The sequence below is a fragment of the Ruegeria sp. CDSC042 genome (genome assembly GCF_059610745.1).
On sequence record NZ_JBXWOF010000001.1, the window covers coordinates 56,397 to 110,942 of the forward strand.

Sequence of the window (54,546 nt, forward strand, 5' to 3'; positions counted from 1 at the left end):
TTTTTCAGCAAATAAATATCCATGATCCAACCATGGTCGGCACGGGCATGGGCGCGGCGGTCCAGAATCTGCTGCGCAACCTCGGCCAAAGGGCCTTTGATCAGGATTTCCTCTTTCATGCCGACATATGCGCCCCACCAAATGTCCAAGTCTTCCATGTCCAGGTTTTGGAATGAACATTCACCATCCAGCATCACCGCCACGTTTTCTGCGGTTTCCGGCCATCCTTCGTCCCGGATGCGACGACCAGTTGTGACGATATAGGGCGCGCCCAGTTCGTTGATCGGAATCGCATGGGCCGCCGTCAGCGCTTGCAGCGCTGTGATGCCGGGAATCACGCGTGTTTCTGGCTGAGGGGTCAAACGTGCCGCGATTCGCAGCGAACTGTCATACAGCGACGGATCCCCCCAGATCAGCAGCGCCACATGACGGGCCTTCGGGTGGGCTGCGATGGCCTCCTGCCAGCGCAATGCAATCGCGTCGTGCCATTCGTCCACTCCGCGTAAATAGCCATCATCGGCACGGCGTTTGGGAATGTCGAAATACGCGATTTGCGGAGGAGTATCCGCGACCTGAGCGATGATCTGCTCGCGCAGCCCTGCCAGATCGGCCTTGTTTTCGCCCTTGCGGGGGATCAGGACCAGGTCCGCCGAACGGATCGCCTGCGCCCCTTGAAATGTCACATGATCCGGGTTGCCGGTGCCAATACCGATCAGCGTCAGGTCAATCATTTTCGAACTCTGCCAGAGGTCCATACAGGATCAGGGCCGGGGCGGTGCCGATCTCGGTTTCCAACTGCTGCGACAAGGCACCGATGGTCGAGCGTTGCAGCTTTTGTTCGGGGGTCGAGACGGATTCGGCCATCAATGCAGGCGTGTCCAGCGGTAGGCCGTGCGAATGCAGGGCGCCAACCAAAAGGGGAAAGGTGCGCTTGCCCATAAATACGACGGTCGTAGCCTGTGGATCAGCCAGTGCTGCCAGGTTCAGATCTTCGGGCAGTTTGCCACTGACATCGTGGCCGGTGACGAATTGCACGCGCCGCGCGGTCAGTCGCCGGGTCAGCGGAATGCCTGCCGCTGCCGCCGCCGCTACCGCCGAGGGGATGCCGGGGATGATTTCATAGTCGATCCCGGCCTCTTGCAGGGCCACCAGTTCTTCTTCAAGCCGGCCGAACATGCCGCCATCACCGGATTTCAACCGCACAACATGCTGACCGGTTTGTGCATATTCGACCAACAAGCGGCTGACGTGATCCTGCTTGGGCGAGGGGCGCCCGGCGCGTTTGCCGACACCAACCAGGTCAGCATCCTCGCGGGCATGGCTCAGGATCGGGCCGCTGCTGAGGTCGTCAAACAGCACCGCATCAGCTTTCTGCAACCTGTCTACCGCCTTCAGCGTCAGCAATTCCGGGTCGCCGGGGCCTGAACCGATGAAGGACACAAAACCACTCATGCCGAGGCCTCGGCGATCAGATGAAAGAATGTCCCAGTGACATTGCCTCGCACCGATCCGGTTTGCGGGCCTTCCGCGCCTTCGGCGTCGAACACGCGTGCCAGCGGCGCGTCAGGCTGTTCGATGATCGAGGAATAGTGGAACTCATGCCCGCGTAGCGCTGTGCCTTCGGCAAATCCGGCCATCGAGGCCAGTAATTCTGCCTTGCGATAACCCAGGTTGAACTTGCGCTTTTCATAGGAGGTCACAAGGCCCAGAAGGCCCGCCATTTCGTGCTGGACTCCGTCTTTGTCGATCAACGCCTGACCCAGCGCCATGTAGCCCCCGCATTCGCCGTGCACAGGTCTTGTCTCGGCATGTTTGCGCAGCCCAGTCTGGAAGGTGTTGGCAGCGGCCAATGTGCCTGCGTGCAACTCGGGATACCCACCCGGCAGCCAGACCAGATCGGCATCCGGGGCAGGGGCTTCATTCGCCAGTGGTGAAAACGGTAGGATTTCTGCACCCGCCGCGCGCCAGCCTTCCAGCAAATGCGGATAGGTGAACGAAAACGCAGCATCCCGGGCCAGTGCGATCCGCTGCGCCGGAGGGCGCGGCAGCACGGCTGACGATGGCCTATCTGGGCTTGAGGAAGCCGCCCGCTTGATCGCCTCCAGATCGACATGTTCACGCAGGAACGCAGCATAGCCGACAATGGCGCTTTCCAGATCGGGATGTTCCACCGCCTGGATCAAACCTAAGTGCCGCTCGGGAAGTGTCAGGTCTCCGCGTCGTGGCAGAACGCCCAGAACCGGCAGGCCTGCACGTTCCATACCCAACCGGGTCAGACGCTCGTGACGCGGGCTGGCGCAGCGGTTCAAAATTACCCCGGCAAAGGGCAGGTCGGGGTTGTACATCCGAAACCCCAGCGCCGTGGCTGCAGCTGATTGCGCCTGACCGCCGACATCCAGAACCAACACCACAGGCCAGCCCATACGCTGCGCAGTTTCCGCGCTAGATCCATGGCCAATCTCACCGGGTTTGGCGACACCGTCGAACAGACCCATCGATCCTTCGGCTACGACGATATCCGCGCCGTCAGCCTGTGCCGATATTGCGTTCAGCAGAGGATCGCCCATCGCCCAGCTGTCCAGATTGAACGAGGCGCGCCCAGCCGCCGCCCGGTGAAAGGCCGGGTCGATATAGTCAGGGCCGCTTTTGAATGGTTGGACGGTCAGGCCATCCTCGGCCAGCGCACGCAGCAGGCCCAGCATCACGGTGGTCTTGCCAGTCCCCGAAGACGGTGCCGAAATCAGAATACCCGGAGGGTTAGTCATCACCATGGCTCCAGGTTGACCAAGGGCTGTCCGCGCTTTGCGGGCGATACCGGCGGTCGTAATCCTTAGAATACAGGCAGCTTTCGTCAAACCCTTCACCAGCCAGTGCTGGACCCACCATGATCAGCGCTGTGCGTGAGATGCTCTCGTCCAGCGCGTCTTTCAGCGTCGCCAGCGTCGCACGGATGATCTGTTCGTCGGGCCAGCTGGCACGATAGACCACGGCCACCGGGCATTCGGCGCCATAGGCCGGGGTCAGATCGGCGATCACAGTGTCTAGATTGCCGATCGACAGGTGGATGGCCAGCGTCGCCCCGGTACGGGCAAAATTCGCCAACGTCTCGCCCTCGGGCATCGACGATGCGCGTCCCGGTGTCCGGGTCAGGACCACTGATTGCGCAAGTCCGGGCAGGGTCAGTTCCGTGCCCAGTGATGCGGCCGCAGCGGCAAAAGACGGCACGCCAGGGGTCACGCTGACCGGGATGCCCAGCTCTTTCAGGCGGCGGATCTGCTCGCCCATCGCGGACCAGACCGACAGGTCGCCGGAATGCAGTCGCGCAACATCCAGACCGGCCTGATGTGCGGTTGCGATTTCGGCCATGATCTGGTCCAGATCCATCGCCGCCGTGTTCACGATCTTTGCGTCCTCGGGGCAATGGCTCAGAATTTCCTCGGGCACCAGCGAACCAGCATACAGGCAGACCGGGCAGGCGGCGATGATATCGCGACCGCGCAGGGTCAGCAGGTCGGCGGCGCCCGGTCCGGCGCCAATGAAATGAACGGTCATGTCTGTCCTCCGATGGCGATGGCGCAGGTGGCCAGCCGGTCGCCTGAAATCTGTCTGGGTGAGATCAGCCGCGCACCAGGTCCGGCGGCGGCAAGGGCGGATGCTTCGGCCACGCTGCCGGTGCCATATGTGGCGCGGCTGCGGGTCGAGCAGGTGAGGGTGCGCTGCCCGGCCAGATCGGCGGGGGCAATGAAATGCAATGGCAGGGCAATGGCCGAGGCGAAATCTGTCAGCGCGGCGTGGCCTTCCTTGTCGGCAACTGTGGCCAGCGCGTCCACAGCGTGGCCGGCACTCGCCTGATCATAGGCGGCGCGCAGGCTGTCCAGCGTAGCGGTCGAGGAAAATCCGATGCCTGCGACGATCATAACGTGACGCTCCATTGCACCACCGGATAGGCCGATTTCCAACCGCGCCGTGGCCCCAGGGCCGAAGCCTGTGCCAATTCGATCCGCAGCAGCTCACCGCCCAGCATATCCTGCCATTGCGCCAGCAGCGCTTCGCTCTCCAGCGTCACCGCGTTGGCCACCAGCCGCGTGCCGGAGGGCAGGGTTGTATGCAGCCATTGCAACAGCTCACTGCTCAGCCCGCCGCCAATGAACACGACATCGGGTAGGGGCAGGCCGTTCAGCGCATCCGGGGCGGTGCCGTGCACCACCTGCAGCCGGTCTTGACCCAGCGCGTCGGCATTTCGGCGAATGCGCTCGGCGCGGTCTTCGCGGGGTTCGATCGTTGTGGCGCTGAGCGTTGGATCACACATCAGCCATTCGATGCTGATTGACCCGGTGCCGCCGCCAATGTCCCACAGATGCTCGTCCCGCTGCGGGGCCAGCGCCGAAAGGGTCAGCGCACGGATAGGGCGTTTGGTGATCTGGCCGTCGGTCTCAAAAATCTCATCCGGTTTGCCAGAGGCGCGCGGAAAGGCCTGCCCGCCGCCAGCAACCTCGAGCCCGACGCAGACCGGGTGATCGAACCCACCCAGCAGCGCCTCGGTCAGCGAGACACTGCGCGCCCGTTCGCGCGGGCCACCCAAGGCCTCCATCACGTGCAGATGTGTGTCGGCAAAACCAGTGTCGGTCAGATAGGTGGCCAGCTCGGTCACGGCCTTGCCATCGCGCAATAGCAGAATCGCGCGCAGGCCGGGGGCCAGATGGGGGCGCAGGCGGGTCAGCGGGGCTGCATGCAGACCAAATGTCTGCGTGCTTTCCAGCGGCCAACCCAACCGCGCAGCGGCCAGCGAAAAAGTGGATTGGCCGGGTAGGGCGGCCCATTCCCCGGCTTCGAAATTCCGCGCGATCACGGATCCGGCGCCGAACCAGAACGGATCACCCGAGGCCAGAACCACGGTTGATTGTCCGCGAAAACCGGTCAGGATCGGCAGACCATCGGCAAAGGGCACAGGCCATTCCACCTGCTGGGCTCCGAAATCGGGAACCAAGGACAGGTGTCGCGGTGGCCCCATGATGATTTCAGCGCGTTCCAGCACTTGACGGCTTGCGGGGGGCAAGCCATCCAGTCCATCTTCGCCCAAACCCAAAACGGTCAGCCACGGAGCTTCAGACATGTCCAACCTCCTGATATTGGGCGGCACGACCGAGGCCAACGCGCTGGCAAAAGCCATTGCCGACCGGGGTATTCCCGCGACCTACTCCTATGCAGGACGCGTGGACAACCCGCGCCCGCAAGCCCTGCCGGTGCGTGTTGGTGGGTTCGGTGGGGCCGAAGGGCTGGTGAAATATATCCATGACCACAGCATAAGCCACGTTATCGACGCGACCCACCCGTTTGCTGCCGGGATGAGCCGTAACGCGATTGAGGCCTGCCATGCGGCGCAGATTCCACTTGTTGCGCTGACACGGCCCGAATGGGCACCGCAGCCCGGTGACACCTGGCTGCGCGTCCCGGATATCGCCGCAGCGGTGGCCGCTTTGTCCGGTAATCCGCAGCGCGTGTTTCTTGCGGTCGGGCGCATGCATCTCGAAGATTTCGTCAGCCAGCCCCAGCACCATTACCTGTTGCGGCTGGTGGATGAACCCGATGTCCTGCCCTTGCCGAATTGCGAGGTTGTCGTGGCGCGCGGACCCTTTGCCGAGGCTGATGACCGGGCGTTGATGCAGCGCCACGGCACGCAGCTGGTGGTATCCAAGAACGCGGGCGGCGCCGGCGCGCGCGCCAAGCTGGACGCCGCGCGGGCTCTGGACATACCGGTGTTGATGATCGACCGTCCAGCCCTGCCGCAGCGGCTGGAACTGTCGAGCGTTCCGCAGGTTCTGGACTGGCTGGCTCATTCCGGGGTGAACCTCGGCGTATAGACGATCGGGTCACCGGCGCGTTCTATCACGCGGGTCAGCGATGAGCCGACGATGACAACGGTCTGCATATCGGCCATATCAGGCGTGGCCTCGACCAAGGTTGAAATCCGGATTGCCTCATCCGCCCGGCTGACAGCGCGGGCGAACAGGATCAGCCGCTCGGGTTCACATTCTTCGCGCAGGATTTCCAGCGTTTTGACAAAGCCTTCGGGGCGGGATTTCGAGCGGGGGTTGTAAAACGCCATCGCGAAATCCGCTTGCGCGGCCAGACGCAGGCGCTTCTCAATCAGAGGCCAAGGTTTGAGGTTGTCACTCAGGTTGATGGTGCAGAAATCATGCCCCAGCGGGGCACCAGCGCGGGCGGAGGCCGCAAGCATCGCAGTGATCCCGGGCAGCACCTCAACCGGTAGGTCGCGCCATTCACGGGGGCCGTTTTCCAGCGCTTCGAACACCGCTGCTGCCATGGCAAATACGCCCGGATCGCCCGAGGATACGACCACTACGCGCTTCCCTTCGGCCGCCATTTGCAACGCATGCTGAGAGCGGTCGATCTCAACCCGGTTGTCGCTGGCATGCAGAGTCAGGCCGGGGCGTTCGGCGATGCGCGCGACGTAAGGAATGTAGCCGACGACATCCGTCGCCTCAGCCAGCGCAGCGGTTACTTCGGGCGTCACCAAAGCCTCGTTTCCTGGCCCGAGTCCTGCTATCTTGACCCAACCGCTCATGGCCGCCGCCCTTGTCCGTGAACGATGATGATCGAGAAATACGGAGTGATCCCCTCGCAATTTTCCGACAATTTGCACACGCGTTGATTGGGCATCTGAGCGTATTCCACGATCCAAGCACGGTCATACAAACCGGCCGTCTTCAGGGCCCGCTTCACTTTGTCTATATTGCGCCCGATCTTCATCACTACCAGCGCGTCGGTTTGGGCCATTCGGTGGGCCAGATCGTCTTCGGGCAATGTGCCGACCAGCACGGTCAATACGTCGTCTCCCCAGGTGATGGGGTCGCCGGTTGCGGTCCACGCGCCGGACATACCGGTGATCGCAGGCACGACTTCAACTTCAGCTTCGCCGCGTAGTCGATTGTAAAGATGCATGAATGATCCGTAGAAGAACGGATCACCCTCGCACAGGACCACCACGTCTTCGCCCTGATCCGACAATGTCTTCAGATGCGCGGCACAATCTTCATAAAACGCCGAGAGCAGCTCATTGTACCGCGGATCACTCAATGGAATTTCTGTGGTCACGGGGTATTCCATCGGGAATTCCACCGCGCCTTCGGGGATCATGCCATTGACGATCTTGCGCGCCTGACCACTGCGACCCGGTTTGCGGAAAAAGGCCACGTGACGGGCAGTGCGCAGTAGGCGGTCAGCCCGGACGCTCATAAGGTCCGGATCGCCTGGGCCGAGGCCCACGCCGTATATCTTGCCCGCGTTCATTCGGCGCGGCTCGCGATGGCGTTGATGGCTGCGACTGTGATGGCACTGCCGCCGAGGCGGCCCTTGACGATGCAGGACGGCACAGGCTGCGCCTCCCACAGAGCGTCTTTAGATTCGACCGCACCGACAAAGCCCACCGGGCAGCCGATGATGGCCGCAGGGCGCGGGCAGTCGGGGTCTTCCAGCATGTTCAGCAGGTGGAACAGGGCGGTGGGCGCATTACCGATGGCCACCACGGCGCCTTGCAGATGCGGGCGCCACAACTCCAGCGCAGCGGCGGACCGGGTGTTGCTCATCTCTGCAGCCAGCAGACGCACACGTTCGTCGTGCAGGGTGCAGATCACCTCGTTATCGGCGGGCAGGCGGAACCGGGTCACACCCTCGCTGACCATGCGGGCGTCGCACAGGATCGGTGCTCCGTCTTCCAACGCGGCACGGGCCGAGGTCACAAAACCGGGTGAGAAATGCACGAACTCTTCCAGCCCCACCATACCTGCCGCGTGGATCATCCGAACGGCGACCTGTTCCTCATCGGCGTCGAACCGTGCCAGATCGGCCTCGGACCGGATGGTGGCAAAGCTTTGTTTGTAGATCGCCGCGCCGTCGGTTTCGTATTCATAGGGCATCAGGAGAAGTCCATGGTCATAAGTGTTTCGGGGCTTAACCCGCGCAGGTTTGGCTCATCTCCCGCGCGGCCTTGTTTGACAAGATCAAATCGACCATCGTGGCCGACCAGGGTGACATCAGCTGGTCCCATGCGCGCGCATCCTTTAGCACAGCCCGAGACATGCAAGTGGCCGGTAATACGCGAGGCCAGCGCGCGGGCGATATCGCGGGTCTCCACCTGCGCCTGCGGGCAGAGCGGGGCGCCGGGGCAGGCGTCAGTGGTCATCAGCGGGTCGGTGCCATCGGTGACGAACGCTGGGGCGGGTATCGCCGCCCCGCCTTCCATCAGGAACAGCCGCCAAGGGGTGACCCGCAGCGCAGAGGCACCGCAGGTCTCAATCAGCCCCGCAAGCCCGCGCGCTGGCAACTGACCGAACGCGGCTCCGTAAAACGCACCCAGTTCCACGATGCCCGGTTCAGGCAGAGCGCCAACATCACCCGGTGCGCTGCCTTGGCATTCTGACGGCAAATCCTGTGACGCAACCAAGCGGGCCATGCGCCGGGCCTCGGGAGTTTGGTGATCCGCGAACCATTCGGCCAGCGCGATCAGGTGGTCGATGGCGATTTTTTCGGTCACGCGACGCCCTGTTTCGGCGCCATCAGCGCGTAGGATCAGCCCGTCGGGGCCTGTCTCCAGCCGGATATCCGCCGAATCCCCGACCAACAGGCGATTTGGTCCGGTGTCGATGGCAAACCCAAACTTGGCTGGTAGCGACGGCAATTCACCCAACCGGTCGATCAGTTCCTGCGTCAGTCGTGCGGTAAGATCGCCGGATTGGTAGAGCGGCGTCACCAGAATATTGCGCCGCACCTCGATACCCGGTTCCGCATCCAAAAGGTTCAGCGCAGCGAGTTCTTCTAGCAAAGGTTGGTGATCGGCCTCGGCCACACCGCGCAGTTGCAGATTGGCGCGGTTGGTCAGGTCAATTGTGCCATTGCCAAACCGGTCGGCAAGTTCGCACAGGCCTAACATCTGCGCAGCCTCAAGGCGCGCCAGCCGCGGCCGAACCCGCACGACCAACCCGTCCCCCGACATCATCGGGCGATGGGCGCTGGGGCACCAGCCCTGAACGATCGGTGCACTCATCCCAACCCCTCCAGATCGGCTCGGATCGAGTTTCGGCGCGTGTTCCACAGGCCAGCCTCGAGCAGCGCACGGAACCGATCCTGCATGGCCTGATGCGCCCGTGGGTTCTTCTCTTGCAGAAAGGCATCAACCTCGGCGTTACCCAGTGTGGCATCGTGGTAGATGTCAAACAGATGCGGTGCAACGGTTCCCGACAGATGGGCAAAGCTTGCCATATGATCCAGCGTTGCCGCGATCTCGGCGGCGCCGCGGAATCCGTGCCGTTGCATTCCTGCGATCCAGTCAGGATTAGCCGCGCGCGCGTGGACAACGCGGCTGATTTCCTCAGACAGGGTTCGGGCGCGGGGGATGTCTGGGTTGGTATTGTCCAGATGGTAAAGCTGCGCAGTACCGCCAGTGACTTTCTTGGCGGCGGCAAAACCGGCCTCATGCGTGGCATAGTCATTGGCCAACAGCAGATCGGTTTCGGTCAGGTCCTGAAGGTGAACAAAGCTATCGGCGTGGGCAACGCGTTGGGTAATACCATCGACATCCCGTGCAATTTGCTCGCCCTCAAGCGCAAAGGAACTGGCATCCAGCCAAGCCTGACCGGCCTGTGCCCGCGCTTCGTCCGTATAGATTTCGGATAGCTGCGTCATGTTCAGGCCATAGCTGCCGGGGGCGGGGCCATAGACACGGGCGGCCGGTGCCTGCCCGGCATATGGGTTCCAGTCTGCTGCCTCGTCCCGTTCACACAATGCTCGCACTGCCTGGCCATACAGCGCAGAAAGCGTCGGGAATACATCGCGGAACAGGCCCGAGACACGCAAGGTCACGTCTAGCCGTGGACGGCTGAGATCAGTGATTGGCAGCACCTCGATACCGGAAACCCGCTCCGACCCCTTGTCCCAAACCGGTTTCACACCCAGCAGGTGAAGCGCCATGGCGAATTCTTCACCCGCAGTGCGCATCGTGGCCGAGCCCCAGAGGTCGACAATCAGCCCCTTGGGGTAATCGCCTTCTTCCTGCAGATGCCGCCGCACTAGTTCCTCGGCCAGTTTGACACCTTGGGTATAGGCCGCGCGTGTTGGAACCGAACGCGGATCGGTGGTGTAAAGATTTCGCCCTGTCGGCAGCACGTCCGAGCGCCCGCGATAGGGTGAGCCAGACGGGCCAGCCTCGATCCGTTTCCCGGCCAGTGCGTCCAAAAGTGATTGACGTTCCGCATGCGCCGAAGGCGTGGCATCAAAATTGCCGGTCACTTCGGGGACGCGGCCAAAGACGTGCAAGCCGTCGCCGAACTGGCTTTCTTTGATGTCGCAGACAAATCGGTCGATACGGGTGATCGCTTCGGCGGTACAGGTTGCCTGATTCAGACCCAGATCGCTTTCCAGACCAATGGCCTGCGCCTCATCCCGTATGTCTTCTTGTAGTCGGTCGCGGCGTTTGGGGTCCAGCCCGTCGGCGTTCGAGAATTCGTCCAGCAGGGATTCCAGTCGCACCATACGGTCCGGCGTGTCACTTGTTCGCATCGGGGGCGGGATATGGCCCAGTGTAACCGCGCCGATCCGGCGCTTGGCCTGTGCGGCCTCGCCGGGGTCATTCACGATAAAGGGGTAGATCACCGGCAGATCTCGGACCAACGCCTCAGGCCAGCAGTTTTGGGACAGGGCGACCGATTTGCCTGGCAGCCATTCCAACGTGCCATGCGCGCCGATATGGATCAGCGCATCCGCGCCATGCCCCTTACGCAGCCAGAGATAGAAGGCAACATAGCTGTGGCGCGGGGTGCGCGAAAGATCGTGATAGTCGTCATCGCGTAGCTCGGGCGTGCCGCGTTCCGGTTGCAGCGCGATCAGTGTCTTGCCCCGGTTCAAGGCGGTAAAGTTGAACGCACCATCGGCAAAAACCGGGTCGTCCTCAGGCTTGCCCCAGATGGATTGCAGATCCGTTTGCAACTGTTCCGGCAAGTCTTCCAGCGCGGTCTGATAGGCCGCGAGCGGCCAAGACAGTCGCGCATCCAGAAGCGTCTCGGCAATCGGCGCGCCAGGTGCGGTGTCATAGCCTTCGGCCTGCAGATCAGACAGCATCGCCTCGGCCGAGGCCAGCGCATCCAGGCCAACCGCATGGGCCATCTGCCAGTCCTTGCCGGGATAAGTCGACAGCACCAACGCTGGGACCTGATCTGGCTTGGGTTTGTCGCTTAGGCGCAGCCAGCCGTCCACCCGATCAATGATCGCCTCAACCCGTTCCGGCTCGGGGCGGTGGGCAAAACGGGAATATTCCAGATACGGGTCGCGCTTGCCCGGTTCCTTGAACGAAGCGATGCCCGCCGAAATGCGGCCATCCACCTCGGGCAGGACCACATGCATTGCGAGGTCGGCGGGGGACAGCCCGCGTTCCGCATCGACCCAAGCCTTGCGGCGTGCGGTGGACAAGGCGACCTGAAATACCGGCACATTGGCGGCGTCCAGCGGGGACGTTCCCGAGGCGCCTTTGCCCGAAAAGGAGGTGGCGTTGATGATTGCCGAGGGGTCCAGCGCTACGACCTGTTCGCGCAGCCAGTCAGCGGCGGTAGGGGCTTTGAGCGACGGCGCAAATAGGCCGACAGCCTGAAACCCACGCGCACGCAGACGGTGGATCAGGGCCGCGACCGGGGCAGTGTCTGCCGAGGTCAGATAGGCGCGATAGAAGGTCACGAGGATGCGCTTGGCATCACCGGCGAATGCGGTATCCGCCGGGATCACACCGCGATCCGGACACCATACGCCACATTCCGGGATCGTCTTGGCCCCCATCACCGGGCCAGAATAAAGCCCCGCGGCCAGTGCCATTTGCGCCAGCGCAGCCTGCGCTGCGACCTCACCGCCTGTGTCGCAAAGATGCGCCAGCCGCCGCAGGGTTGAAACGGGCAGGGTAGAATAGTCATCCAGCCGCGTATCTTCACGTCCATCCGCAGGCAGCACAGCAACGGCAATGCCCTTGGCGTGGGCCAGTGCCAGAACCTGCTGCAATCCGTAGGACCAGTAGGGCACGCCACCGATCAGGCGGATCAGAATGCCTTTGGCGCCCTCAAGCGTTTGTTCGACATAAGTATCGACCGACAGGGGATGTTTCAGCGCTGTCAGATTGGCCAGCCGCAGGGTCGGCATCCGACCTTCGGGTCCGCCACCACGATGCCAGCCTGCCGCGAAAGCGCCAAGGTCACTGTCGGAAAAGGACAGCACCACCAGATCCGCCGGGCTCTGGCCCAGATCGGTTGGGGTCTCCGTTTCCTCTAACCCATGGCTTTCGCGGAAGACGACGTGCATGGCTTACTCGGCGGCCTCGGTCACACCCACGAGGATTTCGCGGATTTCAGCCTCTTTGATATCGTCATGTTCGGCGATGACCACCAGACGCGAGCGACGCTCTTCACCTGGCTCCCACGGGCGGTCGTACTGATGACGCACACGGGCCCCGACGGCCTGCACCAAAAGGCGCATGGGTTTGCCGGCAACAGCGGCATAGCCTTTTACCCGCAGGATGTTCAGTTCATTCGCAAGACGTTCGATATTGGCGACCAGCTGGGCCGGATCGGTCTGTTCCGGCAGCTCGACAATGATGCTTTCGAAATCATCATGCTCGTGATCGTGGTGGCCGTCGTGATGCGACGGGCGCGCGTCCATGTCATCCTCGGCGGCGGCCTCAAGCCCCAGCACAATACGTACATCCACAGCCCCTTCGGCCACTTCGACCACGGGCAGAGGGCGCGGGGCTTCAGCTGCGATGATTTCCTTGGCCTTGGCGATACCCTCGGGGCCAGCGAGATCAGGCTTGGTCAGCAGAATGATGTCGGCGCAGGAGATCTGGTCCTCGAACACCTCAGACAGCGGTGTTTCGTGATCAATCGAGTCATCGGCCAGGCGCTGGGCATCCACCGCAGCGACATTCGGGGCAAAGCGACCAGCGGCCACAGCCTCGGCATCGGCCAGAGCGATCACGCCATCCACGGTGATTTTCGAGCGGATATCGGGCCAGTCGAACGCTTTCAGCAGCGGCTTGGGCAGGGCCAGACCAGAGGTTTCGATCAGAATGTGATCGGGGCGTGGCTCTAGCGCCATCAGCGCCTCGATGGTCGGGATGAAATCATCTGCCACGGTGCAGCAGATGCATCCATTGGCCAATTCCATGATGTTTTCCGCCGGGCAATCGGGGATCGCGCAGGATTTGAGGATATCGCCATCGACGCCAACATCTCCAAACTCGTTGACCACAATGGCTAGGCGCTTGCCCTGCGGGTTCTGCATCAGATGACGCACCAGCGTGGTCTTTCCCGAGCCCAGAAAGCCGGTGATCACAGTGACGGGCAGTTTTTCGAGATTGCTCATATCTAAGCTCCAATCGGGGGAATGCGGGCCGCACAGTTTTTGCGGAAATGTTCAGGACGTTCGCGCCATTTAACGAGGCCATCTTGGGTCGCGAGATATTTGGTCGCGCCTTCAACAATGGTCTCGACATGATCGGTTTCATCGAGATGCTCATAGACAAAGGTCCAACGTTTGGGCCCGCCACGCAGCACAATCGAGCAGCCCTGATCGCAATTTGAAAGGCATTCTACTGCCTTCAAAGTGACGCCATCAGGAAGTTCTGCCTGCTCCAACGCCTTGTGCAGCAACGCCCCAGGACGATCTGCATCATTCTCGACGGGCAGGCCGCGGCGGCAGGTCGTGCACACCAGCAGTTCAACAGGTGTGGTCTCGGTCATGTCTCTCATCCCCCCAAATCCTCTTCGCGGGGGACGGGGTTTCATGCGGGCCACGTATTGCGACATGGGCCCGACACCGGATCACCCCGTCCGGTTTCAACTTCGGATGTTGGCAGGTCTCCCGGCTTGCGGATGTCAGAGGCTGGCCTCTGGCAGATGTCCCGCCTTCCCGGCCTGTCTGGCCAGTGGCTTTGGGCACCCTCTCCGGTCACGGTCGCGGGGGCGGCTGCGTTTGACGGATGACCGCTGACGCATTCCCTTTTCATCTGCATATGCAGACACCAACGGATGGGACATGCGGCACGGGCAGGGGGCTTGTCAAGCGCGGCCGACGCACGGAAATCATCGAGAATGGAAAAGCGACCTGCCAATGCCTGTCAGCGGCATGTTTGGTCAGCCATTTGCAAAATGACCGCAGGCGAATTTGCGCTTTGCACCTCGAAGATATCCAGACGAAAGGATTCGCGGGCCCGTTACTTCAAAGGGCATATCGCGTGGAATCGATAGAGCGGTCAAATTTACCGGCCGAGCCAGTGAGTTCACCGCCTTCTGATCAATCCGGTGTCAAGCTTCACTCAGCAGAGCACTGCCGTAGCGAGACGGCATGTCGCAGGCTCGAAAAGCCGAATGCGAAGCAACTGTTTGAAAGTATTGGAGGCGAGTACCGGAATCGAACCGGTGTACACGGATTTGCAATCCGCTGCGTCACCACTCCGCCAACTCGCCTTTTCAAGTAATATCAAATACTTGCCGTGGTGTGACAGGCGTTTTAGCAGCTTTAATCCGGGGCGTCCAGTGGGTTCGGTCTAAATTTGACGAACTGAAAATTGGATCACCCATTCGGATCACTCTAAAATCTTCACGACAGACGAAAGTTTCCGCTTGCGGGCCGTTGCTGGTTTGCCCGGGATGTGGCACAAACCCATCAACCTTGGGAAATGAATGAGCGATCCAATGACAGATTTCGCAGCCCGCCGCCGCACCATGGTCGATACGCAGGTCCGGCCTTCGGACGTTACCAAGTTCCCGATCATTGATGCCATGCTGTCCGTCAAGCGCGAGAATTTTGTGCCAGACGCGCAACGCGAAGCCGCCTATGTCGAGGGTTTGATAGAACTTGAGGCTGGACGCTGCATTCTGGAACCGAGAACACTGGCCAAGATGTTGGATGTGCTGAACATTACCAATGATGAGGTTGTTCTGGATATTGCTCCGGCGCTGGGATATTCGACGGCTGTTGCAGCCCGTATGGCGCAGTTGGTCGTAGCGGTGGAAGCGGATGAAGCGCTAGCTGCCGAAGCGCAAACTCTGCTGATGGAGGCTGACGCGGATAATGTGGTCGTTCACGTGGGGCCGCTGGATGAGGGCGCTGCCGAGCATGGGCCTTATGACGTGGTCATGATCCAAGGCGGCGTAGAAGAGGTTCCGTCTGCATTGATTGACCAGCTTAAGGATCATGGGCGTATCGCCTGCCTGTTCATGGAAGGTGATCTTGGGACCGTCCGTATAGGCCACAAATCAGGCGATCGCGTTACCTGGCGCCAGGCATTCAACGCCAGTGCACCTGTTCTGAAGGCTTTCTCGGCCGAGAGTGCATTTTCGCTATAGTCGGCGGGCAGATTTATCTGCTGCCTTGATTAGTTCAACACAAAGACGCAAACTGCCCTGAGGGCTGCGTTATTTTGATTTGAGAGGATTTCGCCATGCGTTTTGCAGCAGGAGGCAAGCTGGTCAGGACTCTGGCAGTGACTGCGGGTATTGCTCTGGGCACGTTGCCCGGTAAGGCGGTTTGGGCCGATAACCTGACTGATGCGTTCATCGGAGCTTATAATACCAGCGGTTTGCTGGAACAGAACCGGGCGCTGCTGCGGGCTGCGGACGAGGATGTGGCGATCGCGCTGTCGGCTTTGCGCCCTATTATCAACTGGACCGTCGCGGTTAGCCAAGATTATACGCGCAGCAGAAACAGTGGTGTTACGAACAGTGTTGATCCTTCGAACTTCTTCTCGGGCCTGACGCTGAGCCAGCTTTTATACGATGGCGGAGCCTCGATTCTGGGCAAGCAATCAGCGCAGGAAACGGTGCTGTCGACCCGGCAGGCGCTGATCGATATCGAACAGCAGGTCCTGTTCCGCGCAGCGACCGCTTACCTGAGTGTTCTGCTGCAGGAAGAGACCGTATCGATTCGTCAAAACAACGTTGAACTGTCCGCAGAAGAGCTTCGCGCCTCGCAGGATCGTTTCGAAGTTGGGGAAGTTACCCGCACAGACGTCGCATTGTCTCAGGCTCAGCTTGCAAGCTCGCAGGCCGATCTGGCGAATGCGCGCGGCGATCTGAGCACTGCTCAGGCGGAATATGTGAACGCAGTCGGCAAACTGCCGGGCCGTACTGCTGGTCAGCCCAGCCTGCCAAACTTGCCCCGCTCCGAGGCCGAGGCTGTCAGCCTGGCACAACGCAATCACCCGTCCATTCTGTCCGCACAGCACCAAGTGCGGGCTTTTGATCTGGTCGTTCAGCAGCAGCGCGCGGGCCTGGGTCCGAATGTCAGCCTGAACGCTGATGCGGGCGTCACCGAGAGCTATGATGACGACGATTATGTGAATGATGCGAGTATCTCGCTGAACTTCAGCCAGCCGATCTATGCGGGTGGTCGACTCGCGGCAAGCGTGCGCCGCGCAATGGCATCGCGGGACGCGTCGCGTGCCAATCTGCTGAATGTTCAAAAGAACATTACGCAGGGCGTGTCTGATGCCTATGTCCGGTTTCAAACTGCAAGCGCAAGCCTGAGGGCCTCTTCGGAACGTGTGCGCGCCTCGGAAGTTGCGTTTGATGGTATCCGCGAAGAGGCAACTTTGGGTGCGCGGACCACTCTGGACGTGCTGGCTGCTCAGCAGGATTTGCTGGACGCGCAGCTTGCCGAAATTGCTTCCAGAACCGAGCGATCTCTGGCGGCTTATCAGTTGCTGCAGGCCCAAGGTTTGCTCACGGCCGAGCGTTTGGGTCTGGCGGTTCAGATTTACGATCCGACCCTTTACTATAATCTGGTGAAGAAAGCCCCCGCGCAGGTCAGCAAGCAGAGCAAAGATCTGGATCGGGTCCTGAAAGCACTGCGTCGGGACTAAACACCCAATACTGCCTGTTGTGAGGTCTGCATTGTTTGGCTACACTCGGACCTGAGGTTAGAGCGGTAGAAAACAATGACAGACAATGTCGTGAACTCCGGGATCGAAGACGTACTGTCATCGGTCAAGCGGCTGGTCAGCGAAGAAGGTCGAAAAGTTCCCGATCTGGTGCGTTCCAAGTCAGAGCGAAAGCCAGGGCGGCTTGTTCTGACTGATGCGCTCAGGGTTGGCGAGCAAACAGGTGTCGAGACGCAGCCTTTCAAGCTGGATGCTGAGTACAGCGCTGAAAAATCGGTGAAACCGATGCTTTTGCGCGCCTGCGATGTTGTTGCGGGTGATGAAGCGGAGTCGGCTACAGAGCATTCACCTGATCCAGTTGCGGAAGAGGGCATAGCCAAAAGTCTAAGTGCCAAAATTGAGGCGCTGGAAGCCGCGATCGCCAGGACCGAAGATCAGTGGGAGCCCGACGGTGACAGCGTAGATGCCTATTCAGGAACGCCAAATCAACCGTTGGAATGGCAACCCCAAGACGAAGCCCCAGATGCAGAGACTGAGACTGTTGAAAAGGCAGTGTTTGTACGGGACCCAGAGGTATCGGCTGCCGCGGATACAACAGGTTCAGAAGCAGATGCTGCCATGCCCCGGCTTGATGACGATGGCTTGCGCTCTTTGATTGCGCAGGTTGTTCGTGAAGAACTGCAGGGCGTACTGGGTGAACGCATTACGCGGAACGTTCGAAAAATGGTTCGCCGCGAAATCTACCGTGCGTTGGCTGAGCAAAAAGCCGAGTAAAAGTCAGCCTCTAATCGGCGTTTCAGCCAGTTCCAGCAAGCGGTCCAGATCTATATGTCGTTCCAGATGGTCGGCCAGACGATCAAGCGTATCTTCGACACCGTCCTCATAGTGCAGGGTGGAAGAGACTCCCAAAAGCTGTAGGTAGTCGGCCCGAAATTGATCGGATGAGAATATACCGTGTAGGTAGCTTCCGCGTATCCGGCCAGTCCGATCAGCTGCGCCCTCCGGGCGGCCCTCGACCTCCAGCCAAGCGCGGGTGCAATCGTTGCCTTCGGTGCGGCCCATATGGATCTCATATCCGGTTAGCGGTTGGTGCCCCGGCAGGGCGCGTGCAGTCCGCAGGGTCACCTTTTTCTCGCCGACCATAACGGTATCCACATCCAACAGCCCCAATCCATCGACTGTACCTGGCCGCCCGTCCACACCATCGGGATCAGCAATGGTGTTACCTAGCATTTGGTAGCCACCGCATAATCCCAACACGTGACCGCCACGTCGCACATGGGCATAAAGGTCGATATCCCAGCCCTGCGCACGAAAGTAAGCCAAATCGCCAATGGTTGATTTGCTTCCGGGAAGCAGAACCAAATCCGCATCGCCGGGCAGCGCGCGGCCAGCGGGCACGATCTCGACCGTGATGCCAGGCTCTGCCGATAGCGGATCAAGATCATCAAAATTGGCCATCCGTTCCAACTGAGGTACTGCAACCTTACAGGAACCGCCACTGTGGGACCGGATATCCATCATATCTTCGGCTGGCAGCTTCCAGGCATCGTCGAACCAAGGCACAACACCGATACAGGCCCAGCCTGTTCGAGCGGCGATGTCATCGCGACCTTCGTCGAATAGGGATACATCGCCCTTAAAGCGATTGATGGCAAAGCCTCGGATCATTGCCAGATCGCCAGCATCCAGCACGGCCTGAGTCCCGACGATCTGAGCAATTACCCCACCTCGGTGAATATCGCCGACAAGTACGACCGGCACACCCGCGGCGCAGGCGAAGCCCATATTGGCAATATCACCCTGACGCAGGTTGGTCTCGGCCGGGCTTCCGGCCCCTTCAACCAACACCAGATCAGCGTCGGTGCAGAGCCGGTCAAAACTCTGGCGCGCGGCTGTCATCAGTTTGGATTTATCCTTGCGGTAATCGCCAGCCTGCATCGTTCCGGCGCGTTTGCCCTGAATGATGATCTGCGCGCCTGTATCTGTTTCAGGCTTCAAAAGGATCGGGTTCATATCCGTATGTGTGGCGCGTCGTGCCGCCAACGCCTGTAGGGCTTGCGCGCGCCCGATCTCGCCACCATTTTCGGTTACTGCGGCGTTATTCGACATGTTCTGCGGTTTGAACGGCGCAACCCGCAGGCCTCGGCGCGTATAGGCGCGTGCCAATCCGGCCACCAGAACCGATTTTCCAACATTGCTGCCTGTGCCCTGAATCATGATGGCGCGAACCATGCCGAGTCTCCTGTAAGCTAACGCGCAGATGACCTGATTTAACGGTGAAGGGAAAGCCCCGGATGACGTGGCATTGTCATCATTTTTCAGTCATCGGGTGAGGGCGCAGTTTCGCACCGGAATTCATATTCGGGGTCTATGCAACAAAAAAACACGCCTCCATCAATAGGAGGCGCGTTTTTTCAAACAGACTCGTGTCTGTGATCAGGCGGCTTCGGCCTGTTGGGCGGCGTTGCGGCGCTCGCTTTCTTCGCGCGAAAGAGCGACCGAAGTACGCACACCGCGACCAACGAAATCCATCAATCCGCTGACAACCCGTTCATTTGGGTCGATACCCGCGCAAGACAGCACTTCGCGCCCATCGCGCGAGCGTGCCCAGCGGGCGATCTGTTCTGGGCCATTGCCATACTTTTTGTCGTCGGCAATAGCATCATCCAGCGCAGCCAAAACGACAGCTGCGAAAAGTTTACGAGCACGGTTGCCTTGCTCATTGTTAAAGGCGGTGCCGTCAACGAAATCTCTCATCTCGTCTTCCTTGTTGTTCTTGCTCTTGCATTTTCGGCGTGACGGTTCTTATGACCTATTAAGTGCGATTCGGATACACCTAATGTGCATAGTTGCGTTGCGTCACGCGCATAGCTTGCTGCGGCTGCAGCACAAGGTGTCGTTGTCTTGTCAGGTGCGGCCACGCCAGATATAGGGTGCGCGACTGACGCATCAACCGTTTGTGAAGGATTTATGTAATGCCCAAGATAAATGGGAACGAAATTCGCCCCGGCAATGTGCTTGAGCATAACGATGGGCTATGGGCCGCTGTCAAAGTTGATCATGTAAAGCCCGGTAAAGGCGGGGCTTTTGCACAGGTCGAACTGCGCAATCTGCGCAATGGTTCCAAACTGAATGAACGTTTCCGCTCAGCTGACAAGGTCGAGCGTGTTCGCCTGGAACAGAAAGACCAGCAGTTTCTATACGAATCCGACGGCATGTTGGTGTTCATGGATTCCGAGACCTATGAGCAGATCGAACTGTCCGCTGATCTGTTGGGTGATCGCCGCCCGTTTCTGCAGGACGGCATGACTATCGTCGTAGAATTTTATGAAAGTGAGGCACTGAACGCCAAACTGCCACAGAAAGTGACGTGCAAGATCGTCGAGACCGAGCCTGTGGTCAAAGGTCAGACCGCTGCGAACTCGTTCAAACCGGCCGTTCTGGACAATGGTGTAAAAGTCATGGTGCCACCGTTTGTGGGCCAAGATGAAATGATCGTGGTGAATACTGAAACCATGGACTATTCGGAACGCGCGTAACTGCACTTCTGCTTTAAGACACCGAGAACCGCGACAGCCCGCGCTGCGCGGTTCTTTCTATTTTTAGTCTTTGACGCGTCGGTATTTTTCTGGGTTCGGGCCAAATAGTTCGAGCATCAGTTCGAATTTGATCCGGTTTGCGCTGACCTGGCGATAATAGGCGATCAGAAAGGCCGTGGGGCCTTGAATACGGCTGAGCCCACTGGTGGCGGCAACAACTGTGCCGACATCGGTTCTGCCCTGAAGGACAAGCCAGCCACCCAGCATCAGAACGCCAACCGTCCCGGCGCCGTTGATCACGCTTAGAAGGAATTTGGCCGAGAGCTTCCAGATGAACATCTTTCGGCGAGTTTCGTAGATTTTGTCGAATTCCGCTTCGATCTCGTGCGCGGCCGCGTCAATCTTTTCTGCTGTTAAACTGTCGGTGGCACGGCGCAGGATACGAACGCGTTCGGCGACAAAGACGTTCACTTTGCGTTGTGAAACCAGAACGATGATGATCTGCGGCGCGACCATCGAAAAAGCGATCAAACCCAGCCCCGGCTGTGTAGACGAGATATAGCCAATCACGCTGATCAGAGTGCCGATTTGGACCACCGGGTCGGAAAAGGCACCACCTGCGAATTTACCCAGCTCTTCTGCTTCGGCAGAAATTGCGGTAGTCATGGTCCCCTTGCGCATGGTCTCGCCGGTTTCATCCAGATCGGCGGACCGGACCAGCAGCCTTTGCCGGATCAGGCGGATCATATCCTCGCCCAGTGTTCCCGCCCGATAGCCGAGCAGCCATTTCAGCCCCAGGCTCAGCAAGATAACCACCATCATGCCGGCACCAAGCAGGATCATCCGGTCCACGGATACATCGTCCGAGGTCAGGTGGTTGATGATATCGCGCTGAAACTCCAGCGGGACCGCTGCCAGAGCGGCAACCGCAATAGACAGGATGATAAGGATGATCTGCCGGGCGGAACTGGCACGCCAAATTGCTTTATACAGACGAAACATCAACTCACCCGGATCGCTGAACCAAACCTAGTTTGGCAGCCTGTGCCGGGCGGATCAAATGGTTCCGGGGCTGGTGGGGCCATGGCCAGGCTGAATTCGAGAAATTTCATTCCTTCAGGCGCACGGTCGCGTCGCCCGCCTGCATATCGCCCTTGGCCCTGTCGAGCCTGAGATATGCGATCCCCTGGCCATCCGCCTGGGTAAACAGGCGCCCCACGGATTTCCCGTCAGCAGCTATTTCGGTTCCGACAGGCGTGGTGCCTGCGACAAGTACCGTGCGCAGCCCTTTACGCAGCTCGGTCTTGTGTTTCATGCGCGCGGTCACTTCCTGACCGACATAACACCCTTTTTTGAAATCAACGCCGTTCAGTAACTCGAACCCTGATTCCAGAATATAACTGTCTTCGGTCAGTTCGATTCCGGTTTCGGGAATGCAATGGAGCACGCGGATCGCGTTCCAATCGGTTCCGTCCTCGCCTTCCGCATCTTCGGTATATGCGCGCCAGCCCATATCTGAATGGCGCGGATCGGGCAGGGCCCCATCGGGTGCCAGGCCAGTGCCGCGTTGCAGATTCAGGCCGCTGGCTTCGATCGTTAGGTCGGCGCGCAGCTTGTACATGCTCAGACGTTTGATCAACCCGTCGGCAATAACCTCGGCGACGTCCAGCAAGATATCGTCACCCTCGCGTTTTAGAAAGAAATCGGCCAGATACTTGCCCTGCGGGGTCAGCAGCGCCGTATAGACCAGACCCCGATCAAGCCCGGCAATGTCATTGGTCACCAGCCCCTGCAAGAAGCTGTTAACGTCGGTGCCAGTTAGGCGCAGAATGCGGCGATTGGGCATGGCAGAGTCCTCGTCTTTTCCATGGTGCTCGTGATATATGAGAAGTCGCTCATAAGACCAGAGGATATCCGACGTGCCGGCACCGATCAGTATTGTAATTCCAACCCTGAACGCGGCCGAAACCTTGCCTGCTACACTTGGAGCGCTGATGGAGGGGCTGCGCGCAGGGTTGATCCACGAATTGATTGTGTCGGACGCAGGCTCTACCGACAAAACCCATGAAATCGCCGAGAATGCCGGGGCCAGGATCGTGACCGGAGAAGCCTCGCGCGGGGGGCAGCTGCGCCGTGGCTGTGCAGCCGCCAAAGCCGATTGGCTGTTGGTACTTCATGCGGATACGGTTTTGCAGGACGGGTGGAGCAATGTTGTGCGGGATCATCTGCCCTCGGGGCGACCTGCGGCGTTCAGACTGGCCTTTGTGGCCGCGGGCTTTGCGCCATCCTGGGTTGCCGGATGGGCCAATCTTCGTAGCCGGATCTTTGGGTTGCCCTATGGTGACCAGGGCTTGCTAGTCCGGCGTTCTGAATATCAAGATGCAGGCGGCTTCCCGGACCAGCCCTTGATGGAAGACGTGGCGCTTGCCAAAAAGTTGCGCCGCATCACGCTGTTGTCCGCCCGCGCTTTTACGAGCGCGGACCGGTATGAACGGGCAGGGTGGTTGCGTCGTGGTGGTCGGAATCTGTGGACTCTGACCCGCTATCTTCTGGGCGCTGATCCCGAGCGGTTGGCGCGGGCGTACCGGCAGTAAGCGTCGTTCTGAGTTCGACAATGGATTTGCCCAGCCGGAACGGGGCGGCAAAGCTGACAAGGCACAGCGCAATGATCTGAAGCACCAGAATATGCCCGTTTTCCCGCAAATACTCCCATTCATCCTTAAGCTTTCCGACCTGAGTAACAAGATCATCGTAACTTTGAGCCAAGATCAAATAGTCGCCTGCGATTGCGGGAACTTTCCTGCGCAGATTGTCGATAGCTTCCTGTGTCGAGCCATCCAGCGTTGTGAACACCAGAAACTGGTCGACGTCGAATGAGTGCACCTTCGATGTCATCGCGCGCATGTCATCGCGCTCTTCCTGGGCCTGCCGTCCAAACAGGAATTGTAGCCCCCTCAGAGGGGCGACTTCGTTTGTTACGGCAATAAACAAGGGCAGGTCAGCGTTGCTTGCGGTTGAGGCTGAAAGGAACTCAACTTTTTCGCACAGCGCTCCGATATCCTTGTCATAGGCCGGGTCGCAGAACCGCAAACGAAACCGCGCGGCGTCGCGGTCAAAGGCAAGTGTTGCGGCATAGGCAACGTCAATCTGCCGGTCCAGACGGGAACTGTCCGCTGTATAAAGCCCGGCCATCACCGCAACCAATGCGCCGACCCCGCCCAGAACCACCCAGACCAGATCAGCCAGTTTCCATGCGCGATGCCCGGCTGGTTTGCGAAACAGGAACGCTGTGCCAACTGTGCCGATCAGAAAAAACAGAATCAGCAGCGGCAGCTGGTTTTCGGTAATAAATGTCATGGAAACAAAGTGACCAACCGCCGGTCAAGTGGCAACACTCCTCACGGGCAGTTGTAGTTTTGGAACAATCCGAAGCTATGAGCCCGAACTTTGGCCGAATTTCCGAAACAGCTTGGTGCGATCAAAGGCCTGTTCCAGTTCGACCGTGCGATCTTTGACCGAATCCCAAAGCCGTTCCTGAACTTCGGCTATGGCGCATTCCATCAGGGTCAGTATCGCAGCCATCGAATCCCAGGCAGAAGGCACCGAGATGCGCGCCGCGAATGTGTGTTTGGCCAGCCGGTGGATTGGCGAGCGCCACTGATCGGTCAACAGCACGATTTCGGCCCCGCGCTCGTGGCAGAGCTGACCAATCAGCAGGCTCGCATTTTCATAGCGCCGGACATCCAGCGCGATCAGCACATCCCCTTGACGCACGTCCAACAGATCATGGGTCCAGGATGCGGCGACCGGCAACAGGCGGACATCCGGTCGGATCATTTGCAGGTGCAGATACAGGTATTGCGCCAGTGTTCCGGTAATGCGGCCACCGGTGATGAAAATACGCCGGTTCTGATCGCTCAGCAGGCTGCAGAAGCTATCGAATTCGTCGGGGTCGATCTCGTCGATTGTGCGCTTCTGGTTGGCCAGAGAACGCTGGGAATAGCGGTTGAGGATATGTTCTTCGGGCAGGTCATTCTGCCAGACATCACGTTTGGCTACTGGCCCCGAGATCATTTCTTTGACCTCACCACGCAGCGCGGCCTGAAATTGAGGATATCCGTCAAAACCGGTCTTTTGCAGCATCCGTGCAACCGTAGTGGTCGAGACTGAGGCGGTACTGGCCAATTCGGTAATACTACCCAGCCCGGCCATCGGGTAATCATCCAGCAGAACGCTGACCAGTTGCCGTTCAGACGGGGTCATCTTGTCCCGATGGGCCAGAAGCCTGTCTGTCACCCGCACTGGCGTGTCCTCCTATTATGCGACCAGACCATAATGTGAATAATTTTTCAGCAAGATCAAGCTTGGAAAAATTTATACAGAAAAAATATTGACAGGATGATGCGGTCTGTGGAAATTTTTCCACAATGTCTCATTTTGGAATCGCAGGACGGTAGATTGGACTTCGGCAAAGTTGTTCATACGGATTTGGCGGGCAATGCGCCTGTGGTCGTGCTGGTGTGCGAACATGCGTCTAATCGTATCCCGGCTTTTCTGGGTGATATGGGGTTAAGCGCTGAAGCACGCGAAAGTCATATTGCCTGGGATCCAGGCGCACTGGCCGTGGCGCAGGCTATGGCCAAACGCATGTCAGCACCTTTGGTCCATGGCGGGGTGTCTCGGCTGGTCTATGACTGCAATCGCCCGCCCGAGGCGGCGGGTGCAATGCCGATCCGCAGCGAGGATTACGAAATCCCGGCGAACATCAACATGTCGCCCGAGCAGCGAATGGTCAGAATCGAAAACGTGTATCAGCCGTTTTGCGCCGCTCTGTCGGATTTGATCGATCAGCACAGCGCTTCACTTAGGTTGATGGTGACAATCCACAGTTTCACGCCGATCTATCTGGGGCAGAAACGGCAGGTCGAACTGGGTATTCTGCACGGTGTGGACAACCAGTTTGCCACAGCGATGATGGCTGACGGAGCTATCGGCAGCCCCTTTATCATCAGGCTGAATGAGCCTTATTCTGCGGCGGATGGAGTAGCTCATACACTGGATACCCAGGCGCTGCCTCACCGCTTGCTGAACGTGATGATCGAGATCCGCAATGACTTGATCCGCACGCCTAAGCAGCAGGCAGAGATGGCCGATTGCCTGGTGCCCTGGATAGCGCGTGTTCTGTCGGATTTTCAGGAAGGGGCGTCAGCGTGATCAAAGCAATGAGCGCATATGTCCGTATCGTGGATGCGATCAACTATCGGATCGGGCGGGTCATGATGTGGGGCCTGTTTGTCATGATGGGCATCCTGCTGTGGTCTTCGATATCAAAGACCTTCTTCCTACCGTCGCTCTGGACACTTGAAATGGCACAGTTTGCGATGGTGACCTATTACATCATGGGTGGGCCATATTCGATCCAGCTGGGTTCGAATGTGCGCATGGACCTGTTTTACCACAACTGGAGCCCCCAACGAAAAGCGTGGTTCGATGCGTTCACCGTGCTTTTGCTGATCCTCTATCTGGGTGTGCTGTTCTACGGTGGGCTTGGATCGACGGCGTACAGCCTTGGTTATTGGGGCGACGAACCCGTTTCCTACTTCACCGGACTGCTGACCGGCAGTGAAGAGATCGGTCGGCTTGAACGTTCCTCGACCGCGTGGCGGCCGTATATCTGGCCGGTCAAATCCATCATGGTTTTCGGCTTCTTCCTGATGTTGCTGCAGGCAGTCTCGGAATTTTTCAAAGACATTGCGCGGATCAACGGGCAGGAAATCGGGGTACAGCGGGCATGAGCCAGGAATATATCGCCATCTTCATGTTCGCGTTGATGATGCTGATGCTGTTCACAGGTCAGCGCGTTTTTGGTGCGATCGGTGCGGTTGCGACGATCGCGGCGCTTTCATTGTGGGGAACCGGAGGGCAGGACATCACATTTTCAGCCGCGATGAAGCTGATGAAGTGGTATCCGCTGCTGACCCTGCCAATGTTCATTTTCATGGGCTATGTGCTCAGCGAAAGCAGGCTGGCGGATGACCTGTATCGCATGTTCCATGTCTGGATGGGGCCGGTGAATGGCGGGCTTGCCATCGGGACGATTGGTTTGATGGTCTTGGTTTCTGCCATGAATGGCCTCAGCGTGGCCGGGATGGCTATTGGAGCCACGATTGCTTTGCCTGAACTGTTGAGACGCGGGTACGACAAAACCATGGTGACCGGTGTCATTCAGGCCGGGTCCAGTCTGGGTATTCTTGTACCACCTTCGGTGGTTCTGGTGCTGTATGCGATGATCGCCCGTCAACCTGTGGGACAGTTATGGCTGGCGGGGATCGTGCCCGGGCTGATGATGGCTGGTATGTTCATCCTTTACATCTGGATCCGCTGCCGCATTCAGCCCGAGCTTGGTCCAGCGATGAAAGACGCGCACGAGGTTCCGCGGGCCGAGAAAATCCGGTTGCTGGGCGCGGGTGCGTTGCCGCTGATTATCTTCGCTGCGATGATGGTGCCCTTTGTGAACGGGTGGACGTCACTGGTTGAAAGTTCGGCCATCGGAGCGCTGGCGGCATTGGTGGTTTCGGTGGCCAAACGTCGAATGACCTGGGCGATTTTTGAAACCTGTACCAAGCATACGCTGGCGATATCGTGCATGTTCATGTGGATCATCCTTGCAGCACTTGGTTTTGGCGCGGTTTTCGACGGGCTTGGTGCGGTGAAGGCAATCGACAACTTGTTTACCGACCAGTTGGGCCTGTCACCCTGGATGATCCTGATCCTGATGCAGCTCAGCTTTATTGTCATGGGCACGTTTCTGGACGACACCGCGATGCTGGTGATTGTGGCACCGCTTTATGTACCGCTGGTTGGTGCGCTGGGCTTTGACTTGATTTGGTACGGGGTTCTGTACACGATCACCACACAGATCGCCTATATGACACCGCCTTTCGGCTATAACCTATTTCTGATGCGCGCGATGGCCCCACCAGAAATCACGCTGAGGGATATCTATGGCTCGATCTTTCCGTTCGTCGCCGTGATGGTTCTGGCGCTTACGATTATCATGATCTTCCCGGAACTGGCTCTTTGGCTGCCCGGCTATGTCTATGGAAATTAACAAGAATGCCTTTCGAAGAGGCACGAAGCACTTCAACAGAGAGGAAATTGACATGACGACAAGACGTAAGTTTCTGAAAACCGCCGGGGTAGGGGTCGCAGCCGCACCTCTGGCCGCACCGGCGCTGGCTCAAAGCACGATCACGTGGCGCATGCAGACCTATGCCGGTCCTGCGCTGGCTGCGCATGTGATCGACCCGGCAATCGAGATGTTCAACAAGATTGCCGGTGACCGGATGCAAATCGAGCTGTTCTATGCTGACCAGCTTGTTCCGACAGGCGAACTGTTCCGTGCCATGCAGAAAGGTACCATTGATGCGGTACAGTCCGATGATGACTCGATGGCGTCGCCCACCGATGTCACAGTATTCGGCGGCTATTTCCCGTTTGCCTCGCGCTATTCCCTGGATGTACCGGTTCTGTTCAATCAGTACGGTCTGAACGAAATCTGGGACGAAGAATACTCGAAAGTCGGGGTCAAGCACATCTCGGCTGGCGCATGGGACCCGTGCCATTTCGCCACCAAGGATCCAATCAACAGCCTGGCGGACCTGCAAGGCAAGCGTGTCTTCACTTTCCCTACAGCGGGTCGCTTCCTCAGCCAGTTCGGTGTGGTACCAGTTACACTGCCATGGGAAGATATCGAGGTCGCCGTACAGACCGGCGAGTTGGACGGCATCGCATGGTCGGGCATCACCGAGGATTACACTGTCGGCTGGGCGGATGTGACCAACTACTTCCTGACCAACAACATCTCAGGCGCCTGGGCCGGGTCTTTCTTTGCCAACATGGATCGCTGGAACGAGTTGCCGGAAGATCTGCAAACCCTGTTCCGTGTTTGCTGTGATCAGTCGCATTACTACCGCCAGTGGTGGTACTGGGGCGGCGAGGCCAGCTTGCGGGTCAATGGCGACAAGATGCAGCTGACCACGATCCCAGATGAGGAATGGGCACAGGTCGAAGGCGCGGCAATCGCATTCTGGGATGAGATTGCGGCAGAATCTGAGATCAAGGCGAGGGTTGTTGAGATATTCAAGCAATACAACGCCGACATGCTCAAGGCCGGACGGCCTTATCGTTACGGATAATAAGCAACTTCCCGACGCGGGTAACTCCTCTCGCGTCGGGTTTGGACATCACCTGGCGACACCTCTTATGTTCATATCAATCCCAATAACAGAGATGCGAAACCGGATGCACAGTGCTGCTCACCGGTCGGACGGGGTATGAACACATGGCCATCGCTGGTTTTCTGATCGAGATTTTTGCCGCAACCATGTTGCTGCTTTTCGCCGTTCGCTTGGTTCGTACGGGGATTGAGCGGCGATTTGGCGCGCTATTTCAATCGCTTTTGACCCGACATTCAAACAGTTTTGTCGCCGGTGGCGCGGGTATGGTTCTGGCCACGATCCTGCAAAGTTCAGCCGCCGTGGCGGTTTTGCTGACAGGGTTTGCGGCGGCCGGAATGGTCAGTTTTGGCATCGCCCTGGCGGGGGTTTTGGGGGCCGATCTGGGATCGGCTCTGGTCATTCAGATACTGTCTTATGATTTGGGATGGTTGCAGCCGGTGTTGCTGGCGCTGGGCGGGTGGCTCTACCTCAAATCCGATCGGGCAAATGTTCGCCTGATGGGGCGGATTGTTCTGGGTGTGGCCTTCATTTTGGTATCACTGCAATTTTTGCGCGATGCAGTTGATCCGATCCGTGAAAGTGCCTTTTTGCCGGCTATCGCGGGCTATCTTGAAAGCGACTATTTCAGTGCCTTCATCGTTGGGGCTGTGCTTGCCTTTGTCATGCACAGCTCGGTTGCGACAATCCTGATGTGCGTGACGCTGGTACAGATCGGGGCAATCCCATTCGCGGCGGGTTTGTCGTTGGTATTGGGGGCCAATTTGGGCTCGGCCTTTATTCCGATCTGGTTGACGCGCGACCAGATCGTTTCGGCCCGCCGGATACCGATAGCCAACCTGTTGCTGCGCGGCAGTGCGGCGCTTGTGATGCTGTTTGCTGTCAACGTCACCGGGACCCATGCCGCATTGATGATCAGCGGACCGGGGCAATCGTTGATCTTTGCCCATATCGTTTTCAACCTCGTGGTGTTTCTGCTGGCTACCGGGTTCGTCACCCGGATGGAAGCGCCGATGGCTTTGCTCATGCCCGAGACCGACCCTGAATCTGGTGTGGCAGATCAGTTCTCGGGTGCTCTTAATCCGCTAGGCGACCCCAGTGCCACAGGCCCTGATGTTGCGATGTCCTCGGTGCGCCACGAATTGTTGCAGATGGTCACTCAGGTCGAACGCATGTTTCGCCCGGTGCTGGATATCTATGAGCGTGACGACATTGATACCATTGCCGCCCTGTCGCAGCAGGATGAAATGGTAAACGCCCAGTTGACGGAAATCCGACGCTTTGTCGCGCGGTTGCCGCGGCAGAATATGAGCAAGTCTCAGATCAAAGCCGCCCGTGGTCTGGTGGAATACGCTATTCGGCTCGAGGCCGCTGGAGATGTCGTGTCGAACAGAATGACGCGTTCAGCAAAGATTAAACACATGGAAAGGTCCGAGTTTTCCCCCCAGGGGTGGAAAGAACTCAAGGATTTACACGCCACCATTCAGGAAAGTTTTTCGCTGGCGCGACACGTTTTGTTGGTGGACGACGTCGACTGTGCCCGCCGCCTTGTTCTGGACAAGGCCGAGATCAAAAGGATGTCCCGCGACAGCCGCAAGGCGCATCTAAAGCGGCTGGAGCGTGGTCAAACGGAAAGTTTTCAGTCCAGCGATCTGCATCTGGAGGCACTGCGCGCTATGCGCGATCTGCACGGCCATATCGCGGCCATCGCCTATCCGATCCTCTACAAAAGCGGACAGGTTCTGGAAACGCGGCTGGTTATGGAAATGGAGAAAGAAGCGGCCGAAGACTAACGGCCGTCGATGGGAACAGGGGCGCGGTGGGCCCGATTGTGATGAAGGATGAACATGATGGGCCATGATGTTGTGTTGGCGGACCTCAAAACCAAGGTTGAAGCAGGTCAAGTAGACACCGTTCTTGTTTGCATGGTGGACATGCAGGGGCGGCTGATGGGCAAACGGTTTCACGCCGGTCACTTTGTGGCAGGCGCTTGGCAAGAGACCCATTGCTGCAATTATCTGTTGGCGACAGATCTGGAAATGGGCACGCCTGACGGATATGCCTCGACCAGCTGGGAGCGGGGCTATGGCGATTACGTCATGAAACCTGATCTCAGCACTTTGCGCCCGGTGCCGTGGCTTGAGGGCACGGTGATGGTGATGTGCGATGTTCTGGATCACCACACGCATGATGAGGTCCCGCACGCGCCCCGGTCGATCCTGAAGAAACAGGTCAAACGCCTGAAAGCCATGGGTTACGACGCGATGTGCGCCACTGAGTTGGAGTTCTTTTTGTTTGAGAAGAGCTTTGACCAGATCCGCAAGGAAGGGTTTCGCGATCTGGCGCCGATCTCGGGCTATAATGAGGATTATCATATCCTGCAGACCACCAAGGAAGAGCATGTGATGCGTCCCATCCGCAATCATTTGTGGAACGCGGGCATCCCGGTCGAGAATACGAAGGGCGAGGCCGAGACCGGTCAGGAAGAATTGAACATCAAATACGCCGCCGCCATGGAAACGGCCGAGTATCACTCGATCGCCAAGAATGCGGTGAAGGAAATCGCCTGGCAGCACGGGCATGCGGCCACGTTCCTGCCGAAATGGCATCATGACAAGGTTGGCAGTTCATCCCATGTGCATCAGTCGCTGTGGTCTGAGGGAAGGCCAATCTTTTTCGACGAAAAAGATCCGCTCGGCATGTCGGCAGTAATGAAAAGCTATATGGCCGGGTTGTTGAAATACGCTGCCGATTATACGTGTTTCATGGCCCCCTACATCAACAGCTACAAGCGTTTCCAAAAAGGAAGTTTTGCGCCGACGCGGATCATCTGGTCGGTCGACAACCGCACCGCCGGTTTCCGACTGTGTGGTGATGGAACCAAATCGGTTCGCGTGGAATGCCGTATTCCGGGCTCGGATATGAACCCGTATCTGGCGATTGCTGGTATGTTGGCGGCGGGTATCGCAGGCATCGAGGAGGGGTTGGAGCTTGAACCACCAACCAAAGGCGATGCGTATCAGAGCGAGTCCGGCATGATCCCCGGCAACCTGCCCGCTGCGCGGGATGCCCTGCTTGGCTCAACCATGTTGCGGGCCGCTATGGGGGACGAAGTTGTTGATCACTATGCGCGCGCCGCCGAGGTGGAAATCGAGGAATTCGAAAGCGTGGTTACTGATTGGGAAATTGCCCGCGGGTTCGAACGGGCCTGAGGGTGGACGAAGTTGGGGGCCCTGCCTGCCGCTATTGGTGCTTGAACCAATGGCGCATCAATGACGGCCCCCGAGGTTTGTGTTGGCCAGATAAAGCAGGAGATTCTGCTTTTTAGAGGATGGAATGGAGATGGGGCAGATGTTGAAATGCATCTCGCCGATCGATGGATCGGTTTATGCTGAGCGCGAAACCTTATCGCGCGAAGCAGCGTTTGAGGTGGCTGCGCGGGCCAGGGAAGCGCATACAGCCTGGGCAGCACGCCCATTACAAGAGCGAATTGATCTTGTGATGGCGGGTGTCGCCGCTGTTGGTGCGATGAACGACGAAATCGTGCCCGAGCTGGCCCATATGATGGGGCGCCCAGTGCGCTACGGCGGAGAGTTCGGCGGGTTCAACGAGCGCGCCTGCCATATGGCCGAGATCGCGCAGGGTGCACTGGCCGATATTGCGGTGGGCGAGGATGAGATCTTCAGGCGCTATATCAAACGCATTCCGCATGGGGTTGTCTTTGTCGTGGCGCCCTGGAACTACCCGTACATGACTGCGATCAATACGGTGGCCCCGGCGTTGATTGCGGGCAATACCGTGGTGCTGAAACACGCGACCCAGACCTTGTTGGTGGGTGAGCGGATGGCGCAGGCTTTCCATTCGGCAGGTGTTCCTGAGGATGTGTTCCAGAATTTGTTCCTGAGTCATGATGTGACTAACGATTTGATCGCTGGAAATGCGTTTGATTTCGTGAACTTCACTGGCTCGGTCGGTGGTGGTCAGGCGATGGAACGTGCGGCGGCGGGCACATTCACCGGGGTCGGTACCGAGTTGGGCGGCAAGGATCCAGGCTATGTCATGGACGACGCCGATCTGGACGCAGCTGTTGATACGCTGATCGACGGTGCGATGTTCAACGCGGGCCAGTGCTGCTGCGGGATTGAGCGAATTTACGTGCACGAAAGCCTGTATGATGCGTTCGTTGCTAAAGCGGTTGAGATTGTTCAGGGCTATAAGCTGGGCAATCCGCTGGATGCAGAGACGACGATTGGACCGATGGCCAGTGTACGCTTTGCCGATGAGGTCCGCGCTCAGATTGCCGAGGCAGTCGCGGATGGCGCAGTTACCCATATCGATACTTTCCCCGAGGATGATGGGGGGGCATATCTGACCCCGCAAATCCTGACCAATGTCACACACGACATGCGGGTGATGCGGGATGAGAGTTTCGGCCCCGTAGTTGGTATCATGAAAGTGTCGTCGGATGACGAAGCCATCGCGCTGATGAATGACAGCGAGTTTGGTCTGACCGCCAGCCTCTGGACCCGCGACGTGGACCGGGCCGCGCGGGTCGGTGACCAGATTGAAACTGGCACCGTCTTCATGAACCGCGCCGATTATTTGGATCCGGGCCTGTGCTGGACCGGTTGCAAGAATACCGGGCGTGGCGGTGGTCTTTCTGTCATCGGCTATCACAACCTTACCCGCCCCAAATCCTACCATCTGAAGAAGGTGACACCATGAGCCTGTCTGGAAACTGGTCTTATCCGACCGCGATCAAATTCGGCGCTGGCCGCATCAAGGAACTGCCCGAAGCCTGCGCTGCCGCCGGAATGAAACGCCCTCTGCTGGTCACGGACAAGGGGTTGGCTGATCTGCCGATCACCTCGGCGACGCTGGATATTCTTGAGGCTGCGGGTCTGGGGCGTGGCCTGTTTAGCGAAGTGGACCCGAACCCCAATGAGAAGAACCTTGAGGCCGGCGTTGCGGCGTATCGGGCAGGCAACCATGACGGGGTAATCGCATTTGGCGGTGGCTCGGGGCTGGATCTGGGTAAGATGGTCGCTTTCATGGCCGGGCAGACGCGCCCGGTCTGGGATTTTGAGGATATTGGCGACTGGTGGACCCGCGCCGATGCCGATGCCATTGCTCCGATCATTGCGGTTCCGACCACCGCTGGCACCGGGTCCGAGGTCGGGCGCGCCAGCGTCATCACCAATTCGGAAACCCACGCGAAAAAGATCATCTTTCACCCTAAGGTACTGCCAACCGTGGTGATCTGTGACCCGGAACTGACCGTGGGAATGCCGAAATTTATCACTGCTGGTACTGGTCTGGACGCATTTGCGCATTGTGTCGAGGCGTTCTCTAGCCCGCATTACCACCCGATGTCACACGGCATCGCGCTGGAGGGGATGCGGCTGGTCAAGGACTACCTGCCGCGCGCCTATACCGATGGCACTGATATTGAAGCCCGTGCCCAAATGATGAGCGCGGCAGCGATGGGGGCCACGGCCTTTCAAAAGGGCCTCGGCGCGATCCACGCGATGAGCCACCCGATTGGCGCGGTGTTCAACACCCATCACGGGACGACCAACGCGGTCTGTATGCCCGCGGTGCTAGAGTTCAACGCCCCCGCCATCGCCGACCGGTTCCACCAGGCAGCGGCCTATCTGGGCATCGATGGAGGCTTTGACGGGTTCCGCGCCTTTGTGCAGGAGTTTAATGACTCGCTGGGTATCCCCCGCAAACTCTCGGATATGAAAGTGACCGATGCGGCAATCCCCGAACTGGTCAAGGGGGCGATCATCGACCCCTCTTGCGGCGGCAATCCGATTGAACTGACCGAGGACAACCTGACGGCGCTGTTCAAAGCGGCGCTGTAAGCCTCTTGCCGATCCGCTCCCTCATCTCTCATAGTGAAGGCAGGTGAGGGGGCGTTTCCATGACCAAAGAGATTGTTCTGATCCACGGAGCCTTTGCCGGACCGTGGTGTATGGCCGATTACGCAGAATTCTTTCGCGACCGGGGCTGGATGGTGCACACGCCCGCTCTGCGGTACCATGGTGGCGATCCCAAGGCCGAACCCGATCCGGGGCTGACCGACACCAGCGTGACGGACTATACAAATGACATTGCCGACTTTGTTCAGGGGCTGGACAGCAAACCGGTTATTCTGGGCCATGCCATCGCGGGCGTTGTGGCGCAGCAGGTGGCAGCGCGCGGCTTGGCCAGCGCCATCGTTCTGATCAACCCGAACGCGCCGTGGGGCACACTGCCCGAAGCCGACGACGAACGCGCCGTTCCGCGTGCGTTGATGGAGGGCGGGGCGTTCTGGAAACAGCCCATGCGCGTTGAGTTCGATCTGATGGCGCCCTTTGCGCTGAACAAGATGCCCGAGGCGCAGCAGCACGCGGTGTTCGACCAGCTGGGTGCCGAAAGCGGGCGGGTGATGTTCGAGATGTTCTTTTGGATGTTCGACGATCACCACGCAATGAAGGTCGATATCGACAAGGTCGATTGCCCGGTGCTGATAGTGTCAGGGACCGAGGATCGCGCCGTCAACCCAAACACTTGCCGTGCGCTGGCCAATCTGTACGGGGATCGCGCGACGTTTATGCCCGTGAAAAACCACGCGCATTTCCTGTTCATGGAGCCCGGCTGGGAGCATCCCGCCGGCCAGATAGCGAACTGGCTGGAGGGGAAGGTGGGCTAGAAGGCCCGACCTTTCAGTTCAGCGATTGACCTGAATACCGCTCTCCGGTTTCCACTTCATGGCACCGTCGCCGCTTTTGATACAACGCAGAAGGTGTTCTTCGTGCGTACTGGACGTTTCGGTCACGGTGTTGTTGCCAGAGATCACAACAAAGGCGTCCGCTGAATAAGCGAGGCCGTTGTAATAGCAGAACCGTAACTCTGCCCGACCGGAATAGGCGAAGCGCCGATCAGCGACTGCTGCGCGCTTACCTGACTGGCCAACAAGGCAAAGGCCAGCCCGAGGGTTAGTGATTTCATGTCGTCCTCCCGTTCGAAAAATTTGTTCGTTCAAATTGGGTCTTGGACGCTCGGATCCTCTGAATTTGTTCTTGGATGACAATTGCGCGCAAGTGTGAACGGGATCAACGGGTTAGGAAAGGGGGGGGTGTTTTTTCGGGCGTTCATCCTCACCTGTGTTTCAGCCAATAGTCGATGCTGGGGTGAGGATTTGGAGAAATCCCTTTCAGGAAAGTCCATCTTATTTGCGTTTTGTTTTTCGCAATCTGAAACTGTTTAAAGTATAGCACGGTATAAACTATCGGGAGCGTTAGCATTGCCATGGCTGCGACTGCAAGGGGGCCAGCTAAAAGGGTGTTGTCAATTGTAGTCAGTGCATCCCATGTTTCCCCAAACAAATAGCAATAGACTCCTGCTAGTGGGAGAATAGATGCGCAAATGAGCAGAAATAGAGGTAAGCTGAGAAGTGTTTTGGTTCCGGTTGTGTGTGTGATCAAGTGACCGTTACGTACCGGCGAAAGTGCGTCAAAACCTCTATGACCGAGATGGTTAAGTAAAACGCTGGGAAACCTGATGCCCTTTCCTAGAAGTTGTTCAGCCAGAACTCTCTGCACCATTAGCTGTAATAGTGCGAAGAGTTTCATAAGCAAGCCTGAGAAAATTGAAACACATGAGAAGACAGCGTAAATTTTCGGTATCTTTACTTCGACTAAGCTGGTCTTCAACATCAGAAATCCACTATCACTTAGTGAGTATGTGGCAACTACGCCCATCAAAAGATAGAAGGTCAGTTTTGTGAGTTGACGTATTTCTCGCTCAAATGAAGACGCAATCCCGTCGTAGATCTCAAAAAAATCGGTGTTTGTTTGACTTTGTTGCCTTAGAGCGGCCCGTGTTTCGTGTGTGACAAAGTCAAATAACGAGGCTTTTCGTTTTAATTTCAAACGTCCAGCTCCTCCACAAACCGCGCGTTTTCCTGAATGTATTGGAACCGCAGTTCGGGTTTTTTGCCCATCAGGCGCTCGACTAGGTCGCCGGTCTCGCCAGGTTCGTCCTCGTCGATGGTGACCCGGATCAATTTCCGGGACGCGGGGTCCATTGTGGTTTCTTTCAGGTCCTTGGCGTCCATCTCACCTAGACCCTTAAAGCGTGAGACGTCGATCTTGCCTTTGCCGCCCAGACCTTTTTCCATCCATGCGTCGCGCTCGGCCTCGTCCAGACAATAGACGCGTTTGGCGCCTTGGGTCAGGCGGTAGAGCGGCGGGCAGGCGAGGTAGAGGTGGCCCGCGTCGATCATGGGCCGCATCTGGGTAAAGAAGAACGTCATCAGCAGAGCCGCGATATGCGCGCCGTCCACATCCGCATCGGTCATGATGATGATCTTATCATAGCGCAGGTCATCGACGTTGAAACGGGTGCCGAGGCCCACACCCAGCGCCTGGGTCAGGTCGTTGATCTCGGCATTGGTGCCCAGCTTGGAACTGGCCGCGCCCAACACGTTCAGGATTTTGCCGCGCAGGGGCAGCAGCGCCTGTGTTTTGCGGTTACGGCCCATCTTGGCCGAGCCGCCCGCCGAGTCGCCCTCGACGATGAATAATTCGGTGCCGTCCCGTGTTGAACTGGAACAGTCCACGAGCTTGCCGGGGAGACGAAGTTTCTTAGTGGCGGACTTGCGCTGTGTTTCCTTTTCAGCCCGTCGGCGCAGGCGCTCCTCGGACCTTAGAATGAGGAAATCGAGGATCGCTCCGGCGGATTTGTTATCTGCGGCCAGCCAGTTGTCGAAATGGTCACGGACCGAGTTTTCGACCAGCCGCTGTGCTTCGACCGTGGCGAGGCGGTCTTTGGTTTGGCCAACGAATTCAGGCTCGCTGATAAAGCAGGACACCAGGGCGCAGCCGCCGGTGACCAGGTCGTCGCGGGTGATCTGCGCGGCCTTTTTGTTGTTGATCAGCTCGCCGTAAGCTTTGATGCCCTTGAGGACAGCGGCCCAGAAGCCTGCCACATGGGTGCCGCCTTCGGGCGTGGGGACGGTGTTACAGTAGGATTGGATAAACCCGTCGCGTGAGGGGGTCCAGTTGATCGCCCATTCGACCTTGCCAGCGGCATTGAATTTTTCCCGAAAGTCCACGGTGCCGGCAAAGGGCTGATCGGCATAGGTGGACGAGCCGTTCATCGTTTCCTTCAGGTAATCCGACAACCCGCCGGGAAAGTGGAACGTCGCCTCGGTGGGGGTTTCGCCGTCATCGATGGCGGTTTTCCAACGGATTTCGACGCCCGAGAACAGGTAGGCCTTGGAGCGGATGGATTTGAACAGCCGCGCCGGTTTGAATTTGTGGTGGCCAAAGATGTCGGGATCGGCATGGAAGGTCACAGTGGTGCCGCGCCGGTTGGGCGCTGCGCCGACCTTTTCGACGGGGCCCTGAGGTACTCCACGCGAGAAGCGTTGTTCGAACAGCTGTTTGTCCCGGGCCACCTGAACAACCATGGAATCCGACAAAGCATTGACCACAGATGCACCAACCCCATGCAGACCACCCGAGGTCTGATACGCCTTACCCGAGAACTTGCCGCCCGCGTGCAATGTGCACAGGATGACCTCAAGCGCGGATTTGTCGGGGAATTTCGGGTGCGGATCGATCGGAATGCCGCGCCCATTGTCGCGCACGGTCAGGGCGTAATCTGCGTGCAGTTCGACCTCGATCCGGTTGGCATGGCCTGCCACCGCTTCGTCCATCGAGTTGTCGAGGATTTCAGCGACCATATGGTGCAGCGCACGCTCATCCGTGCCGCCGATATACATGCCGGGGCGTTTGCGAACAGGTTCAAGACCTTCGAGCACCTCAATGGATGAGGCGTCATAGGTATTGGTCGCTTCGGGCGTCAACAGATCGTCGGGCATATGGGCTGCTCTTGTTTTTGAGTTTCCCCCCATTATGGCAGGTGATGTGGTCCGGGGGAAGAGGGACGCGAGGTGTTGTGGATGGTTTGGGGCTGGTTGGCCGATTAGAGGATAATCAATATGGTTGCGGCACCAGCTATCACTAATGGAAGCGATGCGGACGAAACGGACATTGAGGTCATGTCAGGTTTTGAATAGCTTTGGGCAACTGGCAACCTAAAGGAGGACTCTGCATTGCGCGAAGCAATCTCAATCTCGCTTTTGCTCCTGTTGCTCGGTTGTGCCTCACCATCATCTGAAAACGAAGTCGTTGAAGCATTCTTCCCATTTGCCGACCGACCAACGGAACAGGTCACGTTGCAACACGATGTTCAGATAGTGAAGGGATCTGTTTTTCACTTCGAGCAAGACGGTTCTAGAGTTATTTATCATTTCGCTCCAGTCGCCACTACATTAGACAGAAATACCTATGTTGTTTCAGTATCTTCTGTTCTGGACATCGCTGACTTCATGAGCGGCGACTTCGATGCGGAAAGCGATGTTCGCGCCGTGATAGCCGCAGCGCAAGCCTATTGCGAACAAACGGGCTATATACGCCAAGGTAGTGACGCTATCATTTGGGTCGGTGAAAATTCATCATCTCTTGTTGAATTCTGTATTCCGAAAGGCATTGAGTTACCCTCCTTCTACAAAGCAGGTGATCGGGTACCAAGAGGGCAATAGGTAAAAGGCCGTTGCTTTTTGGGGCCAAAATCCAGCCATTCGGTGCGATGCTCCCAACTAGCTAAGGGCTCAGAGCAGAAGTTCGACGATTTCGTTTCGCGACCTGTTCTAAGGCCTCTTAGGCTGCGGATAACAAATCACAGCGACAGCAGGAATCTTAAAATGAGCTGGATAAAAACCATCCCCTACGATACGGCCACTGGTCGGTTGAAGAAACTCTACGACCGCATCACCGGCCCCGACAACAATGTCGACAACATCATGATGGCGCATTCCTTGCGGCCGCATTCGATGGAAGGACATATGGCGTTGTACAAGAATGTGCTGCACCATTCGGCCAATCAGATTCCCAAGTGGTTTCTCGAAACACTGGGTGTCTGGGTCAGCTCCCTGAACCACTGCGGGTACTGTGTCGAGCATCATTTTAACGGGTTGCAAAGGCTGTTAGGCGACGAAGTGCGCGGTAATGCAATCCGTGCCGCGATCGAAGCTGGGACACCCGAAAGCGCACCATTGGAGGCTGCTCAGGTTGCGGCCATGCTGTATGCGCGCAAGCTGACGCAGGCCCCTGCAGAATTGGTGGAAGGTGACATCGCCGCCCTGCGCAACACAGGGTGGGATGATGGAGAAATCCTCGAGATCAACCAGGTCTGCGCCTATTTCGCCTATGCTAACCGCACCGTTCTGGGGCTGGGATGTTCCACCGATGGTGACATTCTGGGGCTGTCCCCCAATAACTCGGCTGATCCTGCCGATTGGGGGCATAAATAGGCCTCAGCCGTCTGTCCACTCAATGATTGCCTGTGCCAATGCTTCGGGCTTCTGGTGGTGTAACCAGTGATCTGTGCCCGGAATATCGACTCGTGTGAGGTCGGGCGCAAAATCTTCCAGACCGTCTGTCGTCTCGGGCAGCAGCGCTTTGTCATCGGAGCCCCATAGCAAAAGATGTGGGCAACGAACCATCAGCCGCTCGACCGGAAGCCGGGGCAGGTCTGTGCAGGGCTCGCCCGGTTTCGCCACAACCAGCGGAGAGGCCCGATACCAGTTCAGCATGGCATTCAGACGACCGGGACGGGCCCATTCAGTGCGATAGTCCTCCATCCGGTCGTCGGACAGCCAGTCCAAGCCCATCCCGTGGCGAAAGAAACTTTCCAAGCGGGTAAAATTGTTCGCGGCAAAGTGTGTTGCGGCATCAGGGGCCCGTAGCGCGTTAATATATTGAGAGGCCGCGGATTGTGCGCCGCCTGATGCCATAGCCCGTTGGAAGGGCACCGGGTGAACGCCGTTTGCGATGATCAGACGACCGACGAGATCTGGGCGGAACATGGCCAGGCCATAGGCGACCGCGGCGCCCCAGTCATGGCCCAGAACACTGATTGGCGTATCCAGACCTTCGACAAGTGCGATCATATCCGAGACCAGCTCGGACGTGGCATATTGGCCGACACCCTCTGGTGCCCAGCTTTGGCCGTAACCGCGTTGATCAGGGGCAATGCAATGGAAATGAGATGCCAGATGTGGCGCCAGATCGGCCCATGCCCCACCATATTCCGGAAAGCCGTGTAGCATCAGCAAGGGTGGCAGGTCGGATGACCCCCAACGGCGAATATGAAACCTCTGGCCATTCAGGATCTGAAATCGGGTTTCCATGTTTCTTGGCCTTTTCGCCGTATAAGTGAATTTGGTTTGACCCCAATCAAAGCGCGAAAGCTTCGGTTCTGCTAGCCGTTTTTTCGAACAGTGAAAAAAGGAGATTATGAATGGATGCAGCTGCGCAACCCGAGCAAAATCTACCACGCGTGAATGACGAAACACCTGTTGCAGGTGCTGTTTCCGAGCCAAGCCCGGAAAAGATCCGCAAGGCATTCGAAAGCGGAAGATATCCCTATCATCGCAAGATGCCCCGGCGGGTCTATGAGGCCGAGAAGGCCAAACTGCAGGCTGAGTTGCTTAAGGTTCAGCTGTGGGCGCAGGAAACCGGTCAACGGTTCGTATTGCTGTTTGAAGGGCGCGATGCGGCTGGTAAGGGCGGTACAATCAAACGGTTTATGGAACACCTGAACCCCCGTCAGGCGCGCGTGGTCGCCCTTAACAAACCCACCTGGGAAGAAAAGGGTCAATGGTACTATCAGCGCTATGTGCACGAGCTTCCCACCGTTGGTGAAATGGTGTTCTACGACCGCTCTTGGTACAACCGCGCCGGGGTCGAGAGGGTGATGGGGTTCTGTTCTCCGAACGAGTACCTAGAGTTTATGCGCCAGACGCCAGAGCTTGAACGGATGTTGGTGAGGTCGGGAATTCAGCTTTACAAATACTGGTTTTCGGTCACGCAACCCGAACAACAGCGGCGGTTTCAAAGCCGTGAGACCGATCCGTTGAAACAATGGAAACTATCTCCGATCGACAAGGCAAGCCTTGGAAAATGGGATGACTATACCGAGGCTAAAGAGGCGATGTTCTTTTATACAGACACCGCTGATGCGCCCTGGACTATCGTGAAATCGAATGACAAAAAACGCGCTCGTCTGAACTGTATGCGCCACTTTCTGTCGACACTTGATTACCCGGACAAGGATCACGGCATTGTTGGCGAGCCCGATCCTTTGATCGTGGGTCAGGCGCATCATGTGATCCACCGATCCGAGCATATTCTGGGCAACGCGCTGCATCCTGACGCCCGCTGCTAGGCCTAAGGTTCGGGGCAGGGCACCTGTCCCGGTTCCATGTCTCACTCTGAAATTTCTCTGTTCCGGTCTTGTCCCGGCCTTTCGCCGGGCCTATGGCTGGTGGAATGAATAAGGTGATGACATATCAAGGCCATTTCCGTGCCATTGCCGTCCTGGGCCTGCCATTGGTTGGCGGGCATCTGGCGCAGTTCGCAATCGGTCTGACGGACACGATCATGCTTGGCTGGTACGGGGTCGAAGCTTTGGCGGCGGTCACGTTGGCCAGCAGCTTTTACTTTGTCCTGTTCCTGTTCGGGGGCGGGTTCGGTCTGGCCGTTATGCCAATGGTGGCAACAGCCGCTGCCGAAGACGATGAAACCAGCATTCGCCGTTCGACCCGCATGGGGCTCTGGTTGTCGTTGCTATATGCAGCAGTGGTAATGCCATTGCTGTGGTGGTCATACCCGATCTTGATCGCCACAGATCAGGATCCACAGGTGGCGGAAACTGCATCGGAATACCTGCGGGTTGCAGGCTGGGGTCTGTTCCCCGCTCTGGTGGTAATGGTCTTGAAGTCCTACCTTGCGGCGTTGGAGCGAACCCAGGTTGTTTTGTGGATCACTGTTGCAGCTGCGGTGGTGAACGGTCTGACCAACTATGCTTTGATCTTTGGCAACTGGGGTGCGCCTGAACTGGGCGTGATGGGCGCCGCTATCGCTTCGGTCGTGACGCAGACCGTGTCGTTAATTGCGGTTATCATCTATGCTGTAAAAGTTCTGCCCGAGCATAGCCTGTTCCAAAGGTTTTGGCGGCCCGACTGGGAGATGCTGCTTAGCGTTCTGAAGCTAGGCATACCCATCGGGTTGACCCTGCTGGCCGAAGTGTCTCTATTCGCGATGTCGGCCTTTATGATGGGCTGGATCGGTCAGGTGCCGCTGGCGGCGCATGGGATCGCTCTGAACCTCGCCTCGGCGACATTCATGGTCCATCTGGGCCTGTCCAACGCCGCCACGATCCGGGCGGGCAATGCGCTTGGCCGCAAGGACCGCGCGCATCTGGAAAAAGGAGCCGTCGCCGTGACAGGGATGTCCCTTGTGGTGTCTATCCTGACAATCATCCTGTTCCTGACCTGCGCCGAGCCTCTGATTTCCGTATTTGTGGAACCGCAGGATCCGAAACGCCCCGAGATTCTGGCCATAGGTACCGGGTTGCTGGCCATGGCTGCGTTGTTCCAGCTGGTGGACGGTGCACAGGTGATCGCGTTGGGCCTTTTGCGCGGATTGCAGGATGCCAAGGTGCCAATGGTCATGGCGGGGCTAAGCTATTGGGTCGTCGGAATTCCGGCGTCCTACTATTTTGGGTTCATCCGCGGCATGGAGGGCGTCGGTGTCTGGTTGGGCCTTGTGCTGGGTCTTGCCTGTGCCGCCGTACTGTTGATGGCGCGCTTCTGGTTACGATCAGTGCGTATGATCGCTGAACCGGCATCGTGAAGGCAAATTAGCCTTTGTTCAGCCGGTCGGCTTTCTTCCGAACCAATACGCTGCGCAGATCATGCATCGCCAGTAGTAGCCGGTCCGTAACGTCCTCGAGCTGTTGGTCAGTCGCTTTGGACTGGGCCCACTGTGTGGTTAGGTTCAGATAGTCCACCGCGCGGTGAATATCGTCGATATCGCGCTGCGCCAGAAGATCTTTACGTTCTGCCATCCAGCGCTCGATTTCGGCCTGATCCGCCTCAGTCAGAGCGCGCTGACCCTGCGGCTTCACCTCTCCATTGCGGATGTTGATGACCGCGATCTGGTTCATTTCAATCCGACGTTGGCGGTTTTCCGTGTCGATCCGGAAAACCGCGGCACCGTTTTCGCGTATGCGGAAATAGTACTCAGGCAATTCGGCAGTCATAAGGTCTCCGATCAGGTCAGCGAAGCACAAAACCTCTGAATGCGCGTGCAGGCTTCGGTCAGCGCTTCATCTGACGTAGCATAGCTGACGCGGAAGTTGGGGGACAACCCAAACGCAGCGCCGAAGACGACTGCAACGTCAGCCTCTTCCAAAAGCGCGGTTGCGAAGGCTTCGTCTGTGTCGATCAAAGTGCCAGCAGGCGTGGTCTTTCCGATCAACCCGGAAATGGAAGGGTAGACGTAAAACGCACCTTCCGGAGTTGGGCAGGTCACTCCTTCGATCTGGTTCAGCATGCTGATGACCAGATCACGGCGGCGTTTGAACGTTTCATTGTTCGGGGCCAGAAAGGACTGTGTACCGTTCAGCGCCTCTACCGCCGCCCATTGGCTGATCGAGCAGGGGTTCGAGGTCGATTGCGACTGAACCTTGCGCATTGCCGCAATCAATTCGGTAGGCCCTGCTGCATAGCCAATCCGCCAGCCAGTCATCGCATAAGCTTTGGATACACCATTGCAGGTCAGGGTGCGGTCATAAAGCCTGGGCTCGACTTCGGCCGGTGTGCAGAATTCAAACCCGTCATAGGCCAGATGCTCGTACATATCATCTGTCATTACCCAAACATGCGGGTGCCTGATCAGGACATCGGTCAAAGCTCTCAATTCCGCCCGGCTATACCCTGCACCGGTTGGATTGGACGGAGAGTTGAAGATGAACCATTTGGTCTTTGGGGTAATAGCTGCCTCAAGCTGTTCAGCGGTTAGTTTGAAACTGTTCTCCAAGGTCGTTTCAACTGTCACAGGCGTTCCCCCTGCCAGAAGAACCATATCGGGATAGCTGACCCAATAGGGCGCAGGTATGACCACCTCATCGCCCGTGTTCATGGTGGCCATCAGCGCGTTATACAACGTCTGCTTGCCACCGGTTCCGACCGAGATCTGAGCAGGCGAATAGTCCAGTCCATGATCACGTTTCATCTTGGCGCAAACCGCCTGCTTCAGCTCTGGTATGCCATCGGGCGCGGTGTATTTGGTCTTTCCAGCGGCGATGGCCGCCACCGCAGCATCCTTGATGTTCTGGGGCGTGTCGAAATCTGGCTCCCCGGCGCTTAGGCCAATTACGTCTCGTCCGGCTGCCTTTAATTCGGCCGCCTTGGCTGTCATCGCGATTGTTGGAGATGGTTTTACGCGTGACAGTGTCGCAGACAGGAAACTCATGGTCGGCCTCAGTTTGTATGTTTAGCCTGACTGTCATAGGGTGCGCCTGAACGACGATCAAGCGATATAAAACAAGAGATTTGGAGACCCCGATGAACGACGAAAATGACTGGTACGGACCCGACGCGGCGACATTCGGAGACCGGCTGGCAGGGGCGCGTGAGGCAGCGGGGATGACGCAGGCACATCTGGCTCGCAGGCTGGGTGTCAAGAAGTCTACGATTGCCGCCTGGGAAAATGATCTGTCTGAGCCCCGGGCCAACCGACTGTCGATGATGGCAGGCATGATCAACGTTTCGATCATGTGGCTTCTCACCGGCGAGGGCGACGGGATGGACGCCCCTGTCGAGGCTGGAGAAAACGCACCTGACCTGGCCAGAATCGTATCCGAGCTTCGTTCAATCCGAGGCGAGATGCGCGCCAGCGCCGAGCGGGCTGCAAGGCTGGAGAAACGTGTGCGCATGATGCTGGAGGCGGAATAGTGGCCGAACCGCGCAATGTCAGGATCAAACGGATGAAAATGCGTTCCATGCGACGCGGCATCAAAGAGATGGATCTGATTCTGGCTGCCTATGCAGACCGCAATCTGGACTCCATGGATGCAACAGGGCTGGATGTTTACGACGCCCTGTTGCACGAGAATGATCAGGACCTGTATCAATGGGTCACCGGTCAGGTCCTGCCACCCTCCCAATTCTCGGACCTTGTTTCCGAAATCGCACAAACCTTTCAAAAATAGAGATTATCCGGCTTAACTGATTTTTCGGCTTTTCGCTTCATTCTGCCTGAAACTGCGCGAATGAATCGGAGGATCGTATGAGTTTGGAAATGCAGGTCTCCGCGCCGGGGGTCAAAGGCTTCATGACCAGCTATCTTGAGGCACTTGCTCTGGTTGAGCGCCTTCATCGTTTGTTGTTGGACGTTATCAAAGATGAGTTTGAACGGGTCGGTGTTCTTGAGATCAACGCGGTTCAAGGGTTGCTTTTGTTCAATATCGGGGATCATGAGGTTACCGCTGGTGAATTGAAAAGCCGCGGCTACTATCAAGGCAGCAATGTCAGCTACAACCTCAAAAAATTGGTCGAGATGGGGTATATGCACCACCAGCGTTGCGAAATAGACCGCCGTTCGGTGCGTGTCCGGTTGACGCCACAGGGCCGGGAAATCCGCGATATCGTCTCCGAGCTGTTTTCGAGACATGCCGAAGGCCTACAATCGCGCGGCGTGCTTGGACAGGAAGGGATCGAAGACATTACCGGAGCATTGCGGCGGGTAGAACGGTATTGGACGGATCAGATCCGCTATATCTACTGATGTTTGGTCGGCCTCAGTCCCGCATCCGATAGGGTCAGGCCTTCAAGTTCGCGGATCAGTTTACGGGTCATTGCTTCTTCGTAATCGTCAAAGCCCAGGGCAACCTCAACAAAGGCGCCGGGGCCAAGGATGACCCATGCTTTGAAATAGGCCAGCAGCTCTCCGACCTGAACATAGCGGGTGCTACCGATGTCAGGGTCGTCGGCACCGATGACCAGTCCATTGATCGTGATACCGTCGTCAGAGAGCGTCTGTTTCGCATTTCTTGGATGCAGGCCGATATTGTGCTTTCCGTCCCCCGACAGATCCAATGTCCGCTTCCAGCAATCGGGTTTCTGGCCCAAAAGCTCGGCACCGAACAGCATGGCGGACCCGACGGCGGTTCCTTGCGGAGCGCCGCTGCGTTTCACATGGTCGAGCAGGGTGGCTATGCGCCCCAGATCGAGGTCCGATTGTACTGCGGTCCAGCCCAGTAACAGGCGTTGGTGGCCGGGTTCGCTCCACTCATAAATCGCGATGTGTACCGGGTTTGCTGTGTCTGAAAGAAAGAGTTGCTTAATCTCGGGCCTGCGCAAAGCACCTGCCAAGCCGCCAAGCTGCAACCGGTATTCCGAGCTGTCGACTGATCCCGACACATCCAGGCCCAAAGCCAAAGCATGGCGGCATTCTGATGCCGCAGAGGTGGCCAATATGCTGACTATCGTTGCAAGCGCACGTATCATCGCTGGCCGGGGCCCGACAATGCGCCGATCTGCATACCTTTTAGTTCGCGTTCAAGTTTGCGCCGCATGGCGCGTTCGAAATCCTGGAACCCGTCGGCGATTTCCAGAAACGCGCCGGGGCCGTACAGGACATTGTTTTCAAAGAAGGGAATCAGGTACAGCTCGCCTTCGAAGTCGGCGGCATTAATGACCAGGCCATTCACAATCGTATTCTCAAAGGGAAAATGCCGATAGGCGGAATCCGGGCCATATCCATCGTTGTTCGAACCGTCACCTGACAGATCAATGGTTTGAAAAAGACATGTCGGGGCCTGCTGCATCAGCGTCGCCCCAAAGGCTAGCGCATACCCCATCGCCGTGGCCGAGTCGCTGTCTGATCGGACCGATTGCTGTATCGTGGTCGCTGCCACCAGCAAATCGGTCTGCGTGTTGATCATCGTCCAGCCCAGTATGATGTGCTGAACGTCCCGGCCGCTCCATTCATAAACAGCCAGCGCGACCGGCATCGACGAGGAAAAGAAGGCCTCGGTCACCTCGGGGGCAACCAACGCTGCGGCAAGGCCCTGCCTTTGCAGCGCGTCCTCTTCTGCGCTTACCGATGTTGAAATGTCCATTGCCAGCGCAAGCGCAAGGCGACAGGGCTCGGCCCGCAGGGGGCTGGCTAAAAAGGCTAGGCCCAGTGTGATCAACCAGCGGATCACCAGTGCCCGGTGCTTTCCATGCTGGCCCAGGGTTCGGCCGGTTCCAGCGCATCACCGTTTTGTAGCAACTCTACCGAGATATTGTCGGGTGACCTGACAAACGCCATTCGGCCGTCGCGTGGTGGCCGGTTGATCACGACTCCATTGTCCTGCAGGTGCTGACAGGTTTCATAAATATTGTCGACTCCATAGGCGAGATGGCCGAAATGGCGGCTGTCGTTGGGCAGATCGTCATCCCCATCCCAGTTATAGGTCAACTCGATTGGTCGATCCTCTTGCCCAGCGGGAGCCATGAAGATCAGAGAAAACCGCCCCTGTTCGCTGTCATAGCGGCGCGTTTCCTTAAGACCCAGCAACTTGTAAAACGCCATGGATTTGTCCAGGTCCTTCACGCGAACCATGGTGTGGAGGTAAGTGAGCCCCATTGCGGGTTCCTTTCTGTTCAGGTGATGCCCTGCACCTTAGCGCGCGTACATCACGTGTCGAGAGGCCGCACGGACACAATTCTGAAAATGCAAATGTGGGCGCACATATCGCGGTTCCTGTCTTTTGATTGGCGATATATAGTGGCAGGCGACTCATTGCTGGAAAGGAAATTTCATGCCGCTGTCCTCTGACCAACTGGGCGAGATCGAAGCGCAACGGGCGCAATCGCATCCAACACGCCGTGTTGTAGCTGCGGGGATGGAGGAACATCTGTACACGGCGCATCAGGTTCTGGACCACGGTTTTGTGCGCGTGATCGACTATATGGGTGATGACGCTGCGATTTGTCAGGCCGCACGCGTGTCCTATGGCAAGGGCACCAAATCAGTGCAAAATGACGAAGGGTTGATCCGCTATCTGATGCGGCACTGGCACTCGACCCCGTTTGAGATGTGCGAGATAAAGTTGCACGTCAAGTTACCGGTTTTTGTCGCGCGACAGTGGATTCGGCACCGGACAGCGAATGTGAATGAATATTCGGCGCGCTATTCGATTTTGGACCGTGAATTCTATATCCCGGCACCCGAGCACGTGTCCGCGCAGTCCGAGATCAACAATCAGGGTCGCGGCGATACGTTGCAGGGCGAAGAAGCCGCGCGCGTCCTTGAGATATTGAAAGCTGATAGCGCGCGTTGTTATGACAATTACGAGGCGATGATGGGTCAGGACGGGCAGCAAGGGCTTGCGCGTGAACTGGCGCGGATGAACCTTCCGGCGAATATCTACACGCAATGGTACTGGAAGGTTGACCTGCACAACCTGTTCCACTTCCTGCGTCTGCGCGCGGATCCTCATGCCCAATACGAAATTCGTGTTTACGCCGATGCCATGTGCAAGATCGTCGCTGATTGGGTGCCGGCCGCCTATAAGGCGTTTGAAGATTACCGCCTGGGTGCGGTCAATCTTTCCGCGCAGATGGTCGACAGCCTGCGTCGGATGTTGGCCGGAGAGACGGTCATGCAGGAAAACTCGGGCATGACCGGGCGGGAATGGCGTGAGTTCGAGGCGATCATCAAGGAAAGCTGAGTGCGCTTGCCGTCTGTCTATACGGGGCGTCATGAAATGGTTGCGATCGTTTCATGACACTTTCAGTTTTGATCAAAACCGGTTGTCTGACCCTGTTCCTGCCTTGCGTGGCACAGGCCGAGGCCCCCCATCGTCGATGGTGATTTGCGAACCCACGGCTACATGCACCAAAAACTTGCGCTCCAGTTCACCTCTGAGCGGGCAAGAGCCAGGATGTGCAATCCTGAACAACTGATGGAAGTGTGGACTAGATAATCCGGCAACTGGACGATGGAGGTCACCTATGCGACCAGTACGTCCTGTATCGTGCCATGTGGCAAAATTGAACCACGCGCCCCGAAAGCAGCAGGGCGCCAGAATAGGCACATCACTTTCGATGGCCAACGGCCTGAAATTGGCCGTTGTCCTGATTTTCGTACCCGCAGTAACGGGATTTTACAGTGGCTTCAAATCTGAAGCCATTTGTCGGCCGTCACGTCCGTCTTCCAGTTCGTAAGCGACCTTCTGATTGTCAGCGAGTCCGGTAAGACCAGATCTTTCAACGGCCGAGATGTGAACAAATACGTCCTTGCCGCCTTCATCAGGGGCAATAAACCCATAGCCTTTGGTGGTATTGAACCATTTCACGGTGCCAGTTGGCATTTCCCGTGTCTCCTTCTACTTGCACGTTGTCCCACAAAATTGGTGGGGGTAGCGATTGACGTAACCGCAACACATCACCGTCTCGTCCACACGACACGGCCCGAATTACGTGTTTCGTCTTTTTCAACATTGCACGGTGAAGTAAAAAATCAAGAAATACCGGAATACACTGGCGAATTTGCCCATTATCAAGATCGAAACAGGAGCAGCCCGAAAATGCGCGTATATGGATTGAAGACTTGCGATACTTGCCGTAAGGCTTTGAAATCGCTTGAGGGTTCGGATTTTATCGATGTTCGCGCGCAAGGTGTGCCGGATGCGGTACTGGCGCAGGCCCTAAAACGTTTCGGCGAGGCTTTGCTCAATACCAGGTCGACAACGTGGCGCGGGTTGGATGCAGAGCAGCGCAAAAAAGAGCCGCTGGAACTCTTGCAGGAACACCCAACCTTAATGAAGCGACCGCTTGTTGAGAAAGACGGTGCACTTTATCTGGGCTGGACGGCTGAAACGCAGGCAGCCCTTGGCGTTGGCTGAGTGGGTACTTATGTGGTTGGTCGCAAGCTAGAGGGGTCTAAATGCGTAACGCAGCGATGATTTTAGGGGTAGTTGCCGGTCTGATCGGCATGTTGGTCGGGTTTGTTGGCTATGGATATGTCGAGTTGATCGACAGGTTTGGCGAAATCGACGGGATCGCCGAGCAGGTGGACAATGCGCAGTTGATCCGAACCGCGGCGATCCTTGCGCCTTTATTGGCTATTGCGGGCGGGGCGATGGCACATGCCCGCGCTCTGATTGGTGGCGTGTTGCTGCTGATTTCTGCGGCTGGGATGTATTATGCGTTCGGGTTCAATGTGTTCACCATGTTCCCGGTCGCCTTTGCCGCCGTGGCGGGTCTCCTTGGGCTGGCCGCGGGTAAACCGGACGAGCCCAAGGCACATTTCTGAGTTACTTCAGGCGCAGGATGCGATCGATCGAGATCGGGCCTGCGCCGTTTATCGCGATGACCAGAAACAGGAAAGTCCACATCACGCGCTGATCCATCAAAGTAAGTGCGTTGTCGAACAGGCCTCCCAATTTGACGCCATGACCGGTCACGTCGACAATGGTCTGGACCCAAACAAACCCAATCATCCCAAGGGCTGCCACCCGGGTCAGCAGGCCGACCAGCAACAAGGCTGGCAGGACAAATTCGGCGACTGTTCCCAGAAAGATTACGACGCGTTGGAAAAAAGTCATCTGGGTTACGTCATAAAGTACGGCCTCTGCCGCTTTGGGGAAAATCTGCCCAAACGCCCCCGCTGACGGAGAGAAAATCGACCCGTCGATTTTCAGGGTGGCTGAGTTCCAGTAGTAGACAAGCAACACGGCAACAAAGACAAGACGCGCCAGGGTTGGTGTCAGCCAGTTGGCCGAGCTGTCGATCCGTCCCAGGACGTTGTTATGAAGAGAGATCAGGGCAGTCATGTTGCCAGCCTTTCAATAGTCACAGAAGTGATAGCGCCGCCCTGTAACAGCAGCGCCAGAGTGGCCCCAAGATCAAAATCCGGGGTGGTTTCGGTAGTGTTTTCAAATGCCTGTCCGATTGTGTTTCCGGCCTGCATCGCGGCGATCCAACCCGCCCCGCCTTGCGGCAGGGCCTGAGGAACAGGATCATATTCGCGGCGCGTGATCAGGGTATCTTCAGCACCAGCTTGGGGTTTCGGTGCGCCGTCTTCGGTATTGAACCGCCATATCGAAAAGATGGGCCAGTCCGAGCGCAAGATCTGCATCGAAGGTGCGAATTCCAATCGGGCCCGGAACAGATCTTCGGGTGGCACGGCTAACGCGTCGTCCGACGCTGGCACGCTGTCCGCCGCGTGGTAAGATCGGCGAAGGGCCAGCTCCAGTCGCGCCACATCGGGCAGGTACCCGATATGCGACAGCTGATCCATCCCGGCCAGGAAATCCGGAAACGCTTCGCCATAGAACATCATCAACGGCGAGGTTGGTGGGTGGCTGCGCAGAAAAAGCCCGGCCAACCCGTCCATGTTTTGCGAACCCAGCAACTTGGCGATAACCGGGAAAGCCTGATGCATGGCTTCGGTCAGCGAAACGGCAACATTGTTGCGATAGACACTGAAACGCCGTCCCGCCGGCTGATCCGACGCGTCTACAAGGCCATCAGGCACCGACATGGCTGGATCCAGCAAAGCCAGGTGAAACTCTTCTTGCGACACGCTCATGCTGGAATGCGGTCCAGTGCCGCTTGGGCGCGATCGGCTTCTGCGCGCAAGACAGGCCAATCAGGGACGTCGGTATCCCATTCCACAAGAACAGGTTTTGGTCCCGATTGTTCAAGCACATAGTTCAGAAGCGCCCAAACCGGATCAACCACTTCTCGTCCGTGGCTATCGATCAGCAAGGGAAGCCCGCGGTCGTCTTCATCCTCATCATGCCCGCCAAGGTGGATCTCACCAACCTTGTCCAGCGGATAGGCGTCGATATAGCTCTGCGGTGAGAAGTCGAGATTTGTCGCCGATACGAAAACGTTATTCACATCCAGCAAGAGCCCGCATCCGGTGCGGCCCGAAATTTCGCGCAGGAAGTCGGGTTCGGACCACGTGCTTTCATCAAATGCTAGATAGCTTGACGGGTTTTCAAGCAGCATCTGTCGCCCAACGACATTCTGAACTTGGTCGATATGATCGCAAATCCGTGCAAGGGTTGCGTCGGTATAGGGCAGGGGCAACAGATCATTCAGGAAGTGGCTGTCATGTGTCGACCAGGCCAGATGTTCGGAAAAGCTGGCGGGGTTGAGCCAGCCGACGAGGTGTTTCAAACGGGCCAGGTGGTCGGTATCCAGCGGGCCTTCACCGCCGATGGACAGGCCAACGCCGTGGACGGAAATCGGGAAGTGTTCCGACAAGTGCCGCAGCTGTGCCAGCGGGCGGCCACCATCGCCCATGTAATTCTCGGCGTGGATTTCCAGCCATGCGACCGGTTGCGGATGATCCAGAATCTGCTGGAAATGCTGAGGCTTATAGCCGACGCCTGGTGCCGCAGGCAGCCTGTTCGATCGGATTGTGCTGTCCAGCATCTGGTAACCTCGCGGTCTTGAAAAAAGAGGCGGGCGATACTTGCCCGCCCCTCAGATTTGGCAAAAACTCAGGCTTATGCCGGCAGGTCGCGCTCCAGCGGCTCGAGCGATCCCTTGCGGGCAGCGCCGTCAGCTGACTGAGGCAGGTCGATATCGGCGCAGGTGCCGGCATCTACCAGCGTCCAGGCATTGCCCTGATAATCAACAGTCGAGGTGCCCGCGCACGTGGTGCCAGGACCGGCGGCACAATCGTTCTGACCGGCCAGAGAAACGCCATAGCACTTTTCTTTGGCTTGTGCGGATGCGGTTGTGGCCATGCCTGAAACGGCTGCGGCTACGGCGCTTGCGATGACAAGGGATTTAGCGGTGTTCGACATCTCGGTTATCCTTTTGATGACTGCGTATGTCTGTGTTCGACAATGACAAAGGTAATGGGTTGCAGGTCACAGTTGAATTCACGAGCCTGTGTCTCACGAGCCCGTCAATGACTGTCATGACATCTTGCAAACTAATAGTTTGTTTTAGAAGAGATAAAACGCAAATGTTTCAATCCGGCCCCTCAGAGAGGGCCGGATTTTGTGCAATTTGCCGCTGATTGTTACAGCAGGTCGGGCGGCGTAGCGGCCCGCGACAGTTCATTTGTTACAGCCTCAAGCGGCTGCACTTGTGTCTGTTTCTCACCAAGACGACGGACACTGACCGTGCGGTCCTCAACTTCACGGTGACCGACGGCCAGAATGACCGGAACTTTGCCGACCGAGTGTTCACGGACCTTATAGTTGATCTTTTCGTTGCGGATATCCGCCTCGGCTCGGACACCTGCGGCCTTGAGTGTCTCAACCACTTCCTGCACGTAACCGTCAGCCTCGGAGGTGATCGAAGCGACCACGACCTGACGCGGGGCCAGCCAGAAGGGCAATTTGCCCGCGTGTTCTTCGATCAGGATGCCGATGAACCGTTCGAACGAACCCAGCGTTGCACGATGCAGCATGAAGGGGCGGTGCTTCGATCCGTCCGCGCCAATGAAATTGGCGTCCAGCCGCTCGGGCAGGTTGGGGTCCACCTGAAGGGTGCCGCATTGCCAGGTACGGCCGATCGCGTCGGTCAGGGTGAATTCAAGCTTGGGTCCGTAGAAGGCGCCTTCGCCTTCGAGAAGCTCATAGTCGTATCCTGCGGCCTTGCAGGCGTCACCTAGGGCTTTTTCGACCAGATCCCAGCTTTCATCCGACCCGATGCGTTTTTCCGGGCGCGTCGAGAGCTTGATGGTCCAATCATGGAAACCGAGATCGGCATAGACCTTCGACAGAAACGCGATGAATTTTGCAGTTTCAGATTCGATCTGATCTTCGGCGCAGAAAATATGCCCATCGTCCTGGGTAAAGCCGCGCACCCGCATGATACCATGCAGCGCGCCAGAGGGTTCGTACCGCGCGCAAGACCCGAACTCGGCCATGCGCAGAGGCAGATCGCGATAGGATTTCAGACCCTGATTGA

Annotated in this window: 58 protein-coding genes, 1 tRNA gene and 1 riboswitch (2 of these 60 running past the window's edge); of the genes, 25 read left to right on the forward strand and 34 right to left on the reverse strand. The window is 57.8% G+C overall.

Annotation, left to right across the window (positions count from 1 at the left end; genetic code table 11):
- The 6 genes in view from cobF to cbiE are tightly spaced (each overlapping or abutting the next) and all read right to left on the reverse strand, a layout consistent with a single transcriptional unit that may run on beyond the window.
- On the reverse strand, positions 1 to 731 hold the 5' portion of the coding sequence (gene cobF / locus AC2FHX_RS00275; protein WP_496700610.1) for a precorrin-6A synthase (deacetylating). Its footprint begins 13 nt before the window's first position; 731 of the gene's 744 nt are visible here — the first part of the coding sequence; its start codon is at positions 729 to 731; its stop codon lies beyond the left edge, outside the window.
- Positions 724 to 1,452 carry a uroporphyrinogen-III C-methyltransferase gene (gene cobA, locus AC2FHX_RS00280; protein ID WP_496700609.1) on the reverse strand — a complete coding sequence of 243 codons (729 nt, stop codon included), beginning with the start codon at positions 1,450 to 1,452 and terminating at the stop codon, positions 724 to 726. The genes cobF and cobA overlap by 8 nt, the downstream gene beginning before the upstream one ends.
- Positions 1,449 to 2,771 (reverse strand): cobyrinic acid a,c-diamide synthase CobB, encoded by a 1,323-nt coding sequence (locus tag AC2FHX_RS00285; RefSeq protein WP_496692421.1) that lies wholly within the window; start codon positions 2,769 to 2,771, stop codon positions 1,449 to 1,451. The genes cobA and AC2FHX_RS00285 overlap by 4 nt, the downstream gene beginning before the upstream one ends.
- On the reverse strand, positions 2,758 to 3,552 hold the full coding sequence (gene cobM, locus AC2FHX_RS00290) for a precorrin-4 C(11)-methyltransferase (RefSeq protein ID WP_496700608.1): 795 nt from the start codon (positions 3,550 to 3,552) through the stop codon (positions 2,758 to 2,760). The genes AC2FHX_RS00285 and cobM overlap by 14 nt, the downstream gene beginning before the upstream one ends.
- Positions 3,549 to 3,917: a cobalamin biosynthesis protein gene (locus AC2FHX_RS00295; RefSeq protein WP_496700639.1), complete on the reverse strand. Its 369-nt coding sequence runs from the start codon at positions 3,915 to 3,917 to the stop codon at positions 3,549 to 3,551. The genes cobM and AC2FHX_RS00295 overlap by 4 nt, the downstream gene beginning before the upstream one ends.
- The gene (gene cbiE, locus AC2FHX_RS00300) at positions 3,914 to 5,113 is read right to left on the reverse strand and encodes a precorrin-6y C5,15-methyltransferase (decarboxylating) subunit CbiE (RefSeq protein ID WP_281971824.1); all 1,200 of its coding nucleotides are present in this window, start codon (positions 5,111 to 5,113) and stop codon (positions 3,914 to 3,916) included. Before cbiE ends, AC2FHX_RS00295 begins: the two co-directional genes overlap by 4 nt.
- Between cbiE and AC2FHX_RS00305 the strand changes: the two genes are divergently transcribed.
- Complete coding sequence (locus AC2FHX_RS00305; RefSeq protein ID WP_142632888.1) at positions 5,112 to 5,861, forward strand: cobalt-precorrin-6A reductase; 750 nt, start codon at positions 5,112 to 5,114, stop codon at positions 5,859 to 5,861. The genes cbiE and AC2FHX_RS00305 overlap by 2 nt on opposite strands.
- Here AC2FHX_RS00305 and cobJ read toward each other — a convergent pair.
- From cobJ to AC2FHX_RS00345, 8 genes are all read right to left on the reverse strand, one after another.
- Positions 5,834 to 6,586, reverse strand: coding sequence for a precorrin-3B C(17)-methyltransferase (gene cobJ / locus AC2FHX_RS00310; RefSeq protein ID WP_142632890.1), 753 nt, complete (start codon positions 6,584 to 6,586; stop codon positions 5,834 to 5,836). The genes AC2FHX_RS00305 and cobJ overlap by 28 nt on opposite strands.
- Positions 6,583 to 7,311 carry a precorrin-2 C(20)-methyltransferase gene (locus tag AC2FHX_RS00315; protein ID WP_142632892.1) on the reverse strand — a complete coding sequence of 243 codons (729 nt, stop codon included), beginning with the start codon at positions 7,309 to 7,311 and terminating at the stop codon, positions 6,583 to 6,585. Before AC2FHX_RS00315 ends, cobJ begins: the two co-directional genes overlap by 4 nt.
- Positions 7,308 to 7,937, reverse strand: a complete 630-nt coding sequence (locus AC2FHX_RS00320) for a precorrin-8X methylmutase (RefSeq protein ID WP_142632894.1) — start codon at positions 7,935 to 7,937, stop codon at positions 7,308 to 7,310. The genes AC2FHX_RS00315 and AC2FHX_RS00320 overlap by 4 nt, the downstream gene beginning before the upstream one ends.
- Complete coding sequence (cobG, locus tag AC2FHX_RS00325; protein WP_496700607.1) at positions 7,937 to 9,064, reverse strand: precorrin-3B synthase; 1,128 nt, start codon at positions 9,062 to 9,064, stop codon at positions 7,937 to 7,939. The genes AC2FHX_RS00320 and cobG overlap by 1 nt, the downstream gene beginning before the upstream one ends.
- Positions 9,061 to 12,354 carry a cobaltochelatase subunit CobN gene (cobN, locus tag AC2FHX_RS00330; RefSeq protein WP_496700606.1) on the reverse strand — a complete coding sequence of 1,098 codons (3,294 nt, stop codon included), beginning with the start codon at positions 12,352 to 12,354 and terminating at the stop codon, positions 9,061 to 9,063. Before cobN ends, cobG begins: the two co-directional genes overlap by 4 nt.
- A 3-nt stretch (positions 12,355 to 12,357) precedes the next feature.
- On the reverse strand, positions 12,358 to 13,413 hold the full coding sequence (gene cobW, locus AC2FHX_RS00335; protein WP_496700605.1) for a cobalamin biosynthesis protein CobW: 1,056 nt from the start codon (positions 13,411 to 13,413) through the stop codon (positions 12,358 to 12,360).
- A gap of 2 nt (positions 13,414 to 13,415) precedes the next feature.
- Entirely contained in the window at positions 13,416 to 13,790 is a 375-nt protein-coding gene (locus AC2FHX_RS00340) for a DUF1636 family protein (protein ID WP_142632902.1), read from the reverse strand.
- A 94-nt stretch (positions 13,791 to 13,884) separates the two neighbouring features.
- A riboswitch (cobalamin riboswitch) is annotated at positions 13,885 to 14,091 on the reverse strand.
- Between the two features lie 351 nt (positions 14,092 to 14,442).
- Positions 14,443 to 14,516 (reverse strand) — tRNA-Cys (locus AC2FHX_RS00345).
- 228 nt (positions 14,517 to 14,744) lie between these two features.
- Between AC2FHX_RS00345 and AC2FHX_RS00350 the strand changes: the two genes are divergently transcribed.
- From AC2FHX_RS00350 to AC2FHX_RS00360, 3 genes are all read left to right on the forward strand, one after another.
- Complete coding sequence (locus AC2FHX_RS00350; RefSeq protein ID WP_142635071.1) at positions 14,745 to 15,398, forward strand: protein-L-isoaspartate O-methyltransferase family protein; 654 nt, start codon at positions 14,745 to 14,747, stop codon at positions 15,396 to 15,398.
- A gap of 95 nt (positions 15,399 to 15,493) precedes the next feature.
- The gene (locus AC2FHX_RS00355; RefSeq protein ID WP_496700604.1) at positions 15,494 to 16,912 is read left to right on the forward strand and encodes a TolC family outer membrane protein; all 1,419 of its coding nucleotides are present in this window, start codon (positions 15,494 to 15,496) and stop codon (positions 16,910 to 16,912) included.
- Positions 16,913 to 16,987: 75 nt separating this feature from the next.
- Entirely contained in the window at positions 16,988 to 17,704 is a 717-nt protein-coding gene (locus AC2FHX_RS00360; protein WP_496700603.1) for a hypothetical protein, read from the forward strand.
- Between the two features lie 3 nt (positions 17,705 to 17,707).
- On the opposite strand, the gene AC2FHX_RS00365 is transcribed toward AC2FHX_RS00360, so the two are convergent.
- Together AC2FHX_RS00365 and AC2FHX_RS00370 are read right to left on the reverse strand one after the other, a co-directional pair.
- Positions 17,708 to 19,165, reverse strand: coding sequence for a cobyric acid synthase (locus AC2FHX_RS00365; protein ID WP_496700602.1), 1,458 nt, complete (start codon positions 19,163 to 19,165; stop codon positions 17,708 to 17,710).
- Between the two features lie 204 nt (positions 19,166 to 19,369).
- Entirely contained in the window at positions 19,370 to 19,690 is a 321-nt protein-coding gene (locus AC2FHX_RS00370) for a DUF6280 family protein (protein ID WP_108785849.1), read from the reverse strand.
- Positions 19,691 to 19,908: 218 nt separating this feature from the next.
- On the opposite strand from AC2FHX_RS00370, the gene efp reads away from it, so the two are divergent.
- Complete coding sequence (gene efp, locus AC2FHX_RS00375; protein WP_142632922.1) at positions 19,909 to 20,472, forward strand: elongation factor P; 564 nt, start codon at positions 19,909 to 19,911, stop codon at positions 20,470 to 20,472.
- Between the two features lie 63 nt (positions 20,473 to 20,535).
- Here efp and AC2FHX_RS00380 read toward each other — a convergent pair whose 3' ends face one another.
- Together AC2FHX_RS00380 and ygfZ are read right to left on the reverse strand one after the other, a co-directional pair.
- Positions 20,536 to 21,474, reverse strand: a complete 939-nt coding sequence (locus AC2FHX_RS00380; RefSeq protein ID WP_271947939.1) for an ABC transporter transmembrane domain-containing protein — start codon at positions 21,472 to 21,474, stop codon at positions 20,536 to 20,538.
- 106 nt (positions 21,475 to 21,580) lie between these two features.
- Positions 21,581 to 22,318 carry a CAF17-like 4Fe-4S cluster assembly/insertion protein YgfZ gene (gene ygfZ / locus AC2FHX_RS00385; protein WP_496700601.1) on the reverse strand — a complete coding sequence of 246 codons (738 nt, stop codon included), beginning with the start codon at positions 22,316 to 22,318 and terminating at the stop codon, positions 21,581 to 21,583.
- A 73-nt stretch (positions 22,319 to 22,391) separates the two neighbouring features.
- On the opposite strand from ygfZ, the gene AC2FHX_RS00390 reads away from it, so the two are divergent.
- A complete protein-coding gene (locus AC2FHX_RS00390) occupies positions 22,392 to 23,066 on the forward strand; it encodes a TIGR04283 family arsenosugar biosynthesis glycosyltransferase (RefSeq protein WP_496700600.1) in 675 nt (224 codons plus the stop codon).
- Between the two features lie 838 nt (positions 23,067 to 23,904).
- Here the strand turns inward: AC2FHX_RS00390 and AC2FHX_RS00395 are convergent.
- On the reverse strand, positions 23,905 to 24,774 hold the full coding sequence (locus AC2FHX_RS00395) for a MurR/RpiR family transcriptional regulator (protein ID WP_142632930.1): 870 nt from the start codon (positions 24,772 to 24,774) through the stop codon (positions 23,905 to 23,907).
- A gap of 156 nt (positions 24,775 to 24,930) precedes the next feature.
- Here AC2FHX_RS00395 and AC2FHX_RS00400 point away from each other — a divergent pair, with 156 nt between their 5' ends.
- The 9 genes from AC2FHX_RS00400 to AC2FHX_RS00440 all read left to right on the forward strand — a co-directional run bounded on the left by AC2FHX_RS00400 (position 24,931) and on the right by AC2FHX_RS00440 (position 35,406).
- Positions 24,931 to 25,686: an N-formylglutamate amidohydrolase gene (locus AC2FHX_RS00400; RefSeq protein WP_496700599.1), complete on the forward strand. Its 756-nt coding sequence runs from the start codon at positions 24,931 to 24,933 to the stop codon at positions 25,684 to 25,686.
- 8 nt (positions 25,687 to 25,694) lie between these two features.
- Positions 25,695 to 26,267 carry a TRAP transporter small permease subunit gene (locus AC2FHX_RS00405; RefSeq protein ID WP_185956598.1) on the forward strand — a complete coding sequence of 191 codons (573 nt, stop codon included), beginning with the start codon at positions 25,695 to 25,697 and terminating at the stop codon, positions 26,265 to 26,267.
- Complete coding sequence (locus tag AC2FHX_RS00410) at positions 26,264 to 27,583, forward strand: TRAP transporter large permease (protein WP_281971849.1); 1,320 nt, start codon at positions 26,264 to 26,266, stop codon at positions 27,581 to 27,583. Before AC2FHX_RS00405 ends, AC2FHX_RS00410 begins: the two co-directional genes overlap by 4 nt.
- Positions 27,584 to 27,635: 52 nt before the next feature.
- Positions 27,636 to 28,670 carry a TRAP transporter substrate-binding protein gene (locus AC2FHX_RS00415; protein ID WP_142632938.1) on the forward strand — a complete coding sequence of 345 codons (1,035 nt, stop codon included), beginning with the start codon at positions 27,636 to 27,638 and terminating at the stop codon, positions 28,668 to 28,670.
- 146 nt (positions 28,671 to 28,816) lie between these two features.
- Positions 28,817 to 30,502: a Na/Pi cotransporter family protein gene (locus tag AC2FHX_RS00420; RefSeq protein WP_496700598.1), complete on the forward strand. Its 1,686-nt coding sequence runs from the start codon at positions 28,817 to 28,819 to the stop codon at positions 30,500 to 30,502.
- Positions 30,503 to 30,559: 57 nt separating this feature from the next.
- Positions 30,560 to 31,921 (forward strand): glutamine synthetase family protein, encoded by a 1,362-nt coding sequence (locus AC2FHX_RS00425; RefSeq protein ID WP_496700597.1) that lies wholly within the window; start codon positions 30,560 to 30,562, stop codon positions 31,919 to 31,921.
- Positions 31,922 to 32,051: 130 nt separating this feature from the next.
- Positions 32,052 to 33,434 (forward strand): aldehyde dehydrogenase family protein, encoded by a 1,383-nt coding sequence (locus tag AC2FHX_RS00430; protein WP_496700596.1) that lies wholly within the window; start codon positions 32,052 to 32,054, stop codon positions 33,432 to 33,434.
- Positions 33,431 to 34,576, forward strand: a complete 1,146-nt coding sequence (locus AC2FHX_RS00435) for an iron-containing alcohol dehydrogenase (protein WP_496700595.1) — start codon at positions 33,431 to 33,433, stop codon at positions 34,574 to 34,576. Before AC2FHX_RS00430 ends, AC2FHX_RS00435 begins: the two co-directional genes overlap by 4 nt.
- Positions 34,577 to 34,635: 59 nt before the next feature.
- On the forward strand, positions 34,636 to 35,406 hold the full coding sequence (locus tag AC2FHX_RS00440; protein ID WP_496700594.1) for an alpha/beta hydrolase: 771 nt from the start codon (positions 34,636 to 34,638) through the stop codon (positions 35,404 to 35,406).
- A gap of 143 nt (positions 35,407 to 35,549) precedes the next feature.
- Here AC2FHX_RS00440 and AC2FHX_RS00445 read toward each other — a convergent pair whose 3' ends face one another.
- From AC2FHX_RS00445 to parE, 3 genes are all read right to left on the reverse strand, one after another.
- The gene (locus tag AC2FHX_RS00445) at positions 35,550 to 35,705 is read right to left on the reverse strand and encodes a hypothetical protein (protein WP_496700593.1); all 156 of its coding nucleotides are present in this window, start codon (positions 35,703 to 35,705) and stop codon (positions 35,550 to 35,552) included.
- Positions 35,706 to 35,854: 149 nt separating this feature from the next.
- Positions 35,855 to 36,628 carry a hypothetical protein gene (locus tag AC2FHX_RS00450; protein ID WP_496700592.1) on the reverse strand — a complete coding sequence of 258 codons (774 nt, stop codon included), beginning with the start codon at positions 36,626 to 36,628 and terminating at the stop codon, positions 35,855 to 35,857.
- Positions 36,625 to 38,583 carry a DNA topoisomerase IV subunit B gene (parE, locus tag AC2FHX_RS00455; RefSeq protein WP_496700591.1) on the reverse strand — a complete coding sequence of 653 codons (1,959 nt, stop codon included), beginning with the start codon at positions 38,581 to 38,583 and terminating at the stop codon, positions 36,625 to 36,627. The genes AC2FHX_RS00450 and parE overlap by 4 nt, the downstream gene beginning before the upstream one ends.
- A gap of 234 nt (positions 38,584 to 38,817) precedes the next feature.
- Between parE and AC2FHX_RS00460 the strand changes: the two genes are divergently transcribed.
- Together AC2FHX_RS00460 and AC2FHX_RS00465 are read left to right on the forward strand one after the other, a co-directional pair.
- Positions 38,818 to 39,306: a hypothetical protein gene (locus AC2FHX_RS00460; RefSeq protein WP_271947912.1), complete on the forward strand. Its 489-nt coding sequence runs from the start codon at positions 38,818 to 38,820 to the stop codon at positions 39,304 to 39,306.
- 162 nt (positions 39,307 to 39,468) lie between these two features.
- Positions 39,469 to 40,077, forward strand: a complete 609-nt coding sequence (locus tag AC2FHX_RS00465) for a carboxymuconolactone decarboxylase family protein (RefSeq protein ID WP_496700590.1) — start codon at positions 39,469 to 39,471, stop codon at positions 40,075 to 40,077.
- 3 nt (positions 40,078 to 40,080) lie between these two features.
- Here AC2FHX_RS00465 and AC2FHX_RS00470 read toward each other — a convergent pair whose 3' ends face one another.
- The gene (locus AC2FHX_RS00470; RefSeq protein ID WP_281994404.1) at positions 40,081 to 40,956 is read right to left on the reverse strand and encodes an alpha/beta fold hydrolase; all 876 of its coding nucleotides are present in this window, start codon (positions 40,954 to 40,956) and stop codon (positions 40,081 to 40,083) included.
- A gap of 110 nt (positions 40,957 to 41,066) precedes the next feature.
- Between AC2FHX_RS00470 and ppk2 the strand changes: the two genes are divergently transcribed.
- Entirely contained in the window at positions 41,067 to 41,993 is a 927-nt protein-coding gene (gene ppk2, locus AC2FHX_RS00475; RefSeq protein WP_142632960.1) for a polyphosphate kinase 2, read from the forward strand.
- A gap of 104 nt (positions 41,994 to 42,097) precedes the next feature.
- Positions 42,098 to 43,462, forward strand: coding sequence for an MATE family efflux transporter (locus AC2FHX_RS00480; protein WP_496700589.1), 1,365 nt, complete (start codon positions 42,098 to 42,100; stop codon positions 43,460 to 43,462).
- A 7-nt stretch (positions 43,463 to 43,469) separates the two neighbouring features.
- Here AC2FHX_RS00480 and AC2FHX_RS00485 read toward each other — a convergent pair whose 3' ends face one another.
- Both AC2FHX_RS00485 and AC2FHX_RS00490 read right to left on the reverse strand, forming a co-directional pair.
- Positions 43,470 to 43,871, reverse strand: coding sequence for a hypothetical protein (locus AC2FHX_RS00485; protein ID WP_271947903.1), 402 nt, complete (start codon positions 43,869 to 43,871; stop codon positions 43,470 to 43,472).
- Between the two features lie 11 nt (positions 43,872 to 43,882).
- Positions 43,883 to 45,085, reverse strand: a complete 1,203-nt coding sequence (locus tag AC2FHX_RS00490) for a pyridoxal phosphate-dependent aminotransferase (protein WP_496700588.1) — start codon at positions 45,083 to 45,085, stop codon at positions 43,883 to 43,885.
- Positions 45,086 to 45,177: 92 nt separating this feature from the next.
- Between AC2FHX_RS00490 and AC2FHX_RS00495 the strand changes: the two genes are divergently transcribed.
- The 3 genes from AC2FHX_RS00495 (at position 45,178) to AC2FHX_RS00505 (ending at position 46,399) form a co-directional block, all read left to right on the forward strand.
- Positions 45,178 to 45,567, forward strand: a complete 390-nt coding sequence (locus AC2FHX_RS00495) for a helix-turn-helix domain-containing protein (RefSeq protein ID WP_496692395.1) — start codon at positions 45,178 to 45,180, stop codon at positions 45,565 to 45,567.
- A gap of 32 nt (positions 45,568 to 45,599) precedes the next feature.
- Complete coding sequence (locus AC2FHX_RS00500; protein ID WP_496700638.1) at positions 45,600 to 45,824, forward strand: succinate dehydrogenase assembly factor 2; 225 nt, start codon at positions 45,600 to 45,602, stop codon at positions 45,822 to 45,824.
- Between the two features lie 77 nt (positions 45,825 to 45,901).
- Complete coding sequence (locus AC2FHX_RS00505; RefSeq protein WP_496700587.1) at positions 45,902 to 46,399, forward strand: MarR family winged helix-turn-helix transcriptional regulator; 498 nt, start codon at positions 45,902 to 45,904, stop codon at positions 46,397 to 46,399.
- Here the strand turns inward: AC2FHX_RS00505 and AC2FHX_RS00510 are convergent.
- From AC2FHX_RS00510 to AC2FHX_RS00520, 3 genes are read right to left on the reverse strand one after another with little or no spacing between them, the layout of a single operon-like run.
- On the reverse strand, positions 46,393 to 47,121 hold the full coding sequence (locus AC2FHX_RS00510) for a DUF1194 domain-containing protein (RefSeq protein WP_496700586.1): 729 nt from the start codon (positions 47,119 to 47,121) through the stop codon (positions 46,393 to 46,395). The two genes, AC2FHX_RS00505 and AC2FHX_RS00510, sit on opposite strands and share 7 nt — an antisense overlap.
- Positions 47,118 to 47,822, reverse strand: coding sequence for a DUF1194 domain-containing protein (locus AC2FHX_RS00515; RefSeq protein WP_281994409.1), 705 nt, complete (start codon positions 47,820 to 47,822; stop codon positions 47,118 to 47,120). The genes AC2FHX_RS00510 and AC2FHX_RS00515 overlap by 4 nt, the downstream gene beginning before the upstream one ends.
- Positions 47,819 to 48,247 (reverse strand): VOC family protein, encoded by a 429-nt coding sequence (locus tag AC2FHX_RS00520; protein ID WP_142632976.1) that lies wholly within the window; start codon positions 48,245 to 48,247, stop codon positions 47,819 to 47,821. Before AC2FHX_RS00520 ends, AC2FHX_RS00515 begins: the two co-directional genes overlap by 4 nt.
- Before the next feature lie 175 nt (positions 48,248 to 48,422).
- Here AC2FHX_RS00520 and thyX point away from each other — a divergent pair, with 175 nt between their 5' ends.
- Complete coding sequence (thyX, locus tag AC2FHX_RS00525; RefSeq protein ID WP_496700585.1) at positions 48,423 to 49,334, forward strand: FAD-dependent thymidylate synthase; 912 nt, start codon at positions 48,423 to 48,425, stop codon at positions 49,332 to 49,334.
- 435 nt (positions 49,335 to 49,769) lie between these two features.
- Here the strand turns inward: thyX and AC2FHX_RS00530 are convergent, their stop codons facing one another.
- The gene (locus AC2FHX_RS00530) at positions 49,770 to 49,976 is read right to left on the reverse strand and encodes a cold-shock protein (RefSeq protein WP_142632979.1); all 207 of its coding nucleotides are present in this window, start codon (positions 49,974 to 49,976) and stop codon (positions 49,770 to 49,772) included.
- Positions 49,977 to 50,192: 216 nt separating this feature from the next.
- On the opposite strand from AC2FHX_RS00530, the gene AC2FHX_RS00535 reads away from it, so the two are divergent.
- Positions 50,193 to 50,510 (forward strand): ArsC/Spx/MgsR family protein, encoded by a 318-nt coding sequence (locus AC2FHX_RS00535; RefSeq protein WP_142635075.1) that lies wholly within the window; start codon positions 50,193 to 50,195, stop codon positions 50,508 to 50,510.
- A gap of 41 nt (positions 50,511 to 50,551) precedes the next feature.
- Positions 50,552 to 50,920, forward strand: coding sequence for a hypothetical protein (locus AC2FHX_RS00540; RefSeq protein WP_142632981.1), 369 nt, complete (start codon positions 50,552 to 50,554; stop codon positions 50,918 to 50,920).
- A 1-nt stretch (position 50,921) separates the two neighbouring features.
- On the opposite strand, the gene AC2FHX_RS00545 is transcribed toward AC2FHX_RS00540, so the two are convergent.
- From AC2FHX_RS00545 to thrS, 5 genes are all read right to left on the reverse strand, one after another.
- Positions 50,922 to 51,440: a hypothetical protein gene (locus AC2FHX_RS00545; RefSeq protein WP_496695928.1), complete on the reverse strand. Its 519-nt coding sequence runs from the start codon at positions 51,438 to 51,440 to the stop codon at positions 50,922 to 50,924.
- Positions 51,437 to 52,198: an HvfC/BufC family peptide modification chaperone gene (locus AC2FHX_RS00550; RefSeq protein ID WP_496700584.1), complete on the reverse strand. Its 762-nt coding sequence runs from the start codon at positions 52,196 to 52,198 to the stop codon at positions 51,437 to 51,439. The genes AC2FHX_RS00545 and AC2FHX_RS00550 overlap by 4 nt, the downstream gene beginning before the upstream one ends.
- A complete protein-coding gene (bufB, locus tag AC2FHX_RS00555; RefSeq protein ID WP_496700583.1) occupies positions 52,195 to 53,052 on the reverse strand; it encodes an MNIO family bufferin maturase in 858 nt (285 codons plus the stop codon). The genes AC2FHX_RS00550 and bufB overlap by 4 nt, the downstream gene beginning before the upstream one ends.
- 74 nt (positions 53,053 to 53,126) lie before the next feature.
- A complete protein-coding gene (locus AC2FHX_RS00560) occupies positions 53,127 to 53,429 on the reverse strand; it encodes a BufA1 family periplasmic bufferin-type metallophore (RefSeq protein ID WP_142632987.1) in 303 nt (100 codons plus the stop codon).
- Positions 53,430 to 53,650: 221 nt separating this feature from the next.
- Positions 53,651 to 54,546: the 3' portion of a threonine--tRNA ligase gene (thrS, locus tag AC2FHX_RS00565; protein ID WP_496700582.1), read on the reverse strand. The gene runs 1,063 nt beyond the window's last position; the window shows 896 of its 1,959 coding nt (coding positions 1,064–1,959); its start codon lies off the right edge, out of view; the stop codon is at positions 53,651 to 53,653.

What these genes read in the sequence shown, in the direction of transcription:
- AC2FHX_RS00355 (WP_496700604.1), top strand. Translation starts at nt 15,494, where the DNA reads ATGCGTTTTGCAGCAGGAGGCAAGCTGGTCAGGACTCTGGCAGTGACT.
- AC2FHX_RS00405 (WP_185956598.1), top strand. Translation starts at nt 25,695, where the DNA reads ATGAGCGCATATGTCCGTATCGTGGATGCGATCAACTATCGGATCGGG.
- ppk2 (WP_142632960.1), top strand. Translation starts at nt 41,067, where the DNA reads ATGGATGCAGCTGCGCAACCCGAGCAAAATCTACCACGCGTGAATGAC.
- AC2FHX_RS00380 (WP_271947939.1), bottom strand. Translation starts at nt 21,474, where the DNA reads ATGTTTCGTCTGTATAAAGCAATTTGGCGTGCCAGTTCCGCCCGGCAG.
- AC2FHX_RS00415 (WP_142632938.1), top strand. Translation starts at nt 27,636, where the DNA reads ATGACGACAAGACGTAAGTTTCTGAAAACCGCCGGGGTAGGGGTCGCA.
- AC2FHX_RS00550 (WP_496700584.1), bottom strand. Translation starts at nt 52,198, where the DNA reads ATGAGCGTGTCGCAAGAAGAGTTTCACCTGGCTTTGCTGGATCCAGCC.
- AC2FHX_RS00485 (WP_271947903.1), bottom strand. Translation starts at nt 43,871, where the DNA reads ATGACTGCCGAATTGCCTGAGTACTATTTCCGCATACGCGAAAACGGT.
- bufB (WP_496700583.1), bottom strand. Translation starts at nt 53,052, where the DNA reads ATGCTGGACAGCACAATCCGATCGAACAGGCTGCCTGCGGCACCAGGC.
- AC2FHX_RS00320 (WP_142632894.1), bottom strand. Translation starts at nt 7,937, where the DNA reads ATGCCCTATGAATACGAAACCGACGGCGCGGCGATCTACAAACAAAGC.
- AC2FHX_RS00295 (WP_496700639.1), bottom strand. Translation starts at nt 3,917, where the DNA reads ATGATCGTCGCAGGCATCGGATTTTCCTCGACCGCTACGCTGGACAGC.
- AC2FHX_RS00340 (WP_142632902.1), bottom strand. Translation starts at nt 13,790, where the DNA reads ATGACCGAGACCACACCTGTTGAACTGCTGGTGTGCACGACCTGCCGC.
- AC2FHX_RS00530 (WP_142632979.1), bottom strand. Translation starts at nt 49,976, where the DNA reads ATGCCAACTGGCACCGTGAAATGGTTCAATACCACCAAAGGCTATGGG.
- AC2FHX_RS00535 (WP_142635075.1), top strand. Translation starts at nt 50,193, where the DNA reads ATGCGCGTATATGGATTGAAGACTTGCGATACTTGCCGTAAGGCTTTG.
- AC2FHX_RS00500 (WP_496700638.1), top strand. Translation starts at nt 45,600, where the DNA reads ATGAAAATGCGTTCCATGCGACGCGGCATCAAAGAGATGGATCTGATT.
- AC2FHX_RS00505 (WP_496700587.1), top strand. Translation starts at nt 45,902, where the DNA reads ATGAGTTTGGAAATGCAGGTCTCCGCGCCGGGGGTCAAAGGCTTCATG.
- AC2FHX_RS00495 (WP_496692395.1), top strand. Translation starts at nt 45,178, where the DNA reads ATGAACGACGAAAATGACTGGTACGGACCCGACGCGGCGACATTCGGA.
- cobG (WP_496700607.1), bottom strand. Translation starts at nt 9,064, where the DNA reads ATGAGTGCACCGATCGTTCAGGGCTGGTGCCCCAGCGCCCATCGCCCG.
- AC2FHX_RS00350 (WP_142635071.1), top strand. Translation starts at nt 14,745, where the DNA reads ATGACAGATTTCGCAGCCCGCCGCCGCACCATGGTCGATACGCAGGTC.
- cobJ (WP_142632890.1), bottom strand. Translation starts at nt 6,586, where the DNA reads ATGAGCGGTTGGGTCAAGATAGCAGGACTCGGGCCAGGAAACGAGGCT.
- AC2FHX_RS00410 (WP_281971849.1), top strand. Translation starts at nt 26,264, where the DNA reads ATGAGCCAGGAATATATCGCCATCTTCATGTTCGCGTTGATGATGCTG.
- AC2FHX_RS00520 (WP_142632976.1), bottom strand. Translation starts at nt 48,247, where the DNA reads ATGGGGCTCACTTACCTCCACACCATGGTTCGCGTGAAGGACCTGGAC.
- ygfZ (WP_496700601.1), bottom strand. Translation starts at nt 22,318, where the DNA reads ATGCCCAATCGCCGCATTCTGCGCCTAACTGGCACCGACGTTAACAGC.
- cobM (WP_496700608.1), bottom strand. Translation starts at nt 3,552, where the DNA reads ATGACCGTTCATTTCATTGGCGCCGGACCGGGCGCCGCCGACCTGCTG.
- AC2FHX_RS00315 (WP_142632892.1), bottom strand. Translation starts at nt 7,311, where the DNA reads ATGAACGCGGGCAAGATATACGGCGTGGGCCTCGGCCCAGGCGATCCG.
- efp (WP_142632922.1), top strand. Translation starts at nt 19,909, where the DNA reads ATGCCCAAGATAAATGGGAACGAAATTCGCCCCGGCAATGTGCTTGAG.
- AC2FHX_RS00490 (WP_496700588.1), bottom strand. Translation starts at nt 45,085, where the DNA reads ATGAGTTTCCTGTCTGCGACACTGTCACGCGTAAAACCATCTCCAACA.
- AC2FHX_RS00545 (WP_496695928.1), bottom strand. Translation starts at nt 51,440, where the DNA reads ATGACTGCCCTGATCTCTCTTCATAACAACGTCCTGGGACGGATCGAC.
- AC2FHX_RS00370 (WP_108785849.1), bottom strand. Translation starts at nt 19,690, where the DNA reads ATGAGAGATTTCGTTGACGGCACCGCCTTTAACAATGAGCAAGGCAAC.
- cobA (WP_496700609.1), bottom strand. Translation starts at nt 1,452, where the DNA reads ATGAGTGGTTTTGTGTCCTTCATCGGTTCAGGCCCCGGCGACCCGGAA.
- AC2FHX_RS00510 (WP_496700586.1), bottom strand. Translation starts at nt 47,121, where the DNA reads ATGATACGTGCGCTTGCAACGATAGTCAGCATATTGGCCACCTCTGCG.
- thyX (WP_496700585.1), top strand. Translation starts at nt 48,423, where the DNA reads ATGCCGCTGTCCTCTGACCAACTGGGCGAGATCGAAGCGCAACGGGCG.
- AC2FHX_RS00560 (WP_142632987.1), bottom strand. Translation starts at nt 53,429, where the DNA reads ATGTCGAACACCGCTAAATCCCTTGTCATCGCAAGCGCCGTAGCCGCA.
- AC2FHX_RS00360 (WP_496700603.1), top strand. Translation starts at nt 16,988, where the DNA reads ATGACAGACAATGTCGTGAACTCCGGGATCGAAGACGTACTGTCATCG.
- AC2FHX_RS00540 (WP_142632981.1), top strand. Translation starts at nt 50,552, where the DNA reads ATGCGTAACGCAGCGATGATTTTAGGGGTAGTTGCCGGTCTGATCGGC.
- AC2FHX_RS00470 (WP_281994404.1), bottom strand. Translation starts at nt 40,956, where the DNA reads ATGGAAACCCGATTTCAGATCCTGAATGGCCAGAGGTTTCATATTCGC.
- AC2FHX_RS00480 (WP_496700589.1), top strand. Translation starts at nt 42,098, where the DNA reads ATGAATAAGGTGATGACATATCAAGGCCATTTCCGTGCCATTGCCGTC.
- AC2FHX_RS00305 (WP_142632888.1), top strand. Translation starts at nt 5,112, where the DNA reads ATGTCCAACCTCCTGATATTGGGCGGCACGACCGAGGCCAACGCGCTG.
- AC2FHX_RS00365 (WP_496700602.1), bottom strand. Translation starts at nt 19,165, where the DNA reads ATGGTTCGCGCCATCATGATTCAGGGCACAGGCAGCAATGTTGGAAAA.
- AC2FHX_RS00465 (WP_496700590.1), top strand. Translation starts at nt 39,469, where the DNA reads ATGAGCTGGATAAAAACCATCCCCTACGATACGGCCACTGGTCGGTTG.
- cobN (WP_496700606.1), bottom strand. Translation starts at nt 12,354, where the DNA reads ATGCACGTCGTCTTCCGCGAAAGCCATGGGTTAGAGGAAACGGAGACC.
- AC2FHX_RS00425 (WP_496700597.1), top strand. Translation starts at nt 30,560, where the DNA reads ATGGGCCATGATGTTGTGTTGGCGGACCTCAAAACCAAGGTTGAAGCA.
- AC2FHX_RS00435 (WP_496700595.1), top strand. Translation starts at nt 33,431, where the DNA reads ATGAGCCTGTCTGGAAACTGGTCTTATCCGACCGCGATCAAATTCGGC.
- AC2FHX_RS00285 (WP_496692421.1), bottom strand. Translation starts at nt 2,771, where the DNA reads ATGGTGATGACTAACCCTCCGGGTATTCTGATTTCGGCACCGTCTTCG.
- cobW (WP_496700605.1), bottom strand. Translation starts at nt 13,413, where the DNA reads ATGAGCAATCTCGAAAAACTGCCCGTCACTGTGATCACCGGCTTTCTG.
- AC2FHX_RS00440 (WP_496700594.1), top strand. Translation starts at nt 34,636, where the DNA reads ATGACCAAAGAGATTGTTCTGATCCACGGAGCCTTTGCCGGACCGTGG.
- parE (WP_496700591.1), bottom strand. Translation starts at nt 38,583, where the DNA reads ATGCCCGACGATCTGTTGACGCCCGAAGCGACCAATACCTATGACGCC.
- cbiE (WP_281971824.1), bottom strand. Translation starts at nt 5,113, where the DNA reads ATGTCTGAAGCTCCGTGGCTGACCGTTTTGGGTTTGGGCGAAGATGGA.
- AC2FHX_RS00430 (WP_496700596.1), top strand. Translation starts at nt 32,052, where the DNA reads ATGGGGCAGATGTTGAAATGCATCTCGCCGATCGATGGATCGGTTTAT.
- AC2FHX_RS00420 (WP_496700598.1), top strand. Translation starts at nt 28,817, where the DNA reads ATGGCCATCGCTGGTTTTCTGATCGAGATTTTTGCCGCAACCATGTTG.
- AC2FHX_RS00445 (WP_496700593.1), bottom strand. Translation starts at nt 35,705, where the DNA reads ATGAAATCACTAACCCTCGGGCTGGCCTTTGCCTTGTTGGCCAGTCAG.